This window comes from Bacillus sp. TE9106W (genome assembly GCF_054062215.1).
Window position 1 is genome coordinate 228,730 of record NZ_JBSSFA010000002.1, and the last position, 56,263, is coordinate 284,992.

68 protein-coding genes and 3 pseudogenes (2 of these 71 running past the window's edge) are annotated in these 56,263 nt (G+C 33.7%); 56 read left to right on the top strand and 15 right to left on the bottom strand.

The window, feature by feature from the left end; genetic code table 11:
• The 8 genes and pseudogenes from dhaK to ACVWY7_RS04710 form a co-directional block, all read left to right on the top strand.
• A protein-coding gene (gene dhaK, locus ACVWY7_RS04675; protein WP_105990139.1) for a dihydroxyacetone kinase subunit DhaK crosses the window boundary here: on the top strand, positions 1-303 show its 3' end. The gene continues 1,449 nt to the left of window position 1, outside the view; 303 of the gene's 1,752 nt are visible here — the last part of the coding sequence; its start codon lies beyond the left edge, outside the window; the stop codon is at positions 301-303.
• Between the two features lie 522 nt (positions 304-825).
• On the top strand, positions 826-1,143 hold the full coding sequence (locus tag ACVWY7_RS04680) for a CPBP family intramembrane glutamic endopeptidase (RefSeq protein WP_374223475.1): 318 nt from the start codon (positions 826-828) through the stop codon (positions 1,141-1,143).
• A 729-nt stretch (positions 1,144-1,872) separates the two neighbouring features.
• Complete coding sequence (locus tag ACVWY7_RS04685) at positions 1,873-2,946, top strand: Rap family tetratricopeptide repeat protein (RefSeq protein WP_105990137.1); 1,074 nt, start codon at positions 1,873-1,875, stop codon at positions 2,944-2,946.
• Positions 2,943-3,068 carry a hypothetical protein gene (locus tag ACVWY7_RS04690; protein ID WP_000709204.1) on the top strand — a complete coding sequence of 42 codons (126 nt, stop codon included), beginning with the start codon at positions 2,943-2,945 and terminating at the stop codon, positions 3,066-3,068. Before ACVWY7_RS04685 ends, ACVWY7_RS04690 begins: the two co-directional genes overlap by 4 nt.
• A gap of 253 nt (positions 3,069-3,321) precedes the next feature.
• Positions 3,322-3,516, top strand: coding sequence for a hypothetical protein (locus tag ACVWY7_RS04695; RefSeq protein ID WP_105990136.1), 195 nt, complete (start codon positions 3,322-3,324; stop codon positions 3,514-3,516).
• 43 nt (positions 3,517-3,559) lie between these two features.
• A pseudogene (locus tag ACVWY7_RS04700) lies at positions 3,560-3,823 on the top strand (DUF4176 domain-containing protein).
• A 20-nt stretch (positions 3,824-3,843) separates the two neighbouring features.
• On the top strand, positions 3,844-4,125 hold the full coding sequence (locus ACVWY7_RS04705) for a hypothetical protein (protein ID WP_142395622.1): 282 nt from the start codon (positions 3,844-3,846) through the stop codon (positions 4,123-4,125).
• Between the two features lie 187 nt (positions 4,126-4,312).
• Positions 4,313-4,423 (top strand): IS3 family transposase, encoded by a 111-nt coding sequence (locus ACVWY7_RS04710; protein ID WP_142395621.1) that lies wholly within the window; start codon positions 4,313-4,315, stop codon positions 4,421-4,423.
• Positions 4,424-4,606: 183 nt separating this feature from the next.
• On the opposite strand, the gene ACVWY7_RS04715 is transcribed toward ACVWY7_RS04710, so the two are convergent.
• Positions 4,607-5,500 carry a helix-turn-helix domain-containing protein gene (locus ACVWY7_RS04715; RefSeq protein ID WP_212114712.1) on the bottom strand — a complete coding sequence of 298 codons (894 nt, stop codon included), beginning with the start codon at positions 5,498-5,500 and terminating at the stop codon, positions 4,607-4,609.
• 318 nt (positions 5,501-5,818) lie between these two features.
• Between ACVWY7_RS04715 and ACVWY7_RS04720 the strand changes: the two genes are divergently transcribed.
• Positions 5,819-6,943: an HD-GYP domain-containing protein gene (locus ACVWY7_RS04720; protein WP_000975381.1), complete on the top strand. Its 1,125-nt coding sequence runs from the start codon at positions 5,819-5,821 to the stop codon at positions 6,941-6,943.
• A gap of 151 nt (positions 6,944-7,094) precedes the next feature.
• Here ACVWY7_RS04720 and ACVWY7_RS04725 read toward each other — a convergent pair whose 3' ends face one another.
• Positions 7,095-7,205 carry a YjcZ family sporulation protein gene (locus tag ACVWY7_RS04725; protein ID WP_000540371.1) on the bottom strand — a complete coding sequence of 37 codons (111 nt, stop codon included), beginning with the start codon at positions 7,203-7,205 and terminating at the stop codon, positions 7,095-7,097.
• Between the two features lie 403 nt (positions 7,206-7,608).
• On the opposite strand from ACVWY7_RS04725, the gene ACVWY7_RS04730 reads away from it, so the two are divergent.
• The 10 genes and pseudogenes from ACVWY7_RS04730 to ACVWY7_RS04775 all read left to right on the top strand — a co-directional run bounded on the left by ACVWY7_RS04730 (position 7,609) and on the right by ACVWY7_RS04775 (position 16,633).
• On the top strand, positions 7,609-7,890 hold the full coding sequence (locus ACVWY7_RS04730; protein ID WP_105989700.1) for a hypothetical protein: 282 nt from the start codon (positions 7,609-7,611) through the stop codon (positions 7,888-7,890).
• 551 nt (positions 7,891-8,441) lie between these two features.
• The gene (locus tag ACVWY7_RS04735) at positions 8,442-8,582 is read left to right on the top strand and encodes a hypothetical protein (protein WP_000069043.1); all 141 of its coding nucleotides are present in this window, start codon (positions 8,442-8,444) and stop codon (positions 8,580-8,582) included.
• Between the two features lie 134 nt (positions 8,583-8,716).
• Complete coding sequence (locus ACVWY7_RS04740; RefSeq protein WP_001089632.1) at positions 8,717-8,923, top strand: class IIb bacteriocin, lactobin A/cerein 7B family; 207 nt, start codon at positions 8,717-8,719, stop codon at positions 8,921-8,923.
• Positions 8,924-8,945: 22 nt separating this feature from the next.
• Positions 8,946-9,122 carry a class IIb bacteriocin, lactobin A/cerein 7B family gene (locus ACVWY7_RS04745; protein ID WP_000849668.1) on the top strand — a complete coding sequence of 59 codons (177 nt, stop codon included), beginning with the start codon at positions 8,946-8,948 and terminating at the stop codon, positions 9,120-9,122.
• 207 nt (positions 9,123-9,329) lie between these two features.
• On the top strand, positions 9,330-11,522 hold the full coding sequence (locus tag ACVWY7_RS04750; RefSeq protein WP_105989701.1) for a peptidase domain-containing ABC transporter: 2,193 nt from the start codon (positions 9,330-9,332) through the stop codon (positions 11,520-11,522).
• Positions 11,523-11,549: 27 nt separating this feature from the next.
• Positions 11,550-12,917, top strand: coding sequence for an HlyD family efflux transporter periplasmic adaptor subunit (locus ACVWY7_RS04755; RefSeq protein ID WP_105989702.1), 1,368 nt, complete (start codon positions 11,550-11,552; stop codon positions 12,915-12,917).
• A 289-nt stretch (positions 12,918-13,206) separates the two neighbouring features.
• Positions 13,207-13,466 (top strand): annotated as a pseudogene (locus ACVWY7_RS04760) (alpha-L-glutamate ligase); the annotation flags it as partial.
• Between the two features lie 350 nt (positions 13,467-13,816).
• Positions 13,817-15,553, top strand: coding sequence for an S-layer homology domain-containing protein (locus ACVWY7_RS04765; RefSeq protein WP_105989703.1), 1,737 nt, complete (start codon positions 13,817-13,819; stop codon positions 15,551-15,553).
• Positions 15,554-15,693: 140 nt separating this feature from the next.
• Entirely contained in the window at positions 15,694-16,008 is a 315-nt protein-coding gene (locus tag ACVWY7_RS04770) for a PadR family transcriptional regulator (protein ID WP_001078074.1), read from the top strand.
• A gap of 13 nt (positions 16,009-16,021) precedes the next feature.
• Positions 16,022-16,633, top strand: a complete 612-nt coding sequence (locus ACVWY7_RS04775) for a DUF2812 domain-containing protein (protein WP_105989704.1) — start codon at positions 16,022-16,024, stop codon at positions 16,631-16,633.
• A gap of 568 nt (positions 16,634-17,201) precedes the next feature.
• On the opposite strand, the gene ACVWY7_RS04780 is transcribed toward ACVWY7_RS04775, so the two are convergent.
• Positions 17,202-17,441 carry a DUF2798 domain-containing protein gene (locus ACVWY7_RS04780; RefSeq protein WP_000700219.1) on the bottom strand — a complete coding sequence of 80 codons (240 nt, stop codon included), beginning with the start codon at positions 17,439-17,441 and terminating at the stop codon, positions 17,202-17,204.
• Positions 17,442-17,670: 229 nt separating this feature from the next.
• Positions 17,671-18,132: an LptM family lipoprotein gene (locus ACVWY7_RS04785; protein ID WP_000720841.1), complete on the bottom strand. Its 462-nt coding sequence runs from the start codon at positions 18,130-18,132 to the stop codon at positions 17,671-17,673.
• Positions 18,133-18,345: 213 nt separating this feature from the next.
• Between ACVWY7_RS04785 and ACVWY7_RS04790 the strand changes: the two genes are divergently transcribed.
• The 3 genes from ACVWY7_RS04790 to ACVWY7_RS04800 all read left to right on the top strand — a co-directional run bounded on the left by ACVWY7_RS04790 (position 18,346) and on the right by ACVWY7_RS04800 (position 19,313).
• Positions 18,346-18,735, top strand: a complete 390-nt coding sequence (locus tag ACVWY7_RS04790) for a general stress protein (RefSeq protein WP_105989706.1) — start codon at positions 18,346-18,348, stop codon at positions 18,733-18,735.
• 50 nt (positions 18,736-18,785) lie between these two features.
• Positions 18,786-18,986: a CsbD family protein gene (locus tag ACVWY7_RS04795; RefSeq protein WP_105989707.1), complete on the top strand. Its 201-nt coding sequence runs from the start codon at positions 18,786-18,788 to the stop codon at positions 18,984-18,986.
• Positions 18,987-19,061: 75 nt separating this feature from the next.
• The gene (locus tag ACVWY7_RS04800) at positions 19,062-19,313 is read left to right on the top strand and encodes a GlsB/YeaQ/YmgE family stress response membrane protein (protein ID WP_000522902.1); all 252 of its coding nucleotides are present in this window, start codon (positions 19,062-19,064) and stop codon (positions 19,311-19,313) included.
• 180 nt (positions 19,314-19,493) lie between these two features.
• On the opposite strand, the gene ACVWY7_RS04805 is transcribed toward ACVWY7_RS04800, so the two are convergent.
• A complete protein-coding gene (locus ACVWY7_RS04805) occupies positions 19,494-19,694 on the bottom strand; it encodes a methyltransferase (protein WP_073524924.1) in 201 nt (66 codons plus the stop codon).
• A gap of 196 nt (positions 19,695-19,890) precedes the next feature.
• On the opposite strand from ACVWY7_RS04805, the gene rsbV reads away from it, so the two are divergent.
• The 5 genes from rsbV (at position 19,891) to ACVWY7_RS04830 (ending at position 23,288) form a co-directional block, all read left to right on the top strand.
• Positions 19,891-20,229 carry an anti sigma b factor antagonist RsbV gene (gene rsbV / locus ACVWY7_RS04810; RefSeq protein WP_142395570.1) on the top strand — a complete coding sequence of 113 codons (339 nt, stop codon included), beginning with the start codon at positions 19,891-19,893 and terminating at the stop codon, positions 20,227-20,229.
• Positions 20,230-20,235: 6 nt separating this feature from the next.
• Positions 20,236-20,718, top strand: a complete 483-nt coding sequence (gene rsbW / locus ACVWY7_RS04815; protein ID WP_000970573.1) for an anti-sigma B factor RsbW — start codon at positions 20,236-20,238, stop codon at positions 20,716-20,718.
• The gene (gene sigB, locus ACVWY7_RS04820; protein ID WP_033682360.1) at positions 20,681-21,457 is read left to right on the top strand and encodes an RNA polymerase sigma factor SigB; all 777 of its coding nucleotides are present in this window, start codon (positions 20,681-20,683) and stop codon (positions 21,455-21,457) included. Before rsbW ends, sigB begins: the two co-directional genes overlap by 38 nt.
• Before the next feature lie 69 nt (positions 21,458-21,526).
• Entirely contained in the window at positions 21,527-21,967 is a 441-nt protein-coding gene (locus ACVWY7_RS04825; protein ID WP_000017762.1) for a ferritin-like domain-containing protein, read from the top strand.
• 178 nt (positions 21,968-22,145) lie between these two features.
• A complete protein-coding gene (locus ACVWY7_RS04830; protein WP_000025543.1) occupies positions 22,146-23,288 on the top strand; it encodes a fused response regulator/phosphatase in 1,143 nt (380 codons plus the stop codon).
• A 38-nt stretch (positions 23,289-23,326) separates the two neighbouring features.
• Here the strand turns inward: ACVWY7_RS04830 and ACVWY7_RS04835 are convergent, their stop codons facing one another.
• The 3 genes from ACVWY7_RS04835 to ACVWY7_RS04845 all read right to left on the bottom strand — a co-directional run bounded on the left by ACVWY7_RS04835 (position 23,327) and on the right by ACVWY7_RS04845 (position 27,349).
• A complete protein-coding gene (locus tag ACVWY7_RS04835) occupies positions 23,327-24,184 on the bottom strand; it encodes a CheR family methyltransferase (RefSeq protein WP_000429053.1) in 858 nt (285 codons plus the stop codon).
• 16 nt (positions 24,185-24,200) lie between these two features.
• Positions 24,201-26,891, bottom strand: coding sequence for a response regulator (locus ACVWY7_RS04840; RefSeq protein ID WP_456523684.1), 2,691 nt, complete (start codon positions 26,889-26,891; stop codon positions 24,201-24,203).
• A gap of 206 nt (positions 26,892-27,097) precedes the next feature.
• Entirely contained in the window at positions 27,098-27,349 is a 252-nt protein-coding gene (locus tag ACVWY7_RS04845) for a hypothetical protein (protein WP_000991361.1), read from the bottom strand.
• A gap of 222 nt (positions 27,350-27,571) precedes the next feature.
• Here ACVWY7_RS04845 and ACVWY7_RS04850 point away from each other — a divergent pair, with 222 nt between their 5' ends.
• The 4 genes from ACVWY7_RS04850 to ACVWY7_RS04865 all read left to right on the top strand — a co-directional run bounded on the left by ACVWY7_RS04850 (position 27,572) and on the right by ACVWY7_RS04865 (position 29,460).
• Positions 27,572-27,709 (top strand): hypothetical protein, encoded by a 138-nt coding sequence (locus tag ACVWY7_RS04850; protein ID WP_000359813.1) that lies wholly within the window; start codon positions 27,572-27,574, stop codon positions 27,707-27,709.
• Between the two features lie 39 nt (positions 27,710-27,748).
• Positions 27,749-28,279, top strand: coding sequence for a general stress protein (locus ACVWY7_RS04855; protein WP_001055606.1), 531 nt, complete (start codon positions 27,749-27,751; stop codon positions 28,277-28,279).
• Positions 28,280-28,805: 526 nt separating this feature from the next.
• Positions 28,806-29,006, top strand: a complete 201-nt coding sequence (locus ACVWY7_RS04860; protein ID WP_033682402.1) for a DUF4028 family protein — start codon at positions 28,806-28,808, stop codon at positions 29,004-29,006.
• Positions 29,007-29,148: 142 nt separating this feature from the next.
• Positions 29,149-29,460, top strand: a complete 312-nt coding sequence (locus ACVWY7_RS04865) for a YbjQ family protein (RefSeq protein ID WP_000637511.1) — start codon at positions 29,149-29,151, stop codon at positions 29,458-29,460.
• A gap of 66 nt (positions 29,461-29,526) precedes the next feature.
• Here the strand turns inward: ACVWY7_RS04865 and ACVWY7_RS04870 are convergent, their stop codons facing one another.
• Entirely contained in the window at positions 29,527-29,823 is a 297-nt protein-coding gene (locus tag ACVWY7_RS04870) for a hypothetical protein (RefSeq protein WP_000266571.1), read from the bottom strand.
• Positions 29,824-30,005: 182 nt separating this feature from the next.
• Here ACVWY7_RS04870 and ACVWY7_RS04875 point away from each other — a divergent pair, with 182 nt between their 5' ends.
• Positions 30,006-30,773, top strand: a complete 768-nt coding sequence (locus ACVWY7_RS04875) for a transglutaminase-like domain-containing protein (RefSeq protein ID WP_000864010.1) — start codon at positions 30,006-30,008, stop codon at positions 30,771-30,773.
• Between the two features lie 31 nt (positions 30,774-30,804).
• Here ACVWY7_RS04875 and ACVWY7_RS04880 read toward each other — a convergent pair whose 3' ends face one another.
• Together ACVWY7_RS04880 and ACVWY7_RS04885 are read right to left on the bottom strand one after the other, a co-directional pair.
• Complete coding sequence (locus ACVWY7_RS04880) at positions 30,805-31,797, bottom strand: zinc-dependent alcohol dehydrogenase family protein (protein ID WP_033682400.1); 993 nt, start codon at positions 31,795-31,797, stop codon at positions 30,805-30,807.
• A gap of 131 nt (positions 31,798-31,928) precedes the next feature.
• The gene (locus ACVWY7_RS04885; RefSeq protein WP_000273536.1) at positions 31,929-32,069 is read right to left on the bottom strand and encodes a YflJ family protein; all 141 of its coding nucleotides are present in this window, start codon (positions 32,067-32,069) and stop codon (positions 31,929-31,931) included.
• A 154-nt stretch (positions 32,070-32,223) separates the two neighbouring features.
• Between ACVWY7_RS04885 and ACVWY7_RS04890 the strand changes: the two genes are divergently transcribed.
• Complete coding sequence (locus tag ACVWY7_RS04890) at positions 32,224-32,586, top strand: hypothetical protein (protein ID WP_000582785.1); 363 nt, start codon at positions 32,224-32,226, stop codon at positions 32,584-32,586.
• A 26-nt stretch (positions 32,587-32,612) separates the two neighbouring features.
• On the opposite strand, the gene ACVWY7_RS04895 is transcribed toward ACVWY7_RS04890, so the two are convergent.
• Positions 32,613-32,798: a YhzD family protein gene (locus ACVWY7_RS04895; RefSeq protein ID WP_000539551.1), complete on the bottom strand. Its 186-nt coding sequence runs from the start codon at positions 32,796-32,798 to the stop codon at positions 32,613-32,615.
• A 168-nt stretch (positions 32,799-32,966) separates the two neighbouring features.
• Between ACVWY7_RS04895 and ACVWY7_RS04900 the strand changes: the two genes are divergently transcribed.
• The 8 genes and pseudogenes from ACVWY7_RS04900 (at position 32,967) to ACVWY7_RS04935 (ending at position 41,331) form a co-directional block, all read left to right on the top strand.
• A complete protein-coding gene (locus tag ACVWY7_RS04900; protein ID WP_456523707.1) occupies positions 32,967-34,208 on the top strand; it encodes a metallophosphoesterase family protein in 1,242 nt (413 codons plus the stop codon).
• Positions 34,205-37,129 (top strand): AAA family ATPase, encoded by a 2,925-nt coding sequence (locus tag ACVWY7_RS04905; protein ID WP_456523685.1) that lies wholly within the window; start codon positions 34,205-34,207, stop codon positions 37,127-37,129. The genes ACVWY7_RS04900 and ACVWY7_RS04905 overlap by 4 nt, the downstream gene beginning before the upstream one ends.
• Before the next feature lie 41 nt (positions 37,130-37,170).
• Entirely contained in the window at positions 37,171-38,115 is a 945-nt protein-coding gene (yhaM, locus tag ACVWY7_RS04910) for a 3'-5' exoribonuclease YhaM (RefSeq protein ID WP_000726638.1), read from the top strand.
• 163 nt (positions 38,116-38,278) lie between these two features.
• Positions 38,279-38,611 carry a DUF2185 domain-containing protein gene (locus tag ACVWY7_RS04915; RefSeq protein WP_000358289.1) on the top strand — a complete coding sequence of 111 codons (333 nt, stop codon included), beginning with the start codon at positions 38,279-38,281 and terminating at the stop codon, positions 38,609-38,611.
• Between the two features lie 407 nt (positions 38,612-39,018).
• A complete protein-coding gene (locus ACVWY7_RS04920; protein ID WP_000249944.1) occupies positions 39,019-40,011 on the top strand; it encodes a WXG100 family type VII secretion target in 993 nt (330 codons plus the stop codon).
• A gap of 22 nt (positions 40,012-40,033) precedes the next feature.
• The gene (locus ACVWY7_RS04925; RefSeq protein WP_000351976.1) at positions 40,034-40,495 is read left to right on the top strand and encodes an Imm30 family immunity protein; all 462 of its coding nucleotides are present in this window, start codon (positions 40,034-40,036) and stop codon (positions 40,493-40,495) included.
• A 412-nt stretch (positions 40,496-40,907) separates the two neighbouring features.
• Positions 40,908-41,093, top strand: a pseudogene (locus ACVWY7_RS04930) (hypothetical protein); the annotation flags it as partial.
• Complete coding sequence (locus tag ACVWY7_RS04935) at positions 41,092-41,331, top strand: hypothetical protein (RefSeq protein ID WP_456523686.1); 240 nt, start codon at positions 41,092-41,094, stop codon at positions 41,329-41,331. The pseudogene ACVWY7_RS04930 and the gene ACVWY7_RS04935, both read left to right, overlap by 2 nt.
• A 44-nt stretch (positions 41,332-41,375) precedes the next feature.
• On the opposite strand, the gene ACVWY7_RS04940 is transcribed toward ACVWY7_RS04935, so the two are convergent.
• On the bottom strand, positions 41,376-41,513 hold the full coding sequence (locus tag ACVWY7_RS04940) for an N-acetylmuramoyl-L-alanine amidase C-terminal domain-containing protein (RefSeq protein ID WP_139371874.1): 138 nt from the start codon (positions 41,511-41,513) through the stop codon (positions 41,376-41,378).
• 345 nt (positions 41,514-41,858) lie between these two features.
• On the opposite strand from ACVWY7_RS04940, the gene ACVWY7_RS04945 reads away from it, so the two are divergent.
• From ACVWY7_RS04945 to glpD, 12 genes are all read left to right on the top strand, one after another.
• Positions 41,859-42,803: a ring-cleaving dioxygenase gene (locus ACVWY7_RS04945; protein WP_000272960.1), complete on the top strand. Its 945-nt coding sequence runs from the start codon at positions 41,859-41,861 to the stop codon at positions 42,801-42,803.
• Positions 42,804-42,847: 44 nt separating this feature from the next.
• On the top strand, positions 42,848-43,825 hold the full coding sequence (locus ACVWY7_RS04950) for a ring-cleaving dioxygenase (protein ID WP_017561264.1): 978 nt from the start codon (positions 42,848-42,850) through the stop codon (positions 43,823-43,825).
• 230 nt (positions 43,826-44,055) lie between these two features.
• Positions 44,056-45,168: a response regulator aspartate phosphatase gene (locus tag ACVWY7_RS04955; protein WP_000633309.1), complete on the top strand. Its 1,113-nt coding sequence runs from the start codon at positions 44,056-44,058 to the stop codon at positions 45,166-45,168.
• Positions 45,165-45,296 (top strand): hypothetical protein, encoded by a 132-nt coding sequence (locus ACVWY7_RS04960; protein ID WP_000738917.1) that lies wholly within the window; start codon positions 45,165-45,167, stop codon positions 45,294-45,296. Before ACVWY7_RS04955 ends, ACVWY7_RS04960 begins: the two co-directional genes overlap by 4 nt.
• Positions 45,297-45,522: 226 nt before the next feature.
• On the top strand, positions 45,523-46,398 hold the full coding sequence (locus ACVWY7_RS04965) for an alpha/beta fold hydrolase (protein ID WP_000919252.1): 876 nt from the start codon (positions 45,523-45,525) through the stop codon (positions 46,396-46,398).
• An 80-nt stretch (positions 46,399-46,478) separates the two neighbouring features.
• Positions 46,479-46,679, top strand: coding sequence for a sporulation YhaL family protein (locus tag ACVWY7_RS04970; RefSeq protein ID WP_000449227.1), 201 nt, complete (start codon positions 46,479-46,481; stop codon positions 46,677-46,679).
• A 173-nt stretch (positions 46,680-46,852) separates the two neighbouring features.
• Entirely contained in the window at positions 46,853-47,704 is an 852-nt protein-coding gene (locus ACVWY7_RS04975) for a DUF2935 domain-containing protein (protein WP_000554487.1), read from the top strand.
• Between the two features lie 357 nt (positions 47,705-48,061).
• Positions 48,062-48,511 (top strand): helix-turn-helix domain-containing protein, encoded by a 450-nt coding sequence (locus ACVWY7_RS04980; RefSeq protein ID WP_000577669.1) that lies wholly within the window; start codon positions 48,062-48,064, stop codon positions 48,509-48,511.
• Between the two features lie 96 nt (positions 48,512-48,607).
• Positions 48,608-49,168, top strand: a complete 561-nt coding sequence (glpP, locus tag ACVWY7_RS04985) for a glycerol uptake operon antiterminator GlpP (RefSeq protein WP_000394287.1) — start codon at positions 48,608-48,610, stop codon at positions 49,166-49,168.
• A 228-nt stretch (positions 49,169-49,396) separates the two neighbouring features.
• Complete coding sequence (glpF, locus tag ACVWY7_RS04990; RefSeq protein ID WP_001272193.1) at positions 49,397-50,218, top strand: glycerol uptake facilitator protein GlpF; 822 nt, start codon at positions 49,397-49,399, stop codon at positions 50,216-50,218.
• Positions 50,219-50,231: 13 nt separating this feature from the next.
• Positions 50,232-51,722: a glycerol kinase GlpK gene (glpK, locus tag ACVWY7_RS04995; protein ID WP_000759995.1), complete on the top strand. Its 1,491-nt coding sequence runs from the start codon at positions 50,232-50,234 to the stop codon at positions 51,720-51,722.
• A gap of 133 nt (positions 51,723-51,855) precedes the next feature.
• Positions 51,856-53,538: an aerobic glycerol-3-phosphate dehydrogenase gene (gene glpD, locus ACVWY7_RS05000; protein WP_000672801.1), complete on the top strand. Its 1,683-nt coding sequence runs from the start codon at positions 51,856-51,858 to the stop codon at positions 53,536-53,538.
• Positions 53,539-53,735: 197 nt separating this feature from the next.
• Here the strand turns inward: glpD and ACVWY7_RS05005 are convergent, their stop codons facing one another.
• Complete coding sequence (locus ACVWY7_RS05005) at positions 53,736-53,900, bottom strand: hypothetical protein (RefSeq protein ID WP_000561154.1); 165 nt, start codon at positions 53,898-53,900, stop codon at positions 53,736-53,738.
• A 421-nt stretch (positions 53,901-54,321) separates the two neighbouring features.
• On the opposite strand from ACVWY7_RS05005, the gene ACVWY7_RS05010 reads away from it, so the two are divergent.
• Positions 54,322-54,732, top strand: coding sequence for a DUF2283 domain-containing protein (locus ACVWY7_RS05010; RefSeq protein WP_000734001.1), 411 nt, complete (start codon positions 54,322-54,324; stop codon positions 54,730-54,732).
• A gap of 259 nt (positions 54,733-54,991) precedes the next feature.
• Here ACVWY7_RS05010 and ACVWY7_RS05015 read toward each other — a convergent pair whose 3' ends face one another.
• A complete protein-coding gene (locus ACVWY7_RS05015; RefSeq protein WP_073525417.1) occupies positions 54,992-55,357 on the bottom strand; it encodes a DUF3221 domain-containing protein in 366 nt (121 codons plus the stop codon).
• 323 nt (positions 55,358-55,680) lie between these two features.
• On the opposite strand from ACVWY7_RS05015, the gene ACVWY7_RS05020 reads away from it, so the two are divergent.
• Together ACVWY7_RS05020 and ACVWY7_RS05025 are read left to right on the top strand one after the other, a co-directional pair.
• Complete coding sequence (locus ACVWY7_RS05020) at positions 55,681-56,214, top strand: sigma-70 family RNA polymerase sigma factor (RefSeq protein ID WP_456523687.1); 534 nt, start codon at positions 55,681-55,683, stop codon at positions 56,212-56,214.
• Between the two features lie 4 nt (positions 56,215-56,218).
• Positions 56,219-56,263, top strand: partial view of a PadR family transcriptional regulator gene (locus ACVWY7_RS05025; protein ID WP_456523688.1) — the 5' end (the start) only. 363 nt of this gene lie beyond the right edge of the window; 45 of the gene's 408 nt are visible here — the first part of the coding sequence; the start codon lies at positions 56,219-56,221; its stop codon lies off the right edge, out of view.

The following is a 56,263-nucleotide window of genomic DNA, read 5'->3' on the forward strand; positions in this document are numbered from 1 at the left end:
GGCATACAATCAATCGGTGAAAGATCATTCGGTAGAGGAGCGGTAGTTGGTGATAAAACACTTGTTGACGCACTTGCTCCATGTGTAGACTCTTGGTTAGCTAGCGCTTCAAGCGAAGAAGATATGAAAGTTGCCTTCGAAAAAGGAGCAGAAGCAGCGGTTAAAGGAGCAGAGTATACGAAAGAAATCGTAGCTCGCATGGGCCGCGCCGGTACAGTTGGTGAAAGAAGTTTAGGATATCCTGATGCAGGTGCGCATGCGCTTGGAGTTATCTTTACAGAGATTGCGGGTAGTTTGAGATAGGAATTAGACAATCCCCCTCTGCCTTATGGTGGAGGGGTTTTTGTGTAGTTGATTGATATATAATTTCGCTAGATGTTTTCTACGTGAAGATGGGTATGTTTATAAATAATGAGATAAGGATTTTAAAAGAAGCAACGTGAGTTCTCATATAAATATGGAATTCAGGTTGTTTAATTGTATTTTTGGAAAAGCTGACTAATTGACAGAAAGCACTTCAAAAGGTGGTGTTTATTATTTGGGGCTTCAAAATTATGGTTGGCACCTTATGAAGTGGTTTGGGAGGGATACAGGGACTGTTCCATAAGGTGTACCTTTTGAAGTGTGTATTTTTCAACGTTTTTTTTAATTGTTCTTACATATAAACCCTCGCGTTCCCATTTGTTTCAGATTTTATCTGTTCTTAAATTCAACCGTTCTAAGGATTATGTGATCATAATATTATCTGGGTTATTTTTATTGGTATATTTAGCGATATTAAATGTTATAACTCAATATTTTAATATTGTTTCTGATTCACCAAAAATGATCTATAATCCTAATAAACATGAATTAATTGTATATGGAATTGGACTTGTCTTGTTAGCGCCTATTTGGGAGGAGTTCTTATTTAGAGGTATCTTATTTTTAAGATTAACGAAATATATACCTTTATGGGCTAGCTTTATCGTAAGCTCTCTAATATTTACATGTATACATCCTATTTCTGTAGGTCATACAGCATTTCTTTTTGTATTTAGTTTACTGGTAACCTACACATATTATAAAACCAATAATATTTTTGTCCCTGTTTCTATTCATCTATTAAATAACTTATTTTCACTTTCAATAGCAATGCAATAAGAGTGTCTATAAAAGACACTCTCTTGTTTTAAGCTCTCTCATATTCAATTGTAGTTTCCGTGTGAGTGGTCTCAAATGAATCTATTTTTTGACCAGCTCCATTATATACATCAAAATGCATATAATATTGTCTTTTCACTCTATACTCTTTGAAATTCCTGCTTTCTGAGTATACTTTTCCACCACCGAAATTAACCCCGTATACTGTGAATTCACTATTAGAAGCATAACCACTAGTTTTAGTAACGGTTCCTAAGTATATTCATAACTAAGAGTGTTTGAGTAATTAATATAACCTTTATATTAATTACATATAGCGCAAAGTGGCTTAACAGATTTTACTAAGTGATGGGGCAGTAGTTCCTTTCTATCAACAAGGTAGATCGTACTTGCACCGTTCTTCTCTCAAGGAAATTGTAACAAATGATTTCGGTGCAGAATTTAATTATAAGTGGGCTGAAGTAAAAAAATAATGGATTAACTAGGGTATTTCCATATGGAGTGCCCTTTTCGTAATGGATAAGGTATATATTTGGTTATTACCAGGAGTCACAGTGATTAGATTGCATGTATATGTATAGTAGACTTTTATTAGAAACTTTATTAAATCTAAAATTAATATTTTTTAATATAAGTATTCGAAAAAAGTTTATCAAGTTGCAATATTCAAAAAGTTATTTATATAAACAAGTATGTTGTGGTAACATTTAACAAAAGGGGGTAGCGTATATGAATGTTGACATTATTTCTAAAGAAGAAATCACAAAATTATTAAACGATTGGTATCAAGCTATAATTTCACAACGTGTATTACAGTCTAATAAAATAAAAGAAGAGATTGCAAAGAAAATCAATAATATTCAGGAAGACCAAACAATATTAGTCTACTATGCTTTATTGAATGCGCGGTATAACCTGCTAATTCGTGATATGGATAGTTCAAAAGATATTTTGGATAAAATTGAGCCATTGCAAGAGCCTACAGAAACATTTTTAGAGTACTATCATCATTTATTTAAAGCAATTTATGCTATCAATACAGCAAACCATAGTGAAGCAAGAATGCAATTTGAAAAAGCTGAAACGTTTTTAGAGTACATTCATGATGAAATTGAAAAAGCTGAACTTAATTATTGGCTTGCAGTTCATTACTATCACACATTAAAACCAATCCTAGCAGTTCAATTTGCTACGAAGGCGAATGAAGTATTTTCGATTAGCCCAGGGTATGAATTAAAAACTGCAGCATGTTTGAATACTTTAGGGATGGCACACATTCGACTAAATGAATTCGAAAGTGCAGAGGAATATTTACTTTCAGCACTAGGTACCTTCCAAAAATCTAATGATGAAAGCCTAATTAAACGAGTAAAGCATAACTTAGGACTTTTATACGCAAGTCAGAACATGCCAGAGTTAGCAATTAAACATTTAGAAGACTCATTAGAAAATAACGCTAAAACGATGTTTCTTTTAGCGAGAGAACATTTTAAGTTAGGTCACAATCCTATTGCTAACGAATATATTGAGAATGGCTATAAGATTAGTGACGTATGTTATCGTCATCATTTTCAAATTTTAAAAGCAGTACATAACTATGCGCCACAAGAAGAATTAGAAAATGTGGTCATGGAAGGTATTTCGTATTTTGAAAACGAAGAATTATATGATTGGGTAAAAGAATATGCTTATCTATTAGGTAATATATTCTATGGTTCAGAAAATCACGAAAAAGCCAGCAAGTATTTACACATCGCTTTAGATGCAGACAAAAAGAGCATAGAAAGAAGGGCGCTAAAATGAAAAAAGCAATCTTATTAATGATGATGTTATCCGCTGTTTTTACTTTTGGTCTTACTAATGTAAAAGACGTACCACAAAGTGAATCTATTCAAGTGTTTATGGATCATGGAGAGCATATTTAATTACCTGAAAAAAGAGGGAGCTGTGTGGGCACCCTCTTTTTTTATTATGACCATATTAATTTAGAAATGCGGTTTCTGAATCTAATGAGCGATATAATAGGATTCTTGGAGAATTTTTAAATCATTCAAATGAGATGGATAGGCTAAATTTGGATTAAAAAATGAATTAAGTGTCGGCCTTGGTATTGGATTAGGAATAAAGTTTGGCATAGAGAAAGGTTAAATTGTTGTATTTATTAAGGAGGAAGAGTTTTTGCTTTCATTACAGATATTTAGGAAAATTTTAATTATTTTTGGTCTTATTGCTGTTCCTCTTAGTTTATTAGCCCTTTGGTTTGGAGCAGATGCTACATTTAAAGAGAAAATGATGTTATCTTTAGTTTTTGGTATAGTTATGCCATTAACTGGTTTTATTTTTTATAAAATTACGTCTTTATTTTTAAAGTAACAATTCTTTTTATTTAGGAGGAACTTCGTATGGAAAAAAATATATACCAAAATTACCGATTGGAAATGAATTATTACCTATTGTTCCTGTAGTTTTTGTAGAAGAAATTAATCAATCTCTTATAATTTATAGAAGAAAGCAATAACAATCTGATAATAAATTAGGGGATTATGTTGCTTGTCCATATTTTCATGGTAATTTATCAAAAGAGTATAATGTGTTTTTTAACCATAATCACATTGTTCATTTATTATTTAAGGGTTTTGAGACAGAGGATGAATTAAGAAAAAAATTATCCGAGCTTTAATGGAAATGGAGAATTATTATATGATTTTAGGAATTTCATATTTTGATGTTTTTTGTATTGTAGTGATTGTCTTGTTTTTCTTTATTTTTTGGAGATTGAATGTATGGTATAACAAGAAACATAATGTTCCTAAGGTTTTTCAATGGTTTCCTAGAAAATGGGGTAAAAGAAAAGTTTCAGAGCATTTATCACAATTGAATGAAAAGCTAGCGGCTGAAGGTAAAGGTATTTGGGTTACAATCTATGCTATAGATTTATACATTGTAATTATTCCTTGTACAGTCAAAAAATATAAATCTTAATAAGTATATAAAAGAAAAGACCTTTTATAATATTATCCCCTTTAGGTAGACAGTGTGAAAAAGACCATGTATACACATGGATGTTACACTATTACTTGGAGGGGATTTTTTATGGCAAAAAAAGGTACAACATTTAATACATACTCAAATGAGATAAAGTTATCAGCTGTTCAAAGTTATTTAAACGGTGAGGGAAGCTACGATTGAAGAAAATATTTACTTTTATAACTATAAACGTTTCCAAAAACAACTCAACCATCGAGCTCCGATAGAATATCGAATCTCGATGGCTGCTTAGTCTTTTTAATACTGTCTACTTGACAGGGATAAGACCAATCATGGGGCTTTTTTTTTAGTGTCCATGATTCGGGGTACAGTTCAGTGCCTTCCGACTTGAACCACTTTAATTTTAATAATAGAGTGCTAAGTTTAAAAACTATAGGGATTTTTCCTGTGGGCTTTGTAAGTAGTTTTTACGAAATTATGAGTGTTTTTTATTCTGTATTTCAATAAGTTTTTCTTTAATCATTTGTATATAATGTTCTTTTTCTGTTAATTCAAATATAAATAATGCTTGTTTCATGTTATTAACAACAGCTTCTTCATTAGGTTGTTTAAGTTTTAATAAATTCGAAGCTTTAAAATAGTATAATTCACCTAATAGGTAGAGAGTATTTAGATTAATAGCTATTTTGATGCCCTTGTCACTGTATTTTATTGATTCTTCATATTGATCCATTAGATTAAAACATTTCGTTAAATTAAAAACGATTTTTAATTTAATTTCTTTATCTTTAGGGAAATCCAAATTATCAAAATTTCTTAAACATTTTTTTAATATATTAATAGATTTTTCATATTCTTTATTTTCCGCATATAATATAGCAATTGACTGCATAATATCTATTTCTCTTTCTGATAAACAATCAACATTCGTTACAGTTAGTTTTAATGCATTATTTAAAAGAGTTAAAGCCAATTTTGTTGCGTTATTCACACGATATATAGCAATTGCTTCATAAAATAGTAGAAATTGTTTATCCTCTCTTGATTGGAAATTATTTTCGTTTTTCTCTTTTTTGACTATTTCATAAAGTTCTTTATATTGTTTTTGCTTTGTACAATCAATCATTACATATTTTACATTTTGTACGTATTTTAATTTTTTGTTTTGAGTTAGTGCAAATATATTATTTGGATCAACACCAAGTCTTTCAGATAATTGATATAACAATATACTAGATGGATAAATCACACCTTTTTCGATCTTGCTAATTTGACTTTGTGAACATATGCCATGACATAATTCAGATTGTGATATATTTTTTTTTATTCGAAGTTCTTTAATGGTAATACCCAAATCGTTAAATTCCATTTTCTCCACCTACTATTTAGCGCTTTATTAGTATAATATTATTTAACCTTAATGTAATGTAAAATTAATATAGTTGCAATTATTATTTGTTGGTGCTACCCCATGCCTATCAAGCTAAGAAAATACAACTTCAATTGTAGTAGAGGTTGTTTCTTTTTCTATAATCTTATTCATCTCTTTATACATTCCTATCATGGCGGTACCCCATTTATAGGTTATGAGAAAGGGTATTTTTTGCACTATTATCTATTCTTGGATATTATTAATAATATCTATATGAACTTATGTTTTTATTGAAAAGGTTTGGCGGTGTGTAAAATGATGAAAGGGATTAAAAATATTGAAACGAAAGAACCGATAAACATGTTTCTATTTATTCCCTGTAGTACTCTTTTGTTTGATAATATTTATCAACATTTTATTCTTGGAAAGGATTTTACACTAGAGAAGCTTTTATTTGAACTCGTATTTTTATTTATTTTCATTTCATTTTTTTTATGTAATAAGTGTTTACAAAAAATGAATAAACAAATGTTTACAAAATATATTTTTCTTGGTGTTAGTATTATTTATCTTTTGGCATATGATCTTATGTTTATACGTGATCCAGGTTCTTCTTTACATATTCCTTATTTAGAGTGCTTCTTAGTAATTTCTGCACCTTTATTTTTAAGTATTCATTATCTTCTAACGGTATCTATTTGTATGGTATGTAGATTTTTAATTGCTATTTATTATTTTGAAATTAACTATCCAATATCATTAATATTATTGTTTCTAATCATTTTTGTTACGTCATTTTTTGTATTTCTTTCATTGAAATTTTTAGTCCAAAAAATTAAAGCATCCTATGAAAAACAAATGAAAGAAACAGCTTTATCGATAATGAGGATAATGGAATTAAAGGATCAATATACGAAAGGACATAGTGAACGTGTAGCCAATTATGCTACGATTCTTGCTAAAGAAACAAATGAATATGATGATAATTCTTTAAAACAATTTCATTTTATTTGTTTATTACATGATATAGGAAAAATAGGTATTCCGGATGAAGTCCTAAAGAAAGCATCTTCTCTTACAGAAGAAGAATATAATCTTATTAAGACACACCCACAATTAGGATTAGAAGTTTTTAAAAATATATCTTTAATAAAAGGTAGTGAAGATATAATTCTTTCGCATCATGAAAGATGGGATGGAAAGGGCTATCCTCAAAAACTAAAAGGAAATCAAATACCATTATGCGCAAGAATTGTTGCAATAGCAGATGCATTCGATGCAATGACTTCTTCAAGAGCATATCGTTCGGCTCTATCTCCTGAAGAAGCTTATAGACGTATTATAGAAGGATCTGGTACACAATTTGATCCTTCCATGGTAGAGGTTTTCAAAAAGGTATTTCCTTTGTGGGAAAGAATGGTTCCGAATTCTTTTCGTTAAAAACACATGTCTGAAATCGATTCTTATTTGGGGTATGATGAATACGAAAAATGAACCCCCAAAATCTAATCGTAATAAAAATTTGGAACTAGATCATGAATAAGGCACATAAAGAAAAGGTACCCATATAGGTACCTTTTCTAATAGTTTTTTAGCAGAAACAACTACATCCGATAATGATTAATAGAATAAATAATACAACTAATAAAGCAAATCCTCCAGCGAAACCGCAGCCTTCGCCGCAACTACCACCATATCCCATAACAATAGTGCCTCCTTTAGATAAAAGGGTAAAACTAGGGTTCATTCCATGGATTTTAATGGGTTCACTTTACCTTATGTTTTAAAAAATGAATTGAGCAGGTCCTTTTGAAAATAAAGAAAAGACGCCATTAGGCGCCTTCCTTTTAGGTAGATAAGACTTTAGTTTTCCAATCTAAAGAAATTTTGTATCAGTTCTTTGTGAGTATATCATAATATCTGATTGATTTATTATGCATTGTTACATACTTCTCTAAATCCCTCTATTTTTCATTTGATAAAATAAAATCCTAATATCACCAAAAATTAAATAAATATTTCTACATATTCAAGATATTTACATAAATTACAAAAGTGATACATTTAAGTTGTAAGTTATAAAAACTATTAAAGGGGGATTTATTATGTTCAAGAAATTAGTAGTAGGGCTATTGGCAACTGGTATTGCATTAACAGGAGGAATTGGGGCGGCTTCAGCTGATACGCAAAAAGCTGTGAGTTCTCCGAAGCAAACAGCATGCTCAATTCCTTATGAGTATTCTAATGGTAAATTCAAAAGAACTCTGTATTACTCAAATGGAGTATATGCTAATAGTTTTACTGAAAATGTTTGTGGCGGGACGATTACATGGTATTTAAAGCATGTTCAACATGGAGTTGCTTTTTACGAAGGTAATTTAAAATAGCGGATTTTTTGAACCTCATTTATTGAGGTTCTTTTATTTTTAGTTTTTAAACTGATTCTCCATAAAAAAAGCAAAAAGAACTTGTGGAAATCACGACAAGTTCTTTTTTGTTAAAGCGAATACAAGGGATACATAAATTATTTCATTATTCATAACGGGGAAAGCATATTGATTACGGCTTAATTCCATTATATAACAATCAGTTATTTTTAGAAAATTACGTTAACTGAATTAGTGAGATGATACATCATTTAATAAGCCTATTATTCCTCAACTTTATAGAAAGATATGCTCAAGCGTTATCATAAGGGTTAGGGGATTTATTAAATAGAAATAATTAGTTGTAATATAACGTGTTTTTTTACCTAATAAACCTTTTGAATTCTAAATATTAACTATAGAGTAATTCATTTCATAAATTTTAAGTTTTTGTGAACGCTGTTATTATTTTATATATAATTATTCCAATAAGTATTGTGTTGATAAGTTGTTTTCTGATAACATCTCTGTGTGTTCTACTCTAATAATTATAAAAAGGTGGTGTTTTCTTTATGTCAAACATGTTTCATCAAATTGGTGATGCGATTGAAAGGAGTATGTATTTTAAATCTTGTTTTTATATCTTAACAGGAGCTCTGCTTATTTATATTGGTTACATTGTAGGTAAGTGGGTGGGTTCTGTCGTATTCTAAAGTAAAATAATGTAATTTAATCAAGAAAAAAGAATTTTTTCAAAAAAGTGTAGATTTTTATTAGAAGGTGTATTAATATAAAATTCATATTGCTTAAATGTAATATAATTAAATTAAGAATAGGAGATATTATTATGAATTCAGTATTAAAAAAAGAAATGCCTAATTTAGCAGTATTAAGTAATGAGGAATTAAAAAACATTGATGGTGGAGTGGTTCCTTTAGCAATTGCTGGAGTTGCTGGTTTTACAAAAGTAGCTGGTGCAATAACAGCTGGAGCTGGAGTTGTTGGAGCAGGTTATGTAGGCGGAAAATGGGTTGGTAAAAAGATTTTCAAATAATAGGTAGTAAGGAGTGCTTAAAATGAAAACGATTACTTTAGAAAAGTACAAAAGTCTAACTGAAGAAGAGTTGTACGATACAAATGGTGGACTTGGTCCTGTAATAGTAGCAGGTGGCTTACTAGTTGTTGGAGCTGGTGCTGGACTGTGGGATGCTTACGAAGAGAGTCAAGCAAAAAAGAAAAAGAAGAAAAAATAAACATTTTTATAAAGAGGAAAAGATTGTATGCGCTTAATAGTACAATCTTTTCTTCTTTATAAAAAGCCTTTCGATATGGAATTTTTGAAAGGCTAACAAATTTTATTGTTATCTTTAAGTACAATAAGTTTGAAACTCCTGTGTTTATTAACATATGTGGGAGAGAATGTATTTAAAAGTTAAATATGAGAGGTTGTTTAAATAAGTATGTCTTTATTTAAAAAATATCATTGGGTGAGACAACACGATATTAAAGATTGCGGTGCAGCATGTATTTCTACTGTATCTAAACATTATGGATTACATATACCGATCTCCAAAATCAGAGAATATGCTGGAACTGATAGAAATGGAACGAATGTTTATGGTTTAATTCAAGCGGCTGAAAAGTTAGGTTTTTCGGCCAAAGGAGTAAGGGGAAATGTAGAATCTTTAAAAGAGATCCCATTACCCGCTATTGCACATGTCATAATTGATGGGAAGTTATTACATTATGTTGTTATTTTAGAAATCACCAAAAAGGGTAAAGTGATTGTTGCTGATCCTGGAGAAGGGATTATTAAATATGATATTAAAGAATTTAATGAGATTTGGACAGGCGTTTTAGTTCTTTTAATACCTAATGAATCTTTTCAATCAAGAGATGAAGAGAAAAATACATTCAGTAGATTTATGTTTCTTTTAAAAAATCAACAAAGTCTCTTAATTCCTATTTTTCTTTCATCAATTTTAATAACCATATTTGGAGTTTTGGGTGCTTTTTATTTCAAAATTGTAATTGATAATATTGTTACTGAGAATTTAAAGCATACGCTAACATATCTTTCTATTGGGATCATCGTATTATACATTTTTAAAGTTCTTTTAGAGTTGTTTAGGTCGCATTTAATTTTATATTTGAGTCGTCGGTTAGATATAAAGTTAATGTTTGGTTATTATAAACATGTTTTATCCTTGCCTATGAACTTTTTTGAAACAAGAAAAGTTGGTGAAATTATTTCGAGGTTCCAAGATGCTGCTAAAATTAGGGAGGCACTTGCGACAACAACTTTAACTGTGATGATTGATACGATCATGGTAATAGCTGGCTCTATTTTGTTGTATACACAAAGTTCTACTTTATTTTTCATTACAGCATTACACGTACCTATATACATCCTTATTATTTGGATGTTTCAAAGCTCTTATGAAAAAATTAATCGTCAAGAAATGGAAAGTAATGCTGAATTAACTTCTTATATTGTAGAATCGCTAAATGGGATATCAACAATAAAATCCTATAATGCTGAAAAAGAAGCAGAATTCCAAACTGAAAAAAGATTGATAAGTCTTTTGCAGAAATTCTTTAAACGGTTTCTAATTACAAATAGTCAAGAATCTATTAAAACAATTGTGGAATTAGTAGGGGGTGTTGTAATTTTATGGGTTGGAGCTATTGCTATATTAAACGGGGAAATGACAATAGGTCAGCTAGTTGCATATAATGCACTATTGGTGTATTTCTTAGATCCTATAAAAAACCTAGTAGATTTACAGCCGACATTACAATCTGCTTTTGTTGCTTCAAAAAGATTGACTGAGATTTTAGATTTAGATTTAGAAAAAAATGATCAAGAAGATAAAAAACTTTCACCTACTTCTTTTCATCACAAAATTAGATTGGATAATATAACTTTTAAATATGGAACTAGGCAAAATATATTTAATAATTTAAGTTTTGAAATCCCAATTGGATATAGTGTTGGGTTTGTAGGGGAAAGTGGTTCAGGTAAAACAACAATTGCTAAATTATTAATGAGATATTATGACGTAAACGAAGGTAACATTTATTATGATAACTATCATATTAAAGATATGAATAGGACAGGTTTAAGAAATAAAATAGCTTATGTTGCTCAGGAATCTTTTTTCTTTAGTGGTAGTATTTTTGATAATTTGGTATTTGGTTTGAATAGAGAGGTAACAATGGACAAAATAATAGAGGCATGTATATTGGCCGATGCCCATGAATTCATTAGTTCCTTGCCACTCCGATATGACACATTATTAGAAGAAAATGCTTCTAATGTATCTGGTGGTCAACGGCAACGGTTATCAATTGCCCGTGCTCTATTAAAAGAAGCAGACGTACTTATTTTAGATGAGGCTACAAGTCATCTGGATTCGACTAGTGAGAAGAAAATAATTGAAAACTTAAAGGAATATAGAGCAGGTAAACTAACAACCATAACAATTGCTCATCGATTAAGTACAATTATGCATTGTGATAACATATTTGTAATGAGCAAAGGAGAAATTGTTGAGGAAGGCAAGCATGGAGAATTAATAAATAAAGATGGTTTATATAGAGTGTTGTGGAATAATCAGCTACCACAAGAATTATTAGAGATCACCCGATAAAAAGGAGTATAAGAGGAGTATACATAAATGTCACAACCAATAAGAGACATAACAGAGCTGACTGATAGCGTTGAAATGCTTGAGAAAAATCCCCCGAAATTTATTAAGCTATTTATCTATCTAGTACTAGCTATAATAGTTAGTGCTTTGATTTGGTCTTATTTTAGTAAAATAGATATCTCAACTAAAGGGTCTGCTACTATCCAATCTTCTACGGCTGCAGTAGCTGTTAAACCAAAAATATCAGGAGAAATTAATGATATTAAGATTAAACAAGGCGAAAAAGTACATAGGGGAGATCCTTTAATAGGTATAACTAATAAACAGTTAGAGCAGGAAAAAAAACACTTAGAAGAAAATAGAGATAAATTGGATGCGGAAATTAAGGATTTAAACATTCTTAAAGATGTTATTGAAAAGAATCAATCAAAATTGCCTGTAGATGTTGAAGGAAGTATTAAAAATGAATTAGATAGCTATTTAAAGCAAAAAGACTTATTAAATAATGAAAATAAAAATAAGATTGCTGATTTTAACTTTCGCCTTCAAGGCCTAAATCATGTAAAAGATGAGGTTATAAATAATCTGGAATTTGAAATTGAAGCTATAAAAAATCAAAATAATATCTTGAAAATTGAAAAAGAGGGATTTCTTAAACAAAATAAGATTATTAAGGATGAAAATATTAATCAAGAAACTGAAACAAATATGAATAAGGTGAATCAATTAGATTCTCAGATTGAGGGAAATCTAAAGAGTATTTTAATAAAACAAGAGCAAATAAAAAATAGAACCCAGGAAATAGCATTGGAGAAAAAGGTTATCAATGAGAATATAAGAACTCAAGAGTCTAATGTCCAAGATTCTGTTGAAAGTCTTAGAACTTCTAAAGTCTCGGATATTTCGAAGGAGATTGATGAAAAGAAAAAACAATTGTTTTTGTTGCAACAAGATATCAATAATATGAATTTGAGCTATGAACAAACTGTAATTATTGCACCGAAAGATGGTGTAATTGAAATGCCGAATCGTATTAAAGTAGGGGACACGATTGAACAAGATAAAGAGGTATTATCAATATCACCTGATGAAAATGCGAATAGGGTATTATTATATATTAATTCAGAAGAGATTAATAAAATTAAATCGGGCGATAAAATTAAATATACTTTTGAAGTGGAAACGACGGAAACTTATTATGGAAGTGTAGTTCAAATCTATCATGACCCTATTATTAGCAAGAATAAAGACACTACATTCTTTGTTGTAGAAGGAACAATTGAAAATAAAGGGAAAAAGAAGTTGCGATCAGGTTCTACTGGAAAAGCTGCAATTGTAGTAGATCAAAGAAATATTCTTTCATTAATATTAGAAAAATTAGATATACTTAACTGACAAAGAATAATAAATTAGCTTTTTAGGAGGAACAGTCATGTTCATAGTGTCTACAGCAGTTTTTTTACTGGTCACTTTACTGTGTATTACGTTATATTTTAAAACACACGATAAACGTTTTATGTATCTTGGATATGTATCATTATTTTTAACTTTTTTTGTTATTGGTACTTTTTCATAATTAAAAGTCCAGTGGTTTATCACAAACTAAATTAAGAAGAGCATATATAAGAGAGAGAAAAGGCATTTATAAGAATGCCTTTTCTCTATCAATAGCCCGAGGAGAAGAGAGAAAGAAGTACCAACAAAATTTGAAATTATATCAGACTTCCACGAGCGAATTATTGAACAGTACAAAGAATTTTTGAAATAACTGTTGCTGGTATCGAATTTATTCGCAGTTTGGATGGAACAATTTATACGTATGATATTAATACAAACACAAACTATAATTCTGATGCAGAGTCTGTAGCGAATCAATTTGGTATGCTAGAGCTTGCTATATTCCTTGGAAGAGAATTAGCAAAACAAGTAGAGGCAGTTAAATAATAAATAAGGTTCTAGTGAAAACCTTTATTAAATTAATATTGGAAGTATGGCTAAGTTTAGGCTAGTACTACTTCCAGGGCTCTTATGGTGTTGCACTAGAACGAAAAATAGCCCAAGTTTCAATGAGGAACTTGGGTTGTTTGTATGTGGTATCTTCTTTTTTATTTGTATATTCACAAGTAAAACAACATAATATCACTATGAATTCCTATAACAATATGAGTTTTTGCATATTTCAAAACTTAGTATATCCTTCAAAAAGTTTTAATTGTATAATATGTTTTGTCATATTCTTTTAGATTTTTCGACAAAAAATAACATAAATAGAAACGATATTGGGAGAAGGAATTATGTACACAAAACTACTAAAATCAATTACATCATTATCACTTATAGGTGGTGCTTTACTATATACAAATGGTAGTGATGTGAGAGCAGCTGAGGTAAGTATTTTTTCTGATGTGCCTACGTCGCATTGGTCGTATCCGGCGATTAAAGATTTATCGAGTAAAAATATTATTTCCGGTTATGGAAATGGGAAGTTTGGTTTCGGTGATGTTGCGACGAGAGAGCAAGTTGCTGCTTTAATTTATCGTGCGCTGTTACCGAATAAGCAAGGTGGTACGTTTAGTAATGACGGTGCTCGTTACGTATTACAAGATGGATCTACTTTAAACAATCCATATCGAGATATTCGCGCAGGATCTACATTGTTTCCAGAAGAGGTGTTAACGTTAACGAAATTAGGAATTTTTAACGGGGATGGAAACGGAGGGTTTAGACCGAAAGATTCTGTTAGCCGTGCAGAAATGGCGCAAATTATCAAAAATGCTTTTCAAGTTTCAGCTAAGCAAAAGCATACATTTAATGATGTTCCGAATGGTTTTTGGGCAGAAGGTGCGATTAGTGCGGTGCAGTCAAACGGGATTGCATCTGGGACAGGCGACGGGAAATTTGAACCTGCTAAAACGGTAACGCGTGAACAGTATGCACAGTTTTTATATAATGCCTTGCAATATAAAAAGCCTGCGGTTGCGGTGCAAGATACAGGAGATGCGGCATTATTAGCAGCATTTAAAGATGAAGTACAGAAGCGTATTAATACGTACGAAACGAATATTACACTTCCGTATAAAACGACAAACAGTAATACAAAAGAAGTGATGAATACACTTTTTAACGCCTATAAAGAAGTGGCAAGTAAAAATGAGTATACGAATTATAATAGATCGAATGTTTCATATGGACTTTCTGGATCACCTGGTAATTATACGTTTACACTGAAAATTACATATCGCGAAACGAAAGAACAAACGGAATATGTAATGAAGCAAGCGAAGGCAATCGTTTCATCCATTACGCAAGCTGGAATGGATGATCACGAAAAAGTGAAAGCGATTCATGATTATGTCGTAAAACACGTTTCTTATGATACGTCTTATAAAGCTTACACAGCATATGAAGCACTTGTAAATCGTTCTGCGGTTTGCCAAGGTTACGCACTATTAACCTATCAATTATTAAAAGAAGCTGGAATTGAGAATCATTTTGTAGTAGGAACTGGAGACGGACAGCCTCATGCTTGGAACTTAGTGAAAATCGAAAACAAATGGTATCACCTTGATACAACATTCGATGATCCTGTGCCAGATGAACAAGGCCGCGTAACATATTCTTATTTCAACTTATCAGATGAGCAAATCGCAAGAAATCATGAGTGGAACCGCGGGGACTATCCGCAAGCTACAACAAATTATTATAGTACATTAACAAATAAAATTGCGGCAGGTGGTACGAAAACTCCTGCATATCAGCAAATATTAAAAGATACAAAGCTAAACTATTTAGGAAATGAATACCTTGCAAATAACTATAATGAATTCAAAAATAAAATGCAGCAACGTTATAACGAAAAGTCACCAAAGATTGAAATTCTTTATAAACAATCAATGGATGGTGCATTGCAAGATGTAAAAAAAGTAATTGGAGAAATCGGTTATCCGCAAGGAGCAAGCCGTGTTTCTTATAAAGCTGAGCCATATAATGCGAAAGAAGGATATTCTTTAGTGACGATTACGTTTATGTAAAAAGCAACCTAGATCCCATGTTGGATCTAGGTTGTTTTTTATAACTTAATTTGACATATACAGTCTAACTGTATAAAATCAAAATATACAGTTGAACTATATAGTTTAGCTATATATTTATCGTTACATTGGAGGGCTTTATGAATAGAGATAAAAATTTACCATTAACGGAAACAACGTATTACGTTCTTTTAGCGTTATTAGAGCCAGCTCATGGATATTTAATTATGCAAAAGGTGGAGGAATTAAGTAATCAACAAGTAAAGATCGCAGCGGGTACATTGTATGGTGCGGTTGAAAATTTATTAAAACAAGGGTTAATAGAATCGGTAAAAAGTGAAGATAAACGAAGAAAAGTGTATGTCATTACGGAACGTGGGAAAGAAGTATTGCACTTAGACTTTATGAGAATGCAGCACATTATTGAGGTTACAAAAAGTTTATTACATGTATAGTTAGGGGGAAACGATGATGTGGAGATTGAAATTCTTTTTAGACTTTGAGAAAGAGGAAAAATGGTTAGAAGAGATGGCTTGGAAAGGCTACCAACTAGAAAGCAATACATTTGGTTATACATTTAGATATACAGAACCAGAAGATGCAACGATTAGAATAGATCATAGAGTATTTAGTAGAAAAAGTGAATTTATTAATTACTGCACATTATTTGAAGATAGTGGCTGGGAGCATATAGCTGGTAATTGGTGGTCAGGTACGCACTATTTTAAAAGGGTAGATGAGGAAAGTGAAGATGATATTTTTTCAGATCAAATGTCACGAGCAGGGAAGTATAAACGCCTATCTAAAACATTTTTAGAATTAGCTATGTGCTCTATTCCGATATTAATCCTATTTATGTTTAATGACACGATTCATTTAGGAGCACTTGCAAATCCGAAAGAACTATATTTTACGCCAGGTCTATGGGATAAGCAAGGTGTATCATTTCTATGGTCATTCTTATTTGAAACACCATTTGCATTGATGAGAGGCTTAGCATGGTTATTTATCCCTGCAGCAATTGTTATGTATTTAGTTTGCTCGTATAAAGCAAATCGGTTGTATGAAGAGAGAAGATGATAGAAAGTATAAATTTTATTGGTATGTTACACCGGCTTAGCATGTGTTTTTCCCTTTAATTAATAGCTTGTTCTCTTGTTAATCGCTGCATGAACTACAAAAAGATCTAATACGGAAGACCAGCCTAAAAAAACTATTGTATTTCTCAATAAACAAAACAATTTAATGTGGTAAAATAATAGTTGGATGGGAGTCCAATACATATTATTAAAATTAAGATGGTTCAAGTCAGAGAAAGGCACCGTAGGGTGTCTTTTCTTTTTTCTAAAATTAAAGAAGATAAATTTTCAATAGATTAATGCCATGCGTATGTAGATAAAACTCATCAATACATTTATGTTCATGAATATGTACAATTACATAAAATTTCAGTGAAAAAGAGAGTATACTTTCTTATTGTGTAATAAAGATAAAGCCCGCCTACGGAAATAGGCGAGCTTTTTTAACATATAAAGAAAAGACAACTTTTCAAGTACTTTTCTTTGAGTTAAAACATTTTACTAGGTTAAGTTTTGTGATGATTATTTCTTTTAATTTAAATGAACTAGAATAGTACATCACTTTATTTTTAAGCATCCTTCTCAACAAATATGAATATTTTCATTATCCTTTTCACTACAAAGGGTAGTAATTTAGAAGCTAAAAATGCAAGCACGAAAGCAATTGCCCATGTTTTCAGCCATGATTTGAGAAATAAAGCTGTATACCCAACATTCATTGAAACCATGACGAAAGAGATAATACTAGATATACCTAAAATCATAAAGAGATTAAAAATGATTGGTTCAAATTTTTTATTGATTTTCAAAATTAACACCTATTTTCTAATATACTTTGCTGCCCGATTTCACCAACATCTAATCTTACAGTTTGAAATCTAGGTTGTCCAGCTTGTTGTCCTTTTCTGCAATAGCAACAATAGGTATATAACTACAGCGTAAATAAACGTTATAATTAATAGTTTTGCTTTGAATGATAAGGAGTAGAACTTAATAGCTGTATGAAGAGAAAAAGGATTTCCTTAAAGGAGATCCTTTTTACATTTTAAAAAAATCTTTCATCATTTTAGTATTTTTAATGTTCACCGTTACACCTTCAACTTTATCTTTTTTCTCATCTTTAGCAATCGTAATTTGTTCCTTATTATCAACCCACACAAGAAACTCTTCTTTTGCGTCATCTTTATATGTAACGGTAATAGTAGAATGTGCAGATTCTCTCTTTTTTTGATCTAAAGTGATTGTTTTAGGTGTTCCATTTTGAACTGCTGAAACGATAGATTGTATCATTTCTTCATTATCTGTTTGAGATTTAGAAGTAGTATTATTGGTTGTCTGAAGTATTTCGATATCTGTAATATTTGCGGAATTTAATTGAAAGGCATTTTGTTTCTGTTCTTGTTTAGCTTGTGGAGATTTGTCTGTAGCTGAGGTACTGGCACAGCCTATTAAAGTGAAAGATAGAGCGGTTAGAGCGCATATAGATATAATTTTTTTCATAGTATCCCTCCTCACGTTTAATTATAACAATTTTCTGTTAATTTAGGTAGTTATTGTAAGGAGAAGATGTTTTAAAGTGGTAAATGATGTTGTTCATTTTCTATTAAAATCAAAATTCACATAACTTTTTTCATATTTTATGTTTAACATTTCGAAAATAGGTGTACTACATATAATATAACAAATAATTCATTTTAAAGGAGGAAGTTAAAGATGGAAACGAAGTATAGTAAACCTTTTGTATATGAATTTATTACGGAGAAAGAGGTCATGAATGCGGCGAATGATCTAGTGAAGAAAGGGATAGACCAAAAAGATATTTACGTATTAACACACGAGAAAGAAAGGACAGATAGAATCGCAGACAATGCAGACTTGAATAAAATTGGTATACAAGAGGAGGGACTTGGGACAAGTATTATTAACGTCTTTCAAAAAACGGGAGATCAGTTAAGAAATAAGATGCAGGAGTTAGGGCTTAATGAGGAAGAAGCAAACTTCTACGAAGAAAAGCTAGATGAAGGGAAAATCTTGTTATTCGTTAAAGATTTAGAAAGAGTCGGTGAATGGTTACACGAAAGAAGATGCATGTATTCTATTTAAATTTGTACCCTTTATATCTATAAATCTATTACGAAAAGGAGATGGAAAATATGAGCGAGAGCGGACTAAAAGAACAAATTACTGGTAAAGTGGAAAAGACAAAGGGACAAGTAAAAGAAGGAATTGGTGAAGTTACAGAAGATAGAAAGTTGAAAAATGAAGGGAAGTGGGAGAAGACGAAGGGAACGATAAAAGGAAAAGTCGGAAAAGTGAAACAAAAGATAAGTGATGGGTTGGATAATAAAGAGTAATACATGTTTATCAAGCTTTGGTTACATACCAAAGCTTGATAAATACAATATAAAACGAATATAGGAGGGTTAATTGTGGGACTTATTATTACGTGTATTGTAGGTGGACTTATTGGTGCGTTAGCTGGGATGATTACGGGAAAAGACTTTCCTTTAGGTATAGTTGGTAATGTAATTGCTGGTTTAATCGGATCTTGGGTTGGTAGTGCATTATTTGGTCATTGGGGTCCTGAATGGGGAGGCATTTTTATTCTTCCAGCGTTACTAGGTGCAATCGTCTTTATTTTAATCGTAACATTTTTCTCTAGAATGTTGCGGAAAGCGTAAGTATGATAATGAATAGTAATCTTAAGTTTATTATATATAGCTATAAAGTGAATGAACTGATAAATATACATAAAAAAGCATCCAATTAAACTAATTTGGATGCTTTTTTAATGTAATCTGCATAGGAATGAGCGGGGGATGAAGGCCCCCGCTCATTGAAATAATACTTTTTATTATGTATTAAACCATCGTTACTTTTTCACAATTATTTATTCTTACGACCTGCCGTGGCTCTATATGAGATAAGTCCTCGCTATTACCTATATCCACTACAATTGTATTCGTTAGTATGTTAATAATGGAACCAACTAATTTTGTAGCATGATCGTGTCGATAGGAAAATTGAACAAAATCTCCTTTTTTAAAGCTGTGCTCTTCCATAGATAGATCCCCCTAAAAATAATGTTTATACATTATACATACACAAATTTATAAAGTTTAAACATTTGGTATTATTTTTTTAGTGTTAAGCTGAGAAAGGTGTGGAAAATTTATTTATAATAAAAATAAAAAATATGTTTAAAGTTAATTTTTATGGGTAATTAAGATAGTAGTAGTTTGAGATAAGGGGGCGGAAATGATGAATTTGGCAGTAAATATTTTACAAAATGATGTGGGTTATACGGTACAACTTAATGGTGAAATTGATGCATATACAGCATCAGATTTGAAAAATAAGATCATGCCTATTGCAAGTGAAAAAGAGGCTCATATTGTAGTAGATTTTCATAACGTAGATTATATGGATAGTACCGGTTTAGGTGTTTTTATAGCACTATTAAAAGCAGTTAAGAAAAATGATGGAAAACTAGAGTTTATTGGTGTATCTAAAAGGTTAAAAAGATTATTTGATATTACAGGGTTAACAGAAATATTAAATTTGAATTCCGATTTTGAAAAAGTAGAAAGAAGGTGACTAGGGATGATGGAGAGATTTGAAAAGATAGAAATGAAAATTCCTGCAAAGGCAGAATATGTGGCTATTATTCGTTTAACGATGGCTGGTGTTGCAAATCGAATGGGCTTTGCTTATGACGATATAGAAGATATGAAAATTGCTATTAGTGAAGCATGTACAAATATTGTACAACATGCATACAAAGAAGACGTTGGAGAAATTGCAATTGTCTTTGGGCTATATGAAGATCGATTAGAAATTATGGTTGCGGATAATGGGGTTAGCTTTGATTTTAATAACTTAAAGAGGAAGGTTGGTCCCTATGATATTAGTAAACCAGTAGAACATTTGCCGGAAAATGGTTTAGGTTTATATTTAATCAATACGTTAATGGATGATATACAAATCATGCATGATGAGGGCATGACAGTTTTAATGACAAAATATATACAAAGAGAGCAGGTGGAGAATGATGGAAATCCAATCTCAACCTACGAATCTTACTAAGGAAGACGTTATTAAACTAATTGCAGAATTCCAACAAAACCAATGTAATGAAGCGCAGGAAAGGTTAGTTGAGCATTATAAAAATCTCGTATATTCCATTGCATATCGCTATTCAAAAGGCGGGCCAATGCATGAGGATATTATACAGGTGGGAATGTTAGGGCTCTTAGGCGCAATAAGAAGGTATGATTATTCGATAGGGAATGCCTTTGAGCCTTTTGCAATACCTACAATAGTAGGCGAAATAAAGAAGTATTTACGTGATAAAACTTGGGGCATTCACGTTCCAAGGCGAATTAAAGATTTAGGCGGGAAAATTAAACTTGCGATAGAGGAGTTAACAGATCACCTGCAACGTTCACCGAAGATTATAGAGATTGCGGATCATTTAGGACTATCCGAAGAGGAAGTGCTAGAAATTATGGATGCGAAAAATAATTATCGAGTATCTTCCTTAGATGATGTAGTTGAAAATGCATCTGATGGCAGTTCGGTAGCGAGAATTGAATCTGTAGGTGAAGTAGAGCAAGGATATGAAGAGACAGAAAGGCGTCTCGTTTTAAAGGATATTTTTAACGTATTAAATGAAATGGAAAAGAGTGTTATTCATTATATATTTGAAGAAAATTTAAATCAAAAAGATACAGGGGAACAGTTAGGTATTTCACAAATGCACGTTTCTCGTATTAAAAGACAAGCAATAAGTAAATTGAAGCAAGCAGCGTTTTTAGATACATAACAAATTTTAAATAATGATGTTTAAAACATGAGAAAAGGGGTACTTATTAAGTATAGGAGGAGATATGAAATGTCACACGATGTGAAAGAACTAATCGAAGGATTGAATGAAGATTTAGCAGGAGAATACTCAGCAATTATTATGTATAACCATAATGCAGCTACAGTTTCTGGTATATATAGACAAGTGTTAAAACCTTTCTTTGAATCTGAAATTAGTGATGAACAAGGACATGCCCTATATTTAGCGGAGAAAATTAAGACGCTAGGTGGTACACCTACTACGATCCCTTTACGAGTGAAACAAGCAGAAGATGTTAGAGAAATGTTAGAATACGCTAGACAATCAGAATATGAAACAATTAAGCGCTATGAAAAGCGAAAAGAGCAGGCAGCGAAATTAAATATGACAGAGTTAGTTGTAAAGTTAGAAGATATGATTGCAGATGAAACCAATCATATGGAAGAATTGGATCGTCTTTTAAATGACAAAGCAATGGTGCTAAATTAAAAGTAGAAATAATTTATAGAGTGAAAGAACAAACTCTCATTTCTGGGGGTTTGTTCTTTTGCTGTATAAAAAATAGGTATGAGTAGGAAATTTTTATTTTGTAACTGAGTATGTAATACTAGAAAAATAGAAAATGATAATCGATTTATATTTTATATAAGAAAAGGGGAAATCACTTGTGTCCATTTTAATTGTAGATGATAATCCGGTTAACATCTTTGTAATTGAAAAAATTTTAAAACAAGCCGGATATCAGGATCTTGTATCGCTGAATTCTGCACAAGAGCTTTTCGAATACATCCAGTTTGGAAAAGATTCTTCCAGGCATAATGAAATTGATTTAATATTATTAGATATTATGATGCCTGAAATTGATGGACTTGAAGTTTGTAGGCGATTACAAAAAGAGGAGAAGTTTAAAGATATTCCTATTATTTTTGTAACAGCTTTAGAAGATGCGAATAAATTAGCTGAAGCGCTTGATATAGGTGCAATGGATTATATTACGAAACCAATAAATAAAGTTGAATTGTTAGCGCGTATGCGTGTAGCATTACGCTTGAAGTCGGAATTAAATTGGCATAAAGAACAGGAAGAGAATCTTCGGAATGAACTAGATTTAGCCACGCAAGTACAAAGAAATTTATTAAGTAGCCCATTAAGAGAAGATCATATAAAAATTGAAGCAAGTTACTTACCTTCATTTAAACTAGCTGGAGATATGTATTACTGGTATAAAATCGATGAAAACCGCTACGGTATTATATTATTAGATGTGATGGGACATGGTGTATCTGCTTCCTTAGTTTGCATGTTCATTTCGTCTGTATTACGTGAAACGATTAAATGTTTAATCGATCCAGAACTTGTCATTAAAGACTTAAATAAATATATGACTCTTTTACATAATGAGAATGACAACATTCCATATTATTTTACAGCGATATACTTAGTAGTGGATACAGAAAAGAGAACAATTGAATATGTAAATGCAGGACATCCTTCTGGATATGTTTTAGTTGATGAAACAAATGTAGTTGAACTAAATCGCGGGAGTTGTGCGGTAGGTTTTTTTGATGAAATAAAAGTTGAAAAGACAGTTATACCTTTTGAGAAAAATGCTCAAATCGTATTGTTTACAGACGGTGTTCTTGAAGCAATTGCAAATGATGAATTTGAGGCTGAAGAGAAATTACGTACTTTTACAGAGAGAAAATGGGGAGAGCTAGAAGAAGAGATAGAAGGGTTTTACAAGGAAGAACAGAAGGAAGCACAATCAGATGATATGTGTCTCATTATGATACAAACGAATGCGAAATAAAAAGCGTATGAAATCCAAATAGAGGATTTCATACGCTTTTATTGTATTTTTTGATAGATTTGTTCGTGTGGATTAAATTGCGTATAATGCGGCATGATATCCGAGAAACGAAGAGTTTCTTTATTCCCTAAACATAGGAATCCATTGTGACTTAAACTTTCATAAAAGAGTTGCTGTACTTGGTTTTGAAGTTTACTTGTAAAGTAAATTAAAACGTTACGGCAAAGTATAATATGAAATTCGTTAAAAGATTGATCGGTTACTAAATTATGTTGTGCAAAAATAATGTTTTGTAACAGTGAAGGATTAAAATAAGCAAAACGACTATCCGTTGAATAATAGTTAGAAAATGCTTGTGTACCGCCAGCTTGTAAATAATTTTTCGTATAAGTTTGCATTTTATTTAATGGAAGAATTCCTTGTTTTGCTTTTTCTAACACATCTGTATTCATATCCGTTGCATAAATAACAGCTTTTTCACTTAACCCTTCTTCGTGAAGTAAGATGGACATGGATAATACTTCTTCACCAGTTGCGCATCCAGCATGCCAAATTCTAATTTCAGGATGCTTTCTTAATTCAGGAATAACATGCTCTCTTAGCGCCTTAAAAAAGATAGGGTTACGGAACATCTCAGTTACATTGATCGAGAAATCATTTAATAACTGTTCTAAAACCCCTTCCTCATGAATTACTTTTTCAATTAACTTTGAAATGGTAGGGATATTAGAAATCTGCATTCGATTACAAATTCTTCTATAAATAGATGTGCGAGCATATTGGCGAAAATCAAATCCTGATAGTTTAAATACCGCTTCTAATAGTAAGTCAATTTCTAAGTTCGTGCGCTTATCCGTATCTACTGATGGATCAAAATTATAATACTTATTTTCCACTGAAACGAAACCTCACTTATTTTATTAACCATACACTCATTACCGAATAGAGTTGATGTAAATTTAATGGTTTACTTATATAATCTGAAGCGCCAGCAGATAAACATTTTTCCTTATCATTTGGCATTGCTTTAGCAGTTAATGCAATAATAGGTATTTCATGTAACCCTAAGTTCATTCGGATATTTTCCATCGTTTCATAACCGTCCATATTTGGCATCATAATATCCATTAAAATAAGGTCGATACTTGTATTGTTTTTTAGTATTTCTAAACACTCTAGGCCGTTTTGTGCAGTAATGATGTTGGCATGTTGTTTTTTTAATGCATTTTGTAATGCAAATATATTTCGATGATCATCATCGACAATTAAAATAGTTTTCTCTTGGAAGACGTTATTTGCTTCTGGGATAACGATAGTTTCCTCAACAACTTCAGCAGGGATAACCTCTTCTATCGTCGCTGCAACTTCTAAATTGGATAACTGTATATCAGTTAATCCATTTGGAAGGTTAGGAATATATACGGTGAAAGTACTACCTTCTCCTACATGACTTTCTAACGTAATCCAACCACCTAATAGTCTAGCAAACTCTTTACAAATAGATAATCCTAATCCTGTACCACCATACTTCCGAATCGTTGCGCCATCAGCCTGTTGAAAGGCTTCGAAAATAAGTTGATGCTGTTCTTTAGCGATACCAATACCAGTATCTTTTACTGAAATTGTAATCCAATCTTTACTTATAGACTGCATATCATCACTTAAATTGCTTGTTTCTATCGAATCGAAATGTAAAGAAACAGATCCTTTTTCCGTGAATTTAAATGCATTGGATAATAAGTTTTTAATAATTTGCTCAATCCGCTTTGCATCTGTATAAAACAGATCAGGAATGGTGTTACTGTTTTCAACAGTAAATTCAACATTTTTTTGTGCAGCGATATGTAAAAAGTTTTGCTGCATACTTGCTGCCATATCACTTATATTTGTTGCTTCAAAAATGACATCTAGTTTTCCGGCTTCTACTTTAGATAAATCTAGTATGTCATTAATTAAAGTAAGTAAATCTTTTCCTGATGAATGAATAACGGTTGCTAATTCAATTTCATCATCGGATAAATGATTATCATGATTTTCTTTTAACATTTCAGATAATAGTAAAATACTATTTAATGGTGTGCGTAATTCATGCGACATATTTGCTAGGAATTCTGATTTGTATTTTGAGCTACGTAACAACTCGCTTGCTTTTTCTTCTAATTCTAATTTAGTAATTTGTAAGTCAGCTGTCTTTTGTTCAGCTTCTTCCGTTCTAGACTCTAATTGTTCATTCGTTGTTCGTAATTCTTCGGCTTGCATTTGTAGTTCTTCCGCTTGCGTTTGCAATTCTTCTGATTGAACTTGCAGCTCTTCTGTCATTGCTTGTGATTCATGTAAAAGAGTTTGAATTCGCATACGTCCCATAATGCTATGGATTGTTAAACCTAGATTATCAACGGTTTGTTGAATTAAATCTTGATGTAAGTCTGAAATGTCAGTTACACTTACTAACTCCATTACTGCGATCACTTCATCTTCAAATAAAATAGGAATGACTAGTAGATTTTTAGGACGTATTTCTAATAATCCAGTAGTAACGTAACGGAACTCTTCAGGTATGTCCCTGAGAATAAAACTTTTCTTTTCTAAAGCAGACTGTCCAATGAAACCTTCACCCATTTTAATAGATTGCTTTCCAATATCAGTACCTTGCTCAGCAAAAGAAGCTTTTTTCACATAGTAGACAGTTTCTTCATATTCTTCACGTACATAAAACGCACCGCAAGAAGTTTGTGTTTTTTGTATAATGCCACTCAAAATTTTGTTACCTAACATCTCAATAGAAGATACACCTTGATACATTAAAATTAATTCTGCAATCTCCGTTTGTAACCACTCTCTATTAGATATTTCGTCTAGTAGGTGGTTCGTTGTATGAGCAAGATCTTTTATTTCATCATGGCTGTTTACATGAATTCTTTCCGTAATTTTTTCTTTCGAAGAGATGGATTTAATAGCTTGAATTACATTTTTGATCGTTTTTGTAATGGAATTCGAAATATAAAGTGAAACGATAATAGAAATACAAGATAGTAAGAACAATAAACTGTATAACCAAAGCTCTAATTTATTATTTTTAGTATCTAATTGTGCAGATCTTTTTTTCGTTAATTGCTCCTCAGTGCTACGGAAGTCAGTTAGTTGTGATTGCAATGATTGGATTTCGGTAGTGTCGATTTCTCTTATATTATTACTATTATGATTTGCAATTAACGGGTGAATCTCTTTATTCATCCAATTAGTAATGTTTCCGTTAATCTCTTTTAACTTTTCTTGCTGAGATGGATTATCTTCTAATAAAGAAAAAAGATTATGGTAATGTTTTTCATAATCTCTTTCGGCAGAGTTAAGAGATTGCAAATAGTTCGCGTTATTAGAAGTGATAAAGCCTTTCGCTTTATTTTCTATTGTTAGCAAGTCTTTTTCCACTTGGTTCGTTAAATTGAGAACTTTAAAATCGTGATCAATAATAAAATTACGAGATTTTTGTAAATTGGAAATCTGATTGTTTAACATAATAAAAGAAATAAGTAAAAACAAAATGATAACTAAATAACCAGCCATAATTTTGTAGCGAATACTAAATTTTGCTTTCGATTTCATTAAAAATTCCTACCTTCAAGGTTATTAAAAGTTTTCTATTTTAAAGAATGAAAAACGTAATATATATTATATCAGTTTTCATAGGGCTAAACTAGAAATCCCCCTATTGTATTAGGGGGTCTCGTTTTGAATAGAGGAAATCATTTTGAAATATAAAACTATGTATGAAAAGTAACAATCGAGGGAAAAGGGGGATAATAAAACTTTTAAGAAGGAAAGAGTGTTCTTAAAGCTTTTTTTGCATCTATTCCTTCAAATATAAACAATACAAGCTCCCTCTTTTTAACAGTAAGGAAAAATGATACTAATGTGCTTAAGTTTTTAATAGAAGTAAGTGTTCCTTGTTTACTTATAAATACATTCGTTTGAAATGTTGTCATTAAAGCATAAAAATGATGAATCCGCGTTATTGTAGGTGTTTCATTATAAGAAATAGTAGTAGAGTGAATGGCGTTCATCGTAATTTTCCTTTCCATATAATAAGCATAACAATATAAACGTACCCGTTTTAAAAAATGTTAAACATATAAAGAAGAAAAAATATAATTATAGTTTTTTACGTTTAGAAAGAGTTAAGAAGGGTATACATATACCATAAAGAGATTGACTGAAGATGAATTGAAAGATTTCTAGTTTATAAAAATATACTTTTACTTTAAATAAAAAGGAGACTGTTACATATGGATAAAATGATAACGGATATTACATTTGATTTCATTTACTTGTTAAGTAGTTCTCTTGTAATCCTTTTATTGTTAGCGTTTTTCGTAAATGGTTATGTGAATAAAAAAATTAGTGTATATAAAAACGAAGAGTAATAAAGATGTATGATATAAAACTTTAGGAGGTTAATGGTTATGAATATGGATAGAAAAATAGTAGGTGTTTTTCAAACAATTGATGATGCGGCACTCGTTATTAATGAATTAAAGGAAAAAGGATACCCGGCAGATAACATTTCAGCTATTGCGAAAGATCAAAAGGAAATTGAACATCTGGAAGAAAAATCGGGTGAAAAAGTGAATCATGAAACTGCACATAAAGCAGATATCTTTTCAGCAACAGGGCTTGTAGCAGGAGGAGTAGCAGGCGGACTCGGTGGTTTATTAACAGGTCTTGGTGTACTTGCCGTATCTGGAATGGGCCCAATTGTAGCAGCAGGACCGATCGCAGCAGCTATTGGGGGAGCCGGTATTGGCGGAGGAGCTGGAAGTTTAATAGGAGCATTTATAGGATTAGGAATCCCTGAAGAACATGCTAAAAAGTATGAAGAATATATTTACGATGGAAATATATTAATTTTAGTAGATGCAAAATTAGATGATAAGTTAGAAATCTACAAAATATTTGATAAGCATCATGCTTATAACTCTGATTTCTTTAAATAAAATGTAAACAAAGTAAATATCATTTTTGGTCTTATAATTTTGGCGCGACCGAGGAGTCGTATGACTATAAGAGAGGAAGGGCTTATATTGACACTCCTACGGCTAAAGCCGCAAGCTGACTAACGTCAGTGGGATTCTTGCTACCAAAGGCGAAGTCTATTTCTAGTATCGCTGACGTGCAAGATTGCGGTGTGCCATCACCACTCCGTATCCAGTGCATTTAGCAGATACGGCACTCGTTCTATTACCAAATGAGTCAGATTGTGAGTTCTCAAATGTGTTTTAGCGTCTTGTACTTGACGACTCAATACATTTTACGGAGTAGAAGAATTTGTTACTCCAACCTCATATGTATTCTGTTTTCAGAGAACAAGATTGTTTTAGAGACTTTTACTTGTCTGTTATGAAAATTATACCATTTCAAATACTTGATGTACAGAACATACTTTCGATACTTTATCTGTACATCGCATTTGACCTCACTACCATCCCACCCCTAAAGGGGGGAGGGGACTATCGTACCGTAGTGGGCTTTCACATTCGGAAAATCTGTAATAGTTTACTTTGCACAGTCCAAAATAAAAATGGGGATCAGTATGTGAAGAAATGGTTTCGTAAACATGAAAACAATGAAGAATTAGGACGACCAACTTTTAAAGAAGTAGAACGCGACTGGAAAGAAAATAGAGAATCGTTTGTGTATCCGAATGTTAAAGCGCTTTATTAAAATGAAACATAATGTGCGGTTCATTCTTACAAAACTGTCACATTCCTGTAAGGTAATTCAATAGATTTGTTGCTTGTTCCGTGTCATAATAAAGACATAAGAAAGCTAATTAAAACTACAACTTATTAGGAGAGTGTCAGTCATGATTGTAACAACAACGTCTGGAATTCAAGGTAAAGAAATTATTGAGTATATCGATATTGTAAATGGTGAAGCTATTATGGGTGCAAATATTGTCCGCGATTTATTCGCTTCTGTTCGTGATGTTGTCGGTGGTCGTGCTGGTTCTTACGAAAGTAAGCTAAAAGAAGCTCGTGATATCGCAATGGATGAAATGAAAGAACTTGCAAAACAAAAAGGTGCGAACGCTATCGTTGGCGTTGACGTAGATTACGAAGTAGTTCGTGATGGAATGTTAATGGTTGCTGTAAGTGGTACAGCTGTACGTATATAAGTAAATAAAAAACAGGCTCACCCCTCGAAGATTATGCTTCGAGGGGATTTTTTTGGATTATGAATACTAGTTTGCTGTCTTACTATAAATTTCATAAGCAAAAAATCCAAGTAAGTAGCCTACGCCAGTTCCTATGCTAACTGCAAGAAGTAAATAATCCGGGAAAAACATGCCGAAAATTAAACCGATTATACAGCCAATGAGCATTCCCATTGGTATGAAACTATCTAATAAAACTTGAGCGTTTTTTGATTTTTTCTTACCTAAGTTACCGTTGTTATATTTATGTTTAAGCCTTCCAATCACATATAATACGATTCCTCCAATTATTACAACAGGCGCAATTGCCGTGAGTAACCACATGTTAGAGTCTCCTTTCACCTTTTAATTAAACTATACCATATATTTACAGTTTTTTAATTGAGCGGGGATGAGATCTTTCGTCTCTAACCTTTTTGGTGAATATTAATGCGGTTTTATTATTTGGAAATTGGAAAATATGTTAAAATATTGTAGATGAAAAAGGAAAGGGGGGAAACTTAAAGTTGGCATTTCATGTTGGAATATCTAATGAAATTAACGCAAGAATACGAGAAATAAAAAATGAAAGTGAAAAGGTGAATACAATTTTCTCTTGGTTAAATGAAGAATTTGAATGGGTGCAAACTGACTATGTGGACAGGACAGTAGAAGAGATTCTAGCGCGAAAAGCAGGGAATTGCGCTGAACAGGCAAAGGTAGTTGAAAAAGTATTAACTCATATCGGAATAGAAACTAGGTGGATCTTGGAAATAAATTCTCATCCCAAAAGTATGGAAAGACAAAACTTTTCTCTTCATTTAATTGAAACACATGGAGATTTCTATTCGATCTTTGGTTGGAATCATAACGACCATAGATGGCTGGAATATTACAACAAACAGCTTGAAAAATGGATTCCTATTGATACAGCATTTGGTGTTTTAGGTATAAATCATTGGTTAGAAAAGAGAATAAGTTTTACTAAAGAATCTATACCAACTACACAACAAATAATCCCTTTTTGCATTGTTGCATTACATACAAAAAGGGATGTATCAGAGATATTATCAAACTTTTATCTTATTGACCAATTTGATACATTTTACAATGGAAAGCTAAGTAAAACAATAGTATGGGAAGAATGGAAATTAGTAATTAACAAACTAACCGAAGTAGGAATAGAAACCTACAGCGGACATAGTAATCTCCACAAGTATCAAAATGAAATAAAACGTTTTAATAATCTGTATCTGAAATTAAAGCAAGAGATTCTGATCAATACTGTTAGCTAAACTGAATCCTTTTTATACGTTTCCTTTGTATTTAATAACTCGTCAAAAATACTTTTCCTTTAGCTTTCTCTGCAGACTGCACAACATCAACGGCAGTTTTTACATCCGCTAAGTCATATGTAGAATGTACTTTCATAAAACGTAATTGCTTATTTTCTACTAAGTGAATTAAATGACGAAACGTCTCTTGCCATTTATATGGCGGTACGTCTTTATTCCAATGTCGTAAATGAAATATGTTCGCGTGCACTTTTGCTTTCGTGACAATCTCTGCCCAGTTTACTTGTATTCCTGATAGAAGCCCGATCGTCAAAAAGTGCCCGTTTGGACGTAAGGAGAAAGCTAATTCATTTCCATCCGGTCCTCCGATAGAATCAATCGCAGCATCCGCGCCGAGCCCGTTTGTTAATGTCATAACGGTTTCATAAAGCGGGGTAGTGGAAGTATCTATTACATGGTGGGCACCGAGCTCAAGTAATTCCTCTGTATGTTTACTATTTCTTGTCACGGCAATGAGTCGGAAATTTAAAATTCGTGATAACTGCGCAAATAGATGCCCAATAGCGGATCCACAAGCATTTACTAATAAAACATCATGACTCTGTAAGTTTAGCGTTTCTGTACAAGTGACCCACGCCGTAAGAGGATTAATATACATTTGTGCCGCTGTAAAATCATCGATGGAATCGGGAATAGGAACTATAAAATCAGCTGACGTCTTCACATATTCTTGCCAAGTACCTTCTCCGCGTAACGGTAAAACACGTTTGCCGATAAGTTCTCTAGAAACAAAAGCCCCTACATCTTCTACAATGCCAACACCTTCATAACCAGGTATGTTAGGTAACGGAATTCTATGGGCATACGCTCCGGTAACAGGAATTAAGTCAGACGGATTAATCGGTCTAACTAACATACGAATTAGTACTTCATTCTCTTTTAATGGTTCTATATTTTTATATTCAACTTGTAATACATCTTTTGGATTGCCAAACTTGTGAAATTGAATGCATGTTCCGTGCAACATAAATGTTCCCCCTTAGTTTGATTGGGTTTATTATAACATTTGCAGTTCAATTGCTTGTTTCATTTACATGTAGGAGGGAAACATAAGCAAAATAAAAAGGAAGCAACCGTAGTCGCTTCCTACATCTATTAAGCTGAAGCTTTCTTCATTCTCTCAAGTAAACTAGATAACACATGCGTACGATACGATTCTAGTTTTTTACCTTCATAAGTACGGATACCTAATTTTTTAAGTTCTTTTACATACCAACCTTTGCTTCCGAAATACATGTGATCGCTCCCCTTCAACTTTGTTTTTATTTGTTCTGATTGCATATGGAGGTACAGGTAATATAATGAAGGAAATGAATTTCGCGCGAAAATGGTTAACTTTGTTGCAAAAGACATATATACTAAAGATAGTATACAACGAGGTGGACAAGACGTGATTATAGAGAAGCACGAAATTCAAATTGACCAAATTACGAGCGGTAAAGTGAATATCTTTACTTTCTATCGAAATAGAAAGCAAATTGATGATCATTTTTTACGTTTACAAGAACCATCGCTTACAGCAAACTACTTCTTCCATTTTCATTTTGATGCAGAGAGTTTGCATCTACTGCAGAAAGAGTTTCCAAGCGTATATCCGTACGACGGTAGTGAAACGATTCACGACTGGACGGAAAAGATGAAAGCAGAATTGCAACATCAGATCCAAACAGGAAAATGGAATAAGCGCGTACGTATCGGTAATCGCATTCTAGATGTGGTGTTTACGTGGTGTGACGAAGATATAGTAGAGTGAAAAAGAAGCGGATGACGCTTCTTTTTTTAGCGCTGGAATAAAACGAGCTTACCTGCAGAAGATGTGCAGCGATGCGTTTTTTCATACAATCCTTTTTCTTGTAAAATAGATTCACCTTTTGCTTTCGCTTCTTTTTCAGTTGCCGCCTCGAATGATTCGTCTAATGCTTTTGAACCATCTTTTTCAAAGACTGTTAGAACGTATACTCCCATGAAAATTCCCTCCAATAATAAAAATCAGAATCTTATAACTATTTTGGCATAAATCACTAGAATATGCAAAGAAATATATGACATTGCGTGTTAAAATAGAGTGAAAGTTTTATGGACACTAGATTTACTATTTGTAGTAAAGTACGGAAAAAGAAAGGATCGTTATTTGTGAAACAAGTGAAGTTTATACATGCGGCTGATTTGCATTTGGATAGTCCGTTTAAAGGGATGGAGATGAATGTACCGCAGTCTGTTTGGGAGAGAATGAAGCAGAGTACGTTTGAATCGTTCGAACGTATTATTGATAAAGCGATTCAAGAGCGCGTTGATTTCGTATTGCTAGCCGGGGATTTGTATGATGCGGAGACGAGAAGTTTGAGGGCGCAAGTGTTTGTGCGCGAGCAAATGAAGAGGCTTTCGCAGTACGATATCCCTGTTTTTATTATTCACGGTAACCACGATCATTTAGGGGGAAGCTGGGCAGCAATTGAGTTTCCGGAAAATGTTCATGTGTTTACAGAGCCTTACGTAGAAGAGAAATCATTTTATAAAAATGGTGAGCTATTCGCTTCTATTTATGGTTTTAGTTATTTGCAGCAAGCGGTAACGGATAATATGACAGCGCAGTATACGAAAATGAGTGATGCGCCTTTTCATATTGGCATGCTTCACGGAAGTGTGGAAGGCGATGCAGAGCATAATCGCTATGCACCGTTTCAAATTCGTGAGCTGAAAGAAAAGCAGTTTGATTATTGGGCTCTTGGCCATATACATAAACGTGACATTTTATCAGAGGAGCCATATATTATTTATCCGGGTAATATACAAGGGCGCCATCGTAAGGAAACAGGGGAAAAGGGTGCGTATTTGATTGAACTTACGAAACAAGGAACGCATACTTCATTTTTCCATACGGCAGATGTTGTGTGGGATGAGATTGAAGTGAGTATCGATGGACTGGAAACAGTTGATGATCTTATGACAGCAGTGTCAACTGCGATGAATGAGTGCCGAAGAGAAGAAGAAGGGACGCTTTTAACTGTCGTATTTACAGGGCAGGGACCAATTTCTCCTTATTTACGTGATGAAAAGCGTGTAGAAGAAATTTTTCATATTTTAGCATCTGGAGAAGAGCGAAAGGATTTCGTATATGCGATGAAGTGGAAAAATGAGACGGTTTCTTTTGCAGAAATCGAGCGTTTGAAAGAAGAAAATCATTTCGTCGGTAGTGTGCTGAAGGAGTTAGAAGCTTTCGCCAATATGGACGGCGTGTTGCGCAGTATTTGGACATCTCCTATAGCGCGTAATAGTATTGAATCTTTTACAGAAGAAGAGAAGAAAGAGATTCAAAAGGAAGCGGAAAACATTATTTTAGAACAATTATTCCAGCAAGAGAGGGATAAGAAATGAGAATGGAAAAACTCCATATTTATGGATACGGAAAATTAGAAAATGTGGAAATGGATCTGTCAATGCTGACGGTGTTATACGGTGAAAATGAAGCAGGGAAATCAACAATTCGTTCGTTTATGAAAAGTATTTTATTCGGTTTTCCGACGAGAGGACAGCGCCGTTATGAGCCGAAAGAAGGCGGGAAGTATGGCGGAGCAATCACTGTGCAAACAGAGAAGTACGGCCGTTTGAAAATTGAACGATTGCCAAAGACGGCTGCTGGTGAGGTAACTGTTTATTTTGAAGACGGGAAAACGGGCGGCGAAGAAATTTTAAACGATATATTAAGCGGGATGAATGAAAGTTTATTTGAATCGGTCTTTTCTTTTGATATGCACGGTCTTCAAAACATTCATCAGCTTGGCGAAGCGGATATCGGCAATTATTTATTTTCGGCAAGTGCAGTCGGAAGTGATGCATTATTGCAGCTAGATAAAAAGCTAGAAAAAGAAATGGATCAGCGCTTTAAGCCGAGTGGGCGTAAACCAGAAATTAACGTGTCACTGCAAGAGATGAAAAAGCTGGAAGAGAAGATGAAAGAGTGGCAAGGGAAAATTGGCACGTATGAAAAACAGGTGGAGCAGTTAAAAGAAAGTGAAGAGAAATTGGCGTTTGTTCGCGCAGAAAAAGAGAGTGCAGAAAAACGAAAGCAAGATTATGAAATATTAGCAGCACTTGAACCTCTCGTTATTGAAAAGCGTGCGCATGAGAAAGTGTTAGAAAACGAGAGCGAGCAATTTCCAGTAAACGGAATGGTGCGTTATGAAGCGATTAAGGCGAAAATGGAGCCGCTCCAATTACAAGTTGATTCGCTCCATAAAAAAATAGAGACAGTGCAATCGGAAATGGAATCGATTCAAATAGATGAAGAGTTTTTACAAAAAGAAAGTTACGTAGAAGAACTTCGAATGCAGCATATGTCTTACGAAAATGCACGCCAAGAAATGCGTGATGTGACAGGGACGATTACGAATATAAAAGAAGAGCTTGCGGAACTAGAACAACAAATCGGTGCTACTTTTGAAAAAGAAACAGTTCTTTCATTTGATATGAGTTTGGCAACGAAAGAGTTAATTACGCAAGCAGTGCAAAAGGCGCGCGAATTAGAAACGCAAAAAGCACAGCTTGATGATCGTTTTAAAGTAGCGCAAGAGCAATTAGAAGAACAAGAAGAAAATATAAGGCAGATTCAGAAGCAAATGTTAGCGGATGAAGAGCGAAGTGCGTTAGTTGAGAAAGAGAAGTCGTTCCAAGATGCGGCGTTTATCGGTATGGGCGCTGAGAGAATGAAGCGCAAGTATGAGGAAAAAGCAGGAGCGGCGATGCAAAAGAAAAAACAGTGGCAAAGAGTTTGTCTTCTGTTACTTCTTATTAACACAGGCGTGTTATTCACAAGCTTATTTCTAGATAACCGCCCGCTCTTATTTATTAGTGTCATTATTTTTGTAGGGATTGTTCTTGCCCTCGTTTTATATAAAGATCCGTCAAGTGGATTACAAGAAGAACTTCTTACTCTTCAGCAAAGTGCTGGCGGGAGACAAAGTGAAGAAGCGATGACTGTACGCTACCAGTTAGAAAAAGACGAAGAGATTCGTAAGTTATTTGAGCGTGAGTCTTATAAATTGCAGCAAATGGAGCGCGCATATGATAAAGTCGTTTCATCGTATGAAGAATGGGAGAGGGAAACGTTCCGCATAAGCGAACAAGTAAATGTGTATAAGAAGCGCTATACGTTCCCAGAATTTTATACGTATGCGCACATATTGCCGGCGTTTGAGCGTATGGAAAAAATGCAGCAATTATATCGTGAATTAGAGAAACAAGGCACGCGAAAATCTTCATTATATGAAATGATTTCGCAATTTGAACATAAACTAGAAACTGTTATCGGTAGTGCGGAGTATAGTAAGCTGCACGAGGCACAAAGCCGTATGCAAAATGAGAAAGAGCAGCGCCAAACTTGTAAGCAGTTAAAAGAAAAACTGGCGGAATGGCAAGAAGAATATGAGTTCATGCAAGAACAATTGAAACAACTGTTAGTAGAACGAGACAGTTTATGGCATATTGCAGAGTCTACAAATGAAGAGATGTTTTTAGAAGCAGGTAAACTGGCGGAAAAACGTGAAGATGCTGAGAAGCAAGTAGGGCGTTTATTGCCGCAAATTGATCTGTTAGAACAACGTTTAACGAGTTTATCATTAGCTGAACATTATGAGGCTGGCGGGTATGATGAAAAATTAAAGCAAGAACTGACAGCCACGCAAAATTGTCTGGCACAAGAAAAAGAACTGACAGAGCGTATTGCGAAACATCGTATGGAAATTGCGAATTTAGAAGAAGGTAGTACGTACGGTGATTTAATGCATGAATGGGAAATGAAAAAAGCGCAAGTGCGTGAACAAGTAAAGAAGTGGGCTGCGTATGCGGCTGCAAAGACAGTGTTAACGAAAACGAAGCAATATTATCATGAAGTACATCTTCCTCGTATTTTACAAAAATCAGAAGAGTATTTCGTCTACTTAACAGGCGGACGATATAGTAAAATCTTTTCACCGTCAGAGGCGGAGCCGTTTATTGTAGAGCGTAACGATGGTATGCGTTTTTATAGTCATGAACTAAGCCAAGCGACAGCTGAGCAGTTGTATTTATCGCTGAGATTTGCGTTAGCAAAAACATTTGAGCATGATTATCCATTTATTATTGATGACAGTTTCGTGCACTTTGATGCGGTAAGGACGAATCGGACGATTGAACTTATAAAGGAAATTGCAAAGGATAGACAAGTGATCTTCTTTACATGTCATGCGCATTTACTCGCGTATTTTACAGAAAAACAGATTATAAAATTAACACATATACGTAAAGAAAATGAGTTGTAGTGTGCTATACTAAAAGTAACTGATTTGGTGGAGGAATTCGAATGAAAAAGAAAATTGCAGAGTATGAAGTTGGTGAACAAGTCGATATTTTCTTGTTAATTAAAACAGCGACAAAAGGTATCGCGAGCAATGGAAAGCCATTTTTAACAGTAATCTTACAAGATCCAAGTGGAGATATTGAAGCGAAATTGTGGGACGTATCACCAGAAGTTGAGAAACAATATGTAGCGGAAACAATCGTGAAAGTGGCTGGAGATATTTTAAACTACAAAGGCCGTATTCAATTACGTGTGAAACAAATTCGTGTTGCAAATGAAAATGAAGTAACAGATATCTCAGATTTCGTAGAAAAAGCACCAGTGAAAAAAGAAGATATGGTTGAGAAAATTACGCAATACATATTTGAAATGAGAAATCCGAACATTCAACGTCTAACAAGACATTTATTAAATAAGCATCAAAACGAATTTTTAGACTATCCAGCAGCGACGAAGAACCATCACGAGTTCGTATCTGGACTAGCTTATCACGTCGTATCGATGCTTGATTTAGCGAAAGCTATCTCAAATCTATACCCATCGTTAGATAAAGACTTACTATATGCAGGCGTTATTTTACATGACCTTGGTAAAGTAATCGAATTATCTGGCCCAATTTCTACAACGTATACGTTAGAAGGAAATTTACTAGGCCACATTTCAATTATGGTGAACGAAATTGGTAAAGCAGCAGACGAGCTGCAAATCGATGCAGAAGAAGTATTAATTCTTCAACACATCGTCCTTTCTCATCACGGAAAAGCAGAATGGGGTAGCCCAAAACCACCATTAGTAAAAGAAGCAGAAATTCTGCACTACATCGATAACTTAGATGCAAAAATGAACATGATGGATCGCGCATTAGGACGCACAAAACCAGGCGAATACACAGAGCGTGTCTTTGCACTTGATAATCGTTCGTTCTATAAACCGTCGTTCCATAATTAATAATGTAAATCAAATGGCCTCATTAAGTGTTAATACGCTTAGTGAGGCTGTTTTTTATAAAAAATGAAATGAAATAGTTAAAAAGATAGTACAGGATTTTCAGCTATTGAATACGCTAGAAAAATCCCATGTAGATCAAGTTTAATTGAAAGGGTGAGAAAATATGGATAAAAAAGAGCCTGTTAAATTTATTGAAAAAGCTGGGGCCTGTATTGTTTCAAAAAATATAATAAATGAAACAGGAAAATTGAAATGGATATTGAGAGAGCAATCAATAGATGCGGTAGATAATGGTTGGAGATTTTTTTCAGAAATTGATGATGATGATTACATTAATAATCCTGATAATTTAGTAGTATGTGATTTTAATACTGTAGCAAATATTGAACCCGCTATTCTGGGAATATACGAACTACCAATAGGTAGTGATTTACAATTAGTTTCTGAAAATGGAAAAATAAGATTTGTTGATAATTTAACTGGTAAAGAAGTTTGATGAGGATACGAAAATCTAAATATAACAAAGTGAAATGGTTCGAGGAGATGTAAATTTACCAAGTGTGAGTTCATTAAATATCTTCGAAAAGAATGTAAAATATTATAGTGAGCGAGGGGCAAAGAGTAATATTAAGATATTTAATTCTAAGACAGAAGCATGTGAATACTTCTATACTAGTTTAATTCATATGTTAAAAGAAATGGGTGTAATTTAAACCTGAAATAAAAGGGTATTTCCGTTTTGGGATGCTCTTTTATTTTACTAACTTTATTTCACATACACATAGGTTCTAGTTGCAATTAAGCAGATTTTATTTTATATACACATTATTTAATCTAAAGTTTCTGTATTTACATTTTTTTCTTTTTATCTCATAATTTTAATTGGGGAAAGGGAGGAAAGAAATGGTTCAAATCAAAGTGACACCTGAAATGCTAGAAGAAGTTGCTAATCGTGCAAGCAATACCCGAATCGCATTAGAATCTATACATAATAATTTATGTAATGAAATTGATTATTTGTGTTTTCAATGGATTGGTGCCTCTAATCAACAATTCGTTCAAATGTTCAATGATGCGCGACCAAAAGCTTTTACATCTATCAATTCAATTATACAAGTAGAAGAAGATTTAAAACGAATTGCTGAAAAATTTCGCAATGCGGATGATCAAGATGTTACAATGGAAGAAGGTGCAATGTGCGGTAAAACATCTTCTGAAGAGAAAGGCTTTGATGGTGGAAAATTAGCTAGGGATATAGCTGGAGAAATAAGTGGTGAGTATGATGTTCGTCGTGTTTGGGATGGTATTGATCCATCTACTGGCGAAAAACTTTCGGGGTGGGAACGTGCTGGGGCAGGTGTCATGGCTGTAGCCGGCCTTACACCCTTTGGAAAGATAGCTAAAGTAGGTAAAGGAGTTAAAATGACTGCTAAGGCTACTGAGGCTGTAAATACAGCTAAAAAAGTACCTGTTGGAGGAGCCGATGTAGTTAAGGGTACGGGTAAAGCTCTATTGACTAATGAAGGAAAAGTTGGAACCTATAAACAACTTGTGAAACAAGGAACTGCTTTTGATAATATTACTCCACATCATATGCCTTCTGCAGAGAAAATGAAACAAGCTGGTATAAAAAGGAATGATGGTGTGAGTATGAATATGGAACAACCTCATCCTGGAACCGGTGGGAGACATCGTGAAACATATACATATGGTCTATCAGGAGAAAAATCGAAGGCGTATTTAAACCTTAGCTTTCGTGATGCCTTAGCTCATGATATTTTGGATGCTCGAAGAATTTATATAAAAGATGGTTTACATACTGCTGAGATAAGAGAAGGTTTAAGAGAAGTTATTAAAAGAAACAAAGAGCTGTATCCGCATTTATTTGATAAATAAAACATGGAAAGGATGATTACCTTTGGATATTAAGAGTCATCTAGAAAGACTATATGATAATCGTTTATTAGAAAATGAAAATGAGATACGAGATTTTAATGAGTCATTAATGGAAGTAATAGAGTACAACGATGTCTCTGTTATTACAGATTTATGTTTAGTTTTGGATGATGAGACTGAGCAATTTGAGGTTATGTTTGGTTTAATTCATGGAATAGAGAGCTTATATAAAAATAATATAGAAGAAGGACTTGTATGTATTGCTAAAGCTGTTCCGAAGATGATTAACTCAGCAAAAGAATGGGTAGAAATTTTACATTATAGAATTCTTAATCACCCTCAAGTAAGATTAGCATATGGAAAAGTACTTTCGGAATTTGATTCATCAATTACGATTAGTATTAAAGAATTATTGATTGATATAAAAAATGAAGACCCTGATATGTTTAGTGAATCTGTTAATGAGGTAATTAAGAGCATCTAATATTTAAAGTTGAAAAGATATAAAAGCACATAAGGCAAGTCAACAAGAAAAGAACTTATTATTGTAGTGGAAAGAAAAAGAATAGGTTGTTTAAAAGTGTCATACTGTTACTACAAAACTTACAAATTTATGCTACTTAAAAATGGATGAACTTAAAGCACTTGATTGTCAATTAAAGGCAACAAGTGCTTTTTGCATTTTAGCGTAGAAATTTAAAAGATCACTATAATTTTATAAGTGCATTAAGTGTTAAATTTTTATTGTTGTTTTATAGATTGTAATGGCTATGTACAGTGTACGACGATAGTAGAGAGAAAAATAAAGGGTTGTGTTATTTTTTGAAGTCATCGTAAAGTACGTTTTAACGGATGGACGTTATGCATAAGTTATCCGCAAAAAACAAGTAAACGTTACGGGATTCTCCACTGTTTGTTCATATAAAATTGAAGCAGGAAAAAGTTATCCCGTTATTCTCGACATTACAGTTTTCGATAATATTGAAATAAACGAAGGAATAGATGGAGTTAAAAGTTTAAAAAGAATTGATAATTCTTTTAAGTATCGTATTAGTGGAATGTTAAATCGTGGGTTTATTAATGACTAAAGAATTTGAGAATGAAGAGATAGTTGTTTATCAATACTATCCTTCTGAATCACCCGCTAAAATAGGTAAGATGCACTATAATAAAAAGGAACGAATGTTTTATGACATAGAGCAAGCTCCAGTGGATTCATTAAATATGAGAGAACATTATTTTAATTGTGCGTGTATTAGGATTGTGCGATGTCTTAGAAAGAACGAGGAATTTCCAGATAGCATGGCATATCAAGCATAATGAAACGAACATAAAAGAAGCCGCTCAACAGGACAGCTCTTATTTTACTTGACCTCATACCACCAATATCTACGATCAAGGCATTCTTTTATTCTATTAAGTTGCCCATTAGGTGTTTCGTAGGGGGAGCAAGCTCCTGATTTGATGATGTTTGGTTTTGTTGATGGCGTTGCAACTTTAATCTAGATTGAAGGTTCTTTTCTCCACTCATGTTTTTAAAATTTACTAAACCATTCTCCAGTCCAAAATGTTATGCAATAAAAAAATATCTTGAATTTGAGATAAATCTCTTGCTTTTTAATCACTTGAGGTGTAAAGTGATAGTGACGAAAGCGATTGAGTCATATGAAAAACATACACTCACTTGCTTTCGACTTACAAAACAAAGTAACTTATTCAGTAAAAACTAAGATGAATTTACAAAAACATAATGAGAATAAATTGAAACGCTAAAAACCATATTAGTTGTGGGAAATGTTATTTTTTAGTTATCACTTGACTAGTAAAACGAAACGGAGGAATTACCAATGTATGAAATTAAAGGGCATCATCACATTTCAATGGTTACGAAAAATGCAAATGAAAATAATCACTTTTATAAAAATGTACTTGGTTTACGTCGTGTGAAAATGACAGTAAACCAAGATGATCCGTCAATGTATCACTTATTTTACGGAGATAAAACAGGAAGTCCGGGTACAGAATTATCATTTTTTGAAATTCCTTTAGTAGGGAAAACGTACCGCGGTACAAATGCCATTACTCGAATTGGATTACTCGTTCCTTCCGAGGATAGCTTGCATTACTGGAAAGAACGATTTGAGAAATTTGATGTGAAACATAGTGAAATAACAACATACGCAAATCGTCCTGCTTTGCAATTTGAGGATGCTGAAGGTCTTCGCTTAGTACTACTCGTTTCAAATGGAGAAAAAGTGGAGCACTGGGAAACTTGGGAGAAATCAGAAGTTCCTGCAGAGCATCAAATTCAAGGAATGGGTTCTGTGGAAATGACAGTTCGTAGACTTGATAAAATGGCAAGTACACTTACAGAGATGTTCGGTTATACAGAGGTTAGCCGCAGTGAAGAGGAAGCGATTTTTCAATCCATTAAAGGAGAGGCTTTTGGAGAAATCGTTGTGAAATATTTAGATGGTCCTACTGAAAAACCGGGCCGCGGTAGCATTCACCACCTAGCAATTCGTGTGAAAAACGATACAGAGCTTGCTTATTGGGAAGAACAGGTGATACAAAGGGGCTTCCAGTCTTCAGGAATCATCGACCGTTTCTATTTTAAAAGCTTATATTTCCGCGAATCAAACGGAATCCTATTTGAAATTGCGACAGATGGACCAGGATTTACAGTTGATGGAGATGTGGAACATTTAGGAGAAAAACTTGATTTACCACCGTTCTTAGAAGATCAGCGTGCAGAGATTGAAGCGAATTTAGCACCTATTGAAGAGAAGTAATAGAAGAGAAAATATAAAATTTAAAACCACTGGAGGAATATAAAATGAACCAATTAAAAGGAATTCACCACGTTACAGCGATTACAAGTAGTGCAGAGAAGAACTATGAGTTTTTCACTCACGTTTTAGGAATGCGTTTAGTTAAAAAAACAGTAAACCAAGATGACATTCAAACGTATCATTTATTCTTTGCAGATGATAAAGGTAGTGCAGGAACAGACATGACATTCTTTGACTTCCCAGGTATTCCAAAAGGAGTACACGGTACAAATGAAATTTCAAAAACGTCATTCCGTGTTCCAACTGATGCAGCGTTAGCATATTGGGTGAAACGTTTTGACCGTCTGGAAGTGGAACATACAGGAATTAAAGAGCAATTTGGTAAGAAAACTCTATCTTTCGTTGATTTCGATGATCAACACTATCAATTAATTTCTGATGAATTAGATAAAGGAATTGAATCAGGTACACCATGGCAAAACGGACCAGTTCCATTAGAATATGCAATCACTGGTTTAGGACCTGTATTTATCCGCATTGCAAACTTTAGTTTCTTCAAAGAAGTGTTAGAAAAAGTTCTATTATTTAAAGAGGTTGCGCAAGAAGGAGAATTCTATTTATTTGAAGTGAATGAAGGCGGAAACGGTGCATCTGTTATTGTAGAACATAATACGGTTCTTCCAGAAGCACGACAAGGTTTTGGTACAGTGCACCATGCTGCATTCCGCGTAGAAAATCGCGCTGTATTAGAAGAATGGATCGAGAGAATCAGTAGCGTTGGTCTTCCTTCATCTGGTTATGTAGACCGTCATTTCTTCGAATCATTATACGCAAGAGTTGCACCACAAATCTTATTTGAATTTGCAACAGACGGTCCAGGATTTATGGGAGATGAGCCATACGAAACACTTGGCGAAAAATTATCTTTACCTCCATTCCTAGAGCCAAAACGTGAAGAAATCGAAAAATTAGTTCGTCCAATTGATACAGTGAGAAGTACGAAGGAATTTATTAAAGAGTAAAAATAGAGATAGTAAGTAGGAGAGCAAGTAGTTTTAGCTGATCGCTGAAATTGCTTGCTTTTTTATTTGGGTAATTATCAAAGTGGATAATCTTTATAAAATAATTAATGAATTGTCAGTTAATTATGGAGAAATATTTATTTGTAGGATAACCGGAATTGATATTTGAATTTTCTGTTATTATTTATGGAAGAGTACATAAATAATAACAGATGATTAGGAGGGGTTTCATGATTACATCTACTACAAACGAAAAACTGACGCAGCTATTGAATGAATGGTATCTAGAGATTAGATCAAGACGTATAAGTAATGCAGAACGTCTAAAACAAGAAATTGATTTTAAATTTACTAAACTAAAAAAAGAGACTGGAGAAGGTTTGCAGGACCAAAATCTATTACTTTATTATTATTTGCTAGAATTTCGATATAACTATTTAATAGATAATCTAGGCTTATCTCAAGAGAGTTTTAACAAGATAGATTCGTTTGATCAACCAACAGATAATTTTTTAACTTATTATTATCACTTTTTTAAAGCAATACATGCTAGTGAGTTAGGAAATTTTCATCTAGCTAAAGAACATTACGAAAAGGCTGAAAGTTTTTTGAAGTATGTTCCTGATCAATTAGAAAAGGCTGAATTTTATTATAAGTTAGCTACATTTCATTATGATATACAACAAGCTTTGGTATCTATTAAACATGCAACGAAGGCAAAAGATATGTATTCAAATCATGATGGATATGAATTAAATGTAGCTTTTTGTGATAATATTTTAGGCTTAGCCTGTATGAACTTAAAGGAATGGGAATTAGCTGAAGAGCATTTCACAGCTGCTATGGATCAATTCCAAAAAATTGGTGAAGAAAAATTTATTATTATGGTTCGTCATAATTTAGGATGGATGTATTCTACGCAAAATTTATCTGCATTGGCAATTCGTTATCTTACTGAAGTAGTAGAAAAATCTCCCCAACATTATAAAGCTCTTTATGTAAAAGCAAAAGAGCATTACAAGTTAAAAGAGCATGAGATTGCAAATAGGCTTATAGAAAAAGGAATGAAGATTTGTAGAGATTCGAAAATTGAAGGATATCAACACCATTATGAAATTTTAAATGCATTAAATCAAGGTGTAAAAGCGGAAGAATTAGAGGGCATTATTCTTAGAGGAATTACGTATTTTGAAAGAGAAGAGTTATATGATTATACTCAGGAGTATCAGGAAAAATTAGCAGTGAAATTTTATGAAGAAAACTTTTGGGAAGAGGCAAGTAAGTATTTTTATTTTAGTAAAGAAGCAAGAGAAAAACTTTTTGATAAGGGGGCTTTAAAATGAAAAAAATGGTAATTAAATTATTAGGGATTGTAACAGTATTTACACTGACTTTAGGGGTGTATAGTTCAACAGATCATCAAAAAAGTCCAACACTAATGAAAGCTGAACATGGGGATTATGGTGGCTAAAAGAGAAAAAGGGATCTCACAATGAGGTCTCTTTTTTCGTTTTAGTTATAAAAGAATTGACTTACTTTAAATGTGTAACTATAATAGTTACAAAACAACTATCACTAATAGCAGTGAGTAATATTTTTTAGTATAATTGTAACTACTTTAGTTACAATTAAAATTAATCATAAAATAACCAAAAAATGTAAAAACTTTAAATAGCAACAAGAGAAAGGAGACGGGAATGTTGAAACGGTTTAAGTTTTATTTGATTAGCGGTATTGTGCTCGTTTTGCTTATCGTATGTAACTTCGTTGATAAGCCGATTGCGAAGGTTGGAGAAGTGAAAGATACTGTTATGATGAAGCTGAATACGAAAGAGAGTATGGCGCAAATTGACGGGCAGACGATTTATTTTAAGAAAATTGGTGAGGGGAAGCCGCCTTTACTTATGCTGCACGGGTTTGGTGGTTCATCTGATGGATTTAGTGATATTTATCCGGAACTTGTAAAGGATCACACGATTATTGCAGTGGATATTTTAGGGTTTGGACGTTCTTCTAAGCCAATTGATTTTGAGTATTCGTTTCCTGCGCAAGTGAATTTATATTATAAGTTAATGAAGAAGCTCGGATACGATCAGTTTGCGGTGCTCGGTCATTCAATGGGCGGAGAGATGTCCCTCAATTTAGCGTATTTATATCCGGACGCAGTGACGCATCTCATTTTAGCGGATTCTACAGGGATAGAATCTTTCCAGCAAAAAGAAAGTTATGAAGTGCCGCCGTTATCGACTGATCTTCAAACGGTAACAGAGATTACGGATTATAATAAAAGTGAAGTGAAAAATAGTCGCGATGATAAAGGGCATTATGATCAGCTGACGAAAATGAGAGAGCGCCGCATTGCGATGGAAGCCGATAAAATTAAGGTGCCAACTTTAATTATATGGGGACGACACGATAAGAGCGTTTCTTGGAAAAATGGTGAACTGTATCATGGGCTATTTGCGAATAGTACGTTTCATATTATTGAAAAAGGATACCACGCACCGTTTCGTCAGGAACCAATCGAGTTTATGGAATATGTACAAGCGTTCTTCGCGAAGAATCCACAATGATAAAATTTTAAGCATAAATCTACTTCTTTTCTCATACAGTGAAACTAATAAGGCTTGTCTAAGGAAAGGAATGAAGTAGAGTGGAAACTTTACCATGGTGGGTGTATCTTGTAATCGTTGGAATCGTATTAAGTGGCTACATGGTTTTATATACTTCGAAAAAAGAGCAAGAGATGGATAATGAGTTTATTGAAAAAGAAGGCGAAGTGTATATGAAGCGTTTAGCAGAAGAGCGCGAGAAACGTAATCAGGATAGTGATAAGGATTCTGTATTGCTTTAATAGAAATGTTGAAAGGCTATCATCTAGTAGAAGGTTACAACTAGGTGGTAGCCTTTTTCTTTTTTGGGGAGCTTGTATACGAAATTCATCATGAACTTTTATTGGTGGCATTTATATATATGTTTCCTCATAAGAATGGAACTAGCGGGGTATTTTACTGGGGGGGATTAACAATGCATAGGGATGAAACTTCATTACATCCTGATACAGGTGTTACATCTGTAATGTTTGTGGAGCGTTCATTAAATGAAATTCGTTTTTGGTCTAGAATCATGAAGGAACATTCTCTTTTTCTTCGCTTAGGGTTTAGATGCGAGGATACGCAATTAATCGAAGAGGCGAATCAATTTTATCGATTGTTTGAACATATTGAACAAATAGCGCATTCCTACACAAATGAAACAGATCCTGAGCAAATCAAAAGATTTAATGCAGAAGTACAACAAGCCGCAACTAATATTTGGGGGTTTAAACGGAAAATTTTAGGATTGATTCTCACATGTAAATTGCCAGGACAAAATAACTTTCCGCTGTTAGTTGACCATACGAGTAGGGAAGCTGATTATTTTAGAAAACGTTTAATGGAATTAAATGAAGGGAAATTAGATGCCCTTCCTGATGCTATTATTAAAGAAAATGTTTTCTTTTTGAGGATTATGGCAGACCATGCTAAATTTATTGGCCATCTTCTTGATCCATCGGAAAGAAAGCTTGTAGATACAGCACGGAATTTTAGCAATGATTTTGATGCATTAATGTATCAAGCAATTGACTTAGAATCTATGAAACCGCAATCCCAAACGGTTCCTCTTTTAGATCAATTTTTAGATCAAAATCGTGTGTCGGTTGCATCTCTTCGGGATTTTAAGAAAACAGCACGTGATTTAATTGAGCAATGTAAAATAAAGAGTATCATTCATCCACTATTGGCAGACCATGTTTTCCGTGAAGCTGATAGATTTCTTGAAATCATTGATATGTATGATGTTCATCTTACAAATATTCAATCACAACCTAGATATTAGAAGATAAGGAAAGATACTATTTTGCTTTCAGTTGAGAAGTTAACAATGTATCGTTAGCTTCTTTTTTTGAAGAAAAGGTTTGAAAATGAAACTTTACGTTATTCTTTCTGGAGACTGATAAGAAAGGATAGCGTATTTTTTATGCCCCCATTTAGTCTTTATTCGTATTAATTCTTTGTATTATTGTTCGGGAAATTATTATAGAAGAAAAATATATGAAACCTACATCGCATAGCATATGAAATAGCACCATTATAAGCTGTAACGCACAAGTTGCACAGGCTACGCAACGACAACTCGCTTTACTCTTCATCATGTATTTGTCCATACTAGATGTAGAGAGGTGATAAACACAGTATGATTTTTAGTGAACGCTTAAAAGAAGAACGAGAAAAACGAAATTGGTCGCAAAGTGATTTGGCTGAAAAAATTCATGTAAGTAGGCAGTCTGTTTCGAAATGGGAGACGGGAAAGAACTATCCGAGCATTGAAATTATTATTCATTTAAGCGATTTGTTCGGTATTACGATTGATGAACTGCTAAGGAGTGATGAAGAGTTGACGCAAAAAGTAATTGAAGATAGTAAGCAATTAGCGTATCCAAAATGGAAGGTGTTTTTTGATAGTTTATTTATGGTCGGGGTATTTTTGTTTCTTACAAAAATCGTTGTATGGACATTAAATAAGTTTGCAGGAACGAGCATTACAATTTTAGCGGATGCACCATATGTAATGAGTTTTTTACCTTTCATATTAATGGTTATAGGTGGCACTGCTTCTGATAAGTTGAAGAATATGTATAGGTAAAAAAAGATTTGAAAGAAATCCCCTACACTAGCTGTTCTTTTCACTTAAATTGTGTACTATAAAGGATAGGATGATATAAAGAAGGGGACATTTAGAATGGAATTTCATGAACAAAAGATTTTGCCGGCAGTGAGGCAAATTAAAGATTTGGAAAAACTATTACATAGTTCGTATGAGTATATCGTTATTTTAGATATTCATGTCGGTCAATTGAAGAGTGTTATATCGCTTGCGAAGCAATATTGTAAAAAGGTGTTTTTACATGTGGATTTAATTCATGGTTTGCAGAGTGATGGGCATGCGACGGAGTATTTATGTCAGGAGTTTAGACCGTACGGGTTACTTTCGACAAAGGCGAGCGTAATTATGAAGGCGAAGCAAAAAGGCGTTGTGGCAATTCAGCGTATCTTTTTAATCGATTCGAGTGCAATGGAGAAGAGTTGCAATCTTTTAGAAAAGACGAAGCCAGATTATATAGAGGTGCTCCCGGGAGCGTTAACGGATGTGATTGCTGAAGTGAAAGAGCGTACTGGTGTACCGATTTTAGCGGGTGGTTTCATTCGTACTGTTGATGATGTAGAGAGAGCTTTAAATGCTGGTGCGACAGCAATTACGACATCAAAACGCGAACTATGGAAACATTACCAAAAAAAGTGACGAAAATGTGAAATAATTCTGTTGACACCGCTTTCATTAACAGTTAACATTATAGACAAGTTAATAAACGTGACGGAGAAAAGTAGAGATCCACATTTCATTGTTTCTATATAAATTTATATAGAAGCGTGCAAAGCTGTGGGTCTTTTTCTTTTGACAAAAACGAATGGCCATTCATTTTACCTCTATCACATTTGAAAGCGTTTAAATTGATTGTGGAGGGATACTATGTCAGCATTTTTAGGAGAGTTAATAGGGACTGCGTTGTTAATCGTACTTGGTGGCGGCGTTTGTGCTGGTGTAAGTTTAAAGAAGTCGTTTGCGAAAGATTCTGGTTGGATTGTTATTACAATGGGCTGGGGCTTAGCGGTAGCGGTTGCAGCGTATGCGGTTGGATCAATTAGTGGGGCACATTTGAATCCAGCTTTGACGATAGGATTAGCATTTAAGGGAGCGTTCCCATGGAGTGACGTACCTGGTTATATCGCAGCACAAATGATTGGGGCAATCATCGGGGCAGTTATCGTATATTTACATTACTTACCACACTGGAAAGAAACAGAAGATCCAGGAACAAAGTTAGGTGTATTTGCAACAGGTCCAGCAATTCCGAACACATTTGCAAACCTTTTAAGTGAAATGATTGGGACATTCGTTTTAGTATTTGGTATATTAGCAATTGGTGCAAATAAATTTGCAGATGGATTAAATCCATTTATCGTAGGTTTCTTAATTGTAAGTATTGGTTTATCATTAGGTGGAACGACAGGATACGCAATCAACCCAGCACGTGATTTAGGTCCGCGTATCGCGCACTTCTTCCTTCCGATTGCAGGAAAAGGCGGTTCAAACTGGAAGTATGCATGGATTCCAGTAGTAGGTCCGATTTTAGGTGGATCACTTGCAGGATTATTCCATCAAGTTGTATTTGAAGGAAAACAAAATGCAGCACTTATTTATGTGATTATTGCAACTGTGATTGTACTAGCAATCTCTTATATGACAAGCAAAAAAAGTGGAAGCAATACAAATAGTAGAAAAGTAGCATAAGGGGGAAACCATTATGAAAAAATATATTCTTTCATTAGACCAAGGAACAACTAGCTCACGCGCAATTCTTTTCAATAAAAAAGGTGAAATTGTTCATTCAGCTCAAAAAGAATTTACACAACATTTTCCAAAGCCAGGCTGGGTAGAGCATAACGCGCAAGAAATTTGGGGATCTATTTTAGCGGTTATCGCAACTTGCTTAAGCGAAGCTGATGTAAAGCCAGAACAAATCGCTGGTATCGGTATTACGAACCAACGTGAAACAGCGGTTGTATGGGATAAAACGACTGGTAAACCAATTTATAACGCAATTGTATGGCAATCTCGCCAAACAGCTGAAATTTGTGATGAGTTAAAAGAAAAAGGTTATAGCGAAATGGTTCGCGAAAAAACAGGTCTTTTAATTGACGCATACTTCTCTGGTACGAAAGTAAAATGGATTTTAGATAACGTTGAAGGTGCAAGAGAGAAAGCAGAAAACGGCGATCTATTATTCGGAACAATTGATACGTGGCTTGTATGGAAACTATCTGGTGGTAAAGCGCACGTAACGGATTACTCAAATGCGTCACGTACATTAATGTTTAACATTCACGACTTACAGTGGGATGATGAGCTTCTAGACATGTTAACAGTACCAAAGAGCATGCTTCCAGAAGTACGTCCATCATCTGAAGTGTATGGAGAAACAATTGACTATCACTTCTTCGGTCAAAATGTACCGATTGCAGGTGTAGCTGGTGATCAACAAGCGGCATTATTTGGACAAGCTTGTTTCGGTGAAGGTATGGCGAAAAATACTTACGGAACTGGTTGCTTCATGTTAATGAACACTGGTGAAAAAGCAGTAGCTTCTGAGCACGGTCTATTAACAACAATTGCATGGGGAATAGATGGTAAAGTAAACTACGCATTAGAAGGAAGTATTTTCGTAGCAGGTTCTGCCATTCAGTGGTTACGTGACGGAATGCGCATGTTTAAAGATGCAAGTGAGAGTGAAGTGTATGCTTCTCGCGTTGAATCAACTGACGGTGTATACGTTGTACCAGCATTCGTAGGATTAGGTACGCCTTACTGGGATAGTGAAGTACGCGGCGCTATGTTTGGTGTAACGCGCGGTACGACGAAAGAACACTTCATTCGTGCAACACTAGAATCTTTAGCTTACCAAACAAAAGACGTATTATGCGCAATGGAAGCAGATTCAGGTATTGAACTAAAAACATTACGCGTTGATGGCGGAGCAGTTAAAAATAACTTCTTAATGAAGTTCCAAAGTGATATTTTAGACGTTCCTGTAGAGCGTCCAGTGATCAATGAAACAACAGCTTTAGGTGCAGCGTATTTAGCTGGTCTTGCGGTTGGATATTGGAAAAACCAAGATGAAATTAAAGAACAGTGGCATATGGACAAACGTTTTGAACCAACGATGGAAGCGGAAACAAGCGAAGAGCTATATGCTGGATGGAAAAAAGCAATTGAAGCAACAAAAGCTTTCAAATAATCATAAACAGTGTTATAATGGTGACAAGTTAATAATTCGGTAGGAGATTTGGAGAGACCACAACACGCTATAGAGGCGAAATCTATAGCGGAGTTTGTGGTCTCTTTTTTCGTTATCAAAGGGAGGAATTACCATGAAATTTTCAAGTAAACAACGTAAAGACGTATTAAACGGAGTAAATAAACAAGAATTAGATGTGATCGTAATTGGTGGAGGTATTACTGGTTCTGGTATTGCATTAGATGGAGCAACACGCGGGTTATCAACAATTGTGTTTGAAATGCAGGACTTTGCAGCAGGTACATCAAGTCGTTCAACGAAGCTTGTACACGGTGGTCTACGTTATTTAAAACAACTTGAAGTGAAAATGGTAGCAGAGGTGGGTAAAGAGCGTGCGATCGTATATGAGAACGGTCCCCATGTAACAACACCAGAGTGGATGTTACTTCCGTTCCATACAGGAGGTACGTTCGGATCATTTAGTACATCAATTGGTCTTCGTGTATACGACTTCTTAGCAGGTGTAAAACGAAGCGAGCGCAGAAAAATGTTTAACCGTGAAGAAACGCTGAAGAAAGAGCCTCTTGTAAAACAAGAAGGATTAAAAGGCGGCGGTTACTACGTAGAATATCGTACAGACGATGCACGTCTTACAATTGAAGTAATGAAAGAAGCAATTGAGCACGGCGCAAAAGCTGTTAACTACGCAAAAGTAGACGGTTTCTTATATAAAGATGGAAAAGTATGTGGTGTACGTGTAATCGATTTACTAGACGGAGAAGTATACGAAGTTTACGGTAAGAAAATTGTAAACGCAGCTGGCCCTTGGGTAGATACACTTCGTGAAAAAGATAACTCGAAAAAAGGAAAAGTACTTCAGTTATCAAAAGGTGTTCACTTAGTAATTGACCAAAAACGTTTCCCATTAGGTCAAGCGATTTACTTCGATACACCAGATAAACGTATGGTATTCGCGATTCCGCGCGGCGGAAAAACATACGTAGGTACAACAGATACGTTCTATGATAAAGACGCAGCTGTACCACAAATGACAACAGAAGATCGCACATACATCATTAATGCGATTAACTACATGTTCCCAAGCGTAAAAATTACGGAAAAAGACATCGAATCAAGCTGGGCTGGTGTACGTCCGTTAATTTACGAAGAAGGTAAGAGTGCATCTGAAATTTCTCGTAAAGACGAAATTTGGACTTCTGAATCTGGTTTAATTACAATCGCAGGTGGTAAATTAACAGGATACCGCAAAATGGCTGAAATGGTAGTAGACTACGTAACGAACTTACTACAAAAAGAAGGTCATAGTGCATATCCGAAGAGCTCAACGAAACATATGCCAATCTCTGGTGGACATGTAGATGGCTCTAAAGGATTACCAGCATTTATCGCGAAAAAAGCAGGCGAAGGTACGAAATACGGTTTAACAACAGCACAAGCAGAAGAATTCGCGAAATTCTACGGTTCTAACGTAGACGTACTGTTCGACTTAGCTAAAAAACATAAAGACGAAGCGAAAGAATATAACATGCCGCTAGACGTTCTAATCCCACTTGTATACGCAATGGATTACGAAATGACAGCAAAACCAGTCGACTTCTTCGTACGCCGCAGAGGCGCTGTATTCTTCAACATCCACTGGGTATATGAGTGGAAAGAAGCAGTAATCAACTACATGGCTGCAAAACTTGGCTGGAGCAAAGAAGAGCAAATGAAATACACAGCAGAACTAGAAAAAGCATTAAGAGACGCTGTCATTCCTGTAGATCAACAAGAGCAGGCAGCTGCGTTAGCATAAAAAGAGAAACACCTGAAGGCGAGCCCTTTAGGTGTTTTTTCTCTTGACTAAAAATAATTAGAATGTGTTACAATGATGATAGAGTATGTAGTATGAATTTTGCATAAAATAAAGAAGACAGAAGCCTGAGAAACTTCTGCCTTTGTAACCTAACTTGCTATTGTGGTGGTAGTAGGTGCGGTTATAAGACAATTACATTAACGTTTTAGCCGAGAACCGCCCTTACCTTTTCCACGAAGCAGGGTGGTTCTCGCTTTTTTGTATACAGAAATTAGCCATGGACCGACGTATCTTCTACCGATGACAACGCCAGCTCCGGTCAGGATACCATACACTAATTTAATGACAAACATCGCGATCATATTATCACCTCCCCCTTTTTTCAAAATGGAAGAGATGATTACCACACCTACTAGTTATAGCTTATTAAGTTACGTATTTATTGTATTATGTTTTAAAATAGGGAACAAGACATAGGGATGAAAAGTCCTAGTTTTAAATGGTTGGTTTGTCATATACAATTTGCTTGTGAGATATCTATAAGTTAAGGTTTTCATTCAACTTTATTTCTTGTGAAATAAACAAAGATAACTAAAAAAATAAGAATACTGATCACAACGTTCAAATGAAATACACAGCAGAACTAGAAAAAGCAGTAGATCAATAAGAACAAACATATAGAATTTCAAATACTACACTTGTATTTTATAACCTAAAAACCTAATATTTAGTTTATAGAGATAAATGTAATACAATAAATAAGATACCAATATGAGGTGTATCATGAAAAAATTAATTACTTACGATCCTGAAATCCAGATGGCATATCTGTATGTAATTCCATTCACTTCAGAAATTGAGATTGAATCGACTGAAGAATTGGAAGAAAATCCAAAACTAAATGTAGATATAGATCAATTTGATCGTATAGTGGGGATTGAGTTTTTTGGAGAAAATGCTCATAAATTAAAAGAATTAACAAATATGAGTAAAATATATAAAAAGAAAGCTTCAAACGATAATGCATACATATACTCATTTAGAGTTTCTCAGGATAATTATTTGCATAAAGTGTTATTTCAAAATGTTGTATTTTATTTTGCAGATAAGAAGTATGAAGAATTTATTGGTTTTGATATTATCAAGCCATCTTTGTATGGCCATGAAATATTAGATTCTTTAAGTGAGTGTTAGAAAGAAGGAGGACTCAATGAAATGGGTTCTCTTTTTCATTTAGCGGTCTTTAGAGGTGAGGAGAATCTTGACGATATAAAACTAAGACAAAATCCTTATTGCAAACTTAAAGAGCGCTTTGGGAGAGAGGCGCTCTTTAGGTGAATGTATTGTAACGACTATTCGGTTCATTATATGCAATTTGCTAAGAAAGTGATTTTATAAAAAGGTTATTTTAAAAAGAATGGAGCAATTGATGGAATCAAAAGTTCCTAAGGTACTATTCATTAGGTATTTTTTCAACGATAGCATCCTTTGCGATTGGTGGTGTAGATTTAGTCGTTACGCCGAAGGATATAACGAGTTTATCTCCCAATTGATAATTCCTATTTTTTTCGATAGGGATTTTTAATAGTTTATTTGGAATGAATTTTATTGCTTCCATCTCTGAGTAGGAAAGTGCTTCCTTTTGTGTAGCGGTATCTGCCACGAGTATGTATACAGTGTCAATTGAAATAACATATCCTGTGAAAGTCTCCGTTTTTAGAGAAGCAGTACTAGTTTGGGTTGGCGCATCTAATGCGACTGTACATCCGCAAGCTAATGTTAGGATGGTTATTAAAGTTATAATTGTTTTCTTGGTCATTCTTATTTTTAGCCTCCATATAGTATATGTGTTGTAATAGGATATTTGAATGTGTAGAGAAATGAAATTATATCATGAGAAAGTGAATATAGATTAAAACTTAATTTTGAAAAAAAGAAGCTTATCTTCTACAAGTAAATGAAGTGTAACTTTAAGTACGTATAGTATAAGCGTGATTAAAAATATTATGTGGAAGTTAAAGAGGTAGTTCATCTATAAAGGCGTAACAAAACGGTATGAACATTGTCAGCCGAATTTTTTTATGAATTTATAAAACTTTTCCATGTAGTGTATCGTCTAATATATGGGAAGGAGGGAAGGCTGTGGATGAATTAATGATAGAAGCGTTTGAAGTAGAAGATAAGGAGGACCTTATCGACGAAATAATGAACAAGTATGGACAAGAAGTCTTACAGCTTGTGTATTCATATGTGAATAATAAAGAGGTTGCGGAGGATGTAATGCAAGATATATTTGTGAAATGCTATAAATCTCTTCATACATATAAAGGAAATTCGAACTTAAAAACATGGTTATGGAGAATTGCGATTAATCATTGTAAGGACTATTTAAAAAGTTGGTATAACAAAAAGGTCATCGTGACAGAGGATGACTTTACGTATATGGAGAGTCAAAAAGAAAGTGTGGAACAAATAGTTATTCAAAATGCAGAGGATAGTAGGCTTGCTTCTGCAGTAATGAATTTACCGATCAAATATCGAGAAGTCATTTATCTATTTTATTATGAAGAGTTATCAATTAAAGAGATTGCTACGGTAATAGAAGTGAAGGAAAACACGATAAAAACGAGGCTGAAAAAAGCAAAGGAGCTTTTGAAGAAAGGATTGGAGGAATAGTCAAATGGAAGATCGATTAAAAGGCTTGCGAAAATCAATGGAGAACACA

Excerpts from the sequence above, each read along its gene's own strand:
- ACVWY7_RS04680 (WP_374223475.1), top strand. The coding sequence starts at position 826 with ATGATCTATAATCCTAATAAACATGAATTAATTGTATATGGAATTGGA.
- ACVWY7_RS04685 (WP_105990137.1), top strand. The coding sequence starts at position 1,873 with ATGAATGTTGACATTATTTCTAAAGAAGAAATCACAAAATTATTAAAC.
- ACVWY7_RS04690 (WP_000709204.1), top strand. The coding sequence starts at position 2,943 with ATGAAAAAAGCAATCTTATTAATGATGATGTTATCCGCTGTTTTTACT.
- ACVWY7_RS04705 (WP_142395622.1), top strand. The coding sequence starts at position 3,844 with ATGATTTTAGGAATTTCATATTTTGATGTTTTTTGTATTGTAGTGATT.
- ACVWY7_RS04715 (WP_212114712.1), bottom strand. The coding sequence starts at position 5,500 with ATGGAATTTAACGATTTGGGTATTACCATTAAAGAACTTCGAATAAAA.
- ACVWY7_RS04720 (WP_000975381.1), top strand. The coding sequence starts at position 5,819 with ATGATGAAAGGGATTAAAAATATTGAAACGAAAGAACCGATAAACATG.
- ACVWY7_RS04725 (WP_000540371.1), bottom strand. The coding sequence starts at position 7,205 with ATGGGATATGGTGGTAGTTGCGGCGAAGGCTGCGGTTTCGCTGGAGGA.
- ACVWY7_RS04730 (WP_105989700.1), top strand. The coding sequence starts at position 7,609 with ATGTTCAAGAAATTAGTAGTAGGGCTATTGGCAACTGGTATTGCATTA.
- ACVWY7_RS04735 (WP_000069043.1), top strand. The coding sequence starts at position 8,442 with ATGTCAAACATGTTTCATCAAATTGGTGATGCGATTGAAAGGAGTATG.
- ACVWY7_RS04740 (WP_001089632.1), top strand. The coding sequence starts at position 8,717 with ATGAATTCAGTATTAAAAAAAGAAATGCCTAATTTAGCAGTATTAAGT.
- ACVWY7_RS04745 (WP_000849668.1), top strand. The coding sequence starts at position 8,946 with ATGAAAACGATTACTTTAGAAAAGTACAAAAGTCTAACTGAAGAAGAG.
- ACVWY7_RS04750 (WP_105989701.1), top strand. The coding sequence starts at position 9,330 with ATGTCTTTATTTAAAAAATATCATTGGGTGAGACAACACGATATTAAA.
- ACVWY7_RS04755 (WP_105989702.1), top strand. The coding sequence starts at position 11,550 with ATGTCACAACCAATAAGAGACATAACAGAGCTGACTGATAGCGTTGAA.
- ACVWY7_RS04765 (WP_105989703.1), top strand. The coding sequence starts at position 13,817 with ATGTACACAAAACTACTAAAATCAATTACATCATTATCACTTATAGGT.
- ACVWY7_RS04770 (WP_001078074.1), top strand. The coding sequence starts at position 15,694 with ATGAATAGAGATAAAAATTTACCATTAACGGAAACAACGTATTACGTT.
- ACVWY7_RS04775 (WP_105989704.1), top strand. The coding sequence starts at position 16,022 with ATGATGTGGAGATTGAAATTCTTTTTAGACTTTGAGAAAGAGGAAAAA.
- ACVWY7_RS04785 (WP_000720841.1), bottom strand. The coding sequence starts at position 18,132 with ATGAAAAAAATTATATCTATATGCGCTCTAACCGCTCTATCTTTCACT.
- ACVWY7_RS04790 (WP_105989706.1), top strand. The coding sequence starts at position 18,346 with ATGGAAACGAAGTATAGTAAACCTTTTGTATATGAATTTATTACGGAG.
- ACVWY7_RS04795 (WP_105989707.1), top strand. The coding sequence starts at position 18,786 with ATGAGCGAGAGCGGACTAAAAGAACAAATTACTGGTAAAGTGGAAAAG.
- ACVWY7_RS04805 (WP_073524924.1), bottom strand. The coding sequence starts at position 19,694 with ATGGAAGAGCACAGCTTTAAAAAAGGAGATTTTGTTCAATTTTCCTAT.
- rsbV (WP_142395570.1), top strand. The coding sequence starts at position 19,891 with ATGATGAATTTGGCAGTAAATATTTTACAAAATGATGTGGGTTATACG.
- rsbW (WP_000970573.1), top strand. The coding sequence starts at position 20,236 with ATGATGGAGAGATTTGAAAAGATAGAAATGAAAATTCCTGCAAAGGCA.
- sigB (WP_033682360.1), top strand. The coding sequence starts at position 20,681 with ATGATGGAAATCCAATCTCAACCTACGAATCTTACTAAGGAAGACGTT.
- ACVWY7_RS04825 (WP_000017762.1), top strand. The coding sequence starts at position 21,527 with ATGTCACACGATGTGAAAGAACTAATCGAAGGATTGAATGAAGATTTA.
- ACVWY7_RS04840 (WP_456523684.1), bottom strand. The coding sequence starts at position 26,891 with ATGAAATCGAAAGCAAAATTTAGTATTCGCTACAAAATTATGGCTGGT.
- ACVWY7_RS04845 (WP_000991361.1), bottom strand. The coding sequence starts at position 27,349 with ATGAACGCCATTCACTCTACTACTATTTCTTATAATGAAACACCTACA.
- ACVWY7_RS04850 (WP_000359813.1), top strand. The coding sequence starts at position 27,572 with ATGGATAAAATGATAACGGATATTACATTTGATTTCATTTACTTGTTA.
- ACVWY7_RS04855 (WP_001055606.1), top strand. The coding sequence starts at position 27,749 with ATGAATATGGATAGAAAAATAGTAGGTGTTTTTCAAACAATTGATGAT.
- ACVWY7_RS04865 (WP_000637511.1), top strand. The coding sequence starts at position 29,149 with ATGATTGTAACAACAACGTCTGGAATTCAAGGTAAAGAAATTATTGAG.
- ACVWY7_RS04870 (WP_000266571.1), bottom strand. The coding sequence starts at position 29,823 with ATGTGGTTACTCACGGCAATTGCGCCTGTTGTAATAATTGGAGGAATC.
- ACVWY7_RS04885 (WP_000273536.1), bottom strand. The coding sequence starts at position 32,069 with ATGTATTTCGGAAGCAAAGGTTGGTATGTAAAAGAACTTAAAAAATTA.
- ACVWY7_RS04895 (WP_000539551.1), bottom strand. The coding sequence starts at position 32,798 with ATGGGAGTATACGTTCTAACAGTCTTTGAAAAAGATGGTTCAAAAGCA.
- ACVWY7_RS04905 (WP_456523685.1), top strand. The coding sequence starts at position 34,205 with ATGAGAATGGAAAAACTCCATATTTATGGATACGGAAAATTAGAAAAT.
- yhaM (WP_000726638.1), top strand. The coding sequence starts at position 37,171 with ATGAAAAAGAAAATTGCAGAGTATGAAGTTGGTGAACAAGTCGATATT.
- ACVWY7_RS04915 (WP_000358289.1), top strand. The coding sequence starts at position 38,279 with ATGGATAAAAAAGAGCCTGTTAAATTTATTGAAAAAGCTGGGGCCTGT.
- ACVWY7_RS04920 (WP_000249944.1), top strand. The coding sequence starts at position 39,019 with ATGGTTCAAATCAAAGTGACACCTGAAATGCTAGAAGAAGTTGCTAAT.
- ACVWY7_RS04935 (WP_456523686.1), top strand. The coding sequence starts at position 41,092 with ATGACTAAAGAATTTGAGAATGAAGAGATAGTTGTTTATCAATACTAT.
- ACVWY7_RS04945 (WP_000272960.1), top strand. The coding sequence starts at position 41,859 with ATGTATGAAATTAAAGGGCATCATCACATTTCAATGGTTACGAAAAAT.
- ACVWY7_RS04950 (WP_017561264.1), top strand. The coding sequence starts at position 42,848 with ATGAACCAATTAAAAGGAATTCACCACGTTACAGCGATTACAAGTAGT.
- ACVWY7_RS04955 (WP_000633309.1), top strand. The coding sequence starts at position 44,056 with ATGATTACATCTACTACAAACGAAAAACTGACGCAGCTATTGAATGAA.
- ACVWY7_RS04960 (WP_000738917.1), top strand. The coding sequence starts at position 45,165 with ATGAAAAAAATGGTAATTAAATTATTAGGGATTGTAACAGTATTTACA.
- ACVWY7_RS04965 (WP_000919252.1), top strand. The coding sequence starts at position 45,523 with ATGTTGAAACGGTTTAAGTTTTATTTGATTAGCGGTATTGTGCTCGTT.
- ACVWY7_RS04975 (WP_000554487.1), top strand. The coding sequence starts at position 46,853 with ATGCATAGGGATGAAACTTCATTACATCCTGATACAGGTGTTACATCT.
- ACVWY7_RS04980 (WP_000577669.1), top strand. The coding sequence starts at position 48,062 with ATGATTTTTAGTGAACGCTTAAAAGAAGAACGAGAAAAACGAAATTGG.
- glpP (WP_000394287.1), top strand. The coding sequence starts at position 48,608 with ATGGAATTTCATGAACAAAAGATTTTGCCGGCAGTGAGGCAAATTAAA.
- glpF (WP_001272193.1), top strand. The coding sequence starts at position 49,397 with ATGTCAGCATTTTTAGGAGAGTTAATAGGGACTGCGTTGTTAATCGTA.
- glpK (WP_000759995.1), top strand. The coding sequence starts at position 50,232 with ATGAAAAAATATATTCTTTCATTAGACCAAGGAACAACTAGCTCACGC.
- glpD (WP_000672801.1), top strand. The coding sequence starts at position 51,856 with ATGAAATTTTCAAGTAAACAACGTAAAGACGTATTAAACGGAGTAAAT.
- ACVWY7_RS05005 (WP_000561154.1), bottom strand. The coding sequence starts at position 53,900 with ATGATCGCGATGTTTGTCATTAAATTAGTGTATGGTATCCTGACCGGA.
- ACVWY7_RS05010 (WP_000734001.1), top strand. The coding sequence starts at position 54,322 with ATGAAAAAATTAATTACTTACGATCCTGAAATCCAGATGGCATATCTG.
- ACVWY7_RS05015 (WP_073525417.1), bottom strand. The coding sequence starts at position 55,357 with ATGACCAAGAAAACAATTATAACTTTAATAACCATCCTAACATTAGCT.